This is a genomic window from Enterovibrio calviensis DSM 14347 (assembly GCF_000621165.1).
Classification (GTDB): domain Bacteria; phylum Pseudomonadota; class Gammaproteobacteria; order Enterobacterales; family Vibrionaceae; genus Enterovibrio; species Enterovibrio calviensis.
In genome coordinates this window covers 229,813-287,483 of the sequence record NZ_JHZA01000009.1, presented here as the reverse complement: position 1 = coordinate 287,483, position 57,671 = coordinate 229,813, and the positions used below count along the sequence as shown (strand labels likewise).

Genomic DNA, 57,671 nt, shown 5'->3' with positions numbered 1-57,671 from the left:
CGCTTCCTGAACTTGTGTGCGACCGAGCCTGAAATCTCGAAAGTTCCCATTATGGTCGATTCATCAAAATGGGAAATCTTAGAGGCTGGCCTGAAGTGTGTTCAGGGCAAACCGATTGTTAACTCGATTTCCATGAAAGAAGGTGTCGAGAAATTCATTGAGCAAGCCAAGTTAATTCGTCGCTACGGCGCAGCAGTTATCGTGATGGCGTTCGATGAAGTGGGCCAAGCCGATACGCGTGAACGCAAAACCGAAATTTGTACCGAAGCCTATAACATTCTGGTGAATGAGGTGGGCTTCCCACCCGAAGACATCATCTTCGACCCGAACATCTTTGCGGTGGCAACGGGTATTGAAGAGCACAACAACTACGCGGTCGACTTCATCGAAGCGGTCGGTGATATCAAGCGCACATTGCCACATGCCATGGTCTCGGGCGGTGTGTCGAATGTGTCGTTCTCATTCCGTGGTAATAACCCTGTTCGTGAAGCAATTCACGCCGTCTTCCTCTATTACTGCTTTAAAAACGGCATGGACATGGGAATCGTCAACGCAGGTCAGCTTGCGATTTATGACGATCTGCCGGATGAACTTCGTGAGGCCGTTGAAGACGTTGTATTGAACCGACGCGATGATGGTACAGAACGTCTTCTTGATATTGCGGACAAATACCGTGGCACAGGCGAAGTCAAAGAGGATCGCACGGCGCAAGAATGGCGCAGTTGGGATGTTGAGAAGCGTTTAGCGCACGCCTTGGTGAAAGGGATCACTGAGTTTATAGTTGAAGATACCGAAGAAGCCCGTACCAAAGCGAGCAAGCCACTAGAAGTGATTGAAGGCCCATTGATGGCAGGCATGAACATCGTGGGTGATTTATTTGGTGAAGGGAAAATGTTCCTGCCACAGGTGGTCAAATCCGCCCGTGTCATGAAGCAGGCGGTTGCCTATCTTGAACCGTATATCGACGCTGAAAAACAAGCCGGACAAACCAACGGTAAGATTCTGTTAGCTACGGTGAAAGGCGATGTGCATGACATTGGTAAGAATATCGTTGGTGTCGTGTTGCAGTGTAATAACTATGAAATTATTGATCTCGGCGTGATGGTGTCTTGCGACAAAATCTTGCAGGTCGCTAAAGAAGAAAACGTCGACATCATTGGCTTGAGTGGCCTTATCACCCCATCGCTTGATGAGATGGTACATGTCGCGAAAGAGATGGAGCGTCGTGGTTTTGATTTGCCGCTGCTGATAGGTGGGGCTACCACTTCAAAAGCGCATACTGCGGTTAAAATCGAAGAAAACTACCATGCGCCTGTGGTGTACGTTTCAAATGCGTCACGTGCGGTTGGTGTGTGTTCTGCATTGTTGTCTGATGAACATCGTCCTGCGTTTGTTGAGCGCACAAAGGCCGAGTATGTGACAGTGCGTGAACAACATGCGCGTAAGAAGCCACGCACGCCACCTGTCACCCTTGAAGAAGCGCGTGCAAACAAAGTACCGCTTGATTGGAATGCCTACACGCCACCAGTGCCAAACAAACCCGGCGTGCATGTGTTTACCGATTTCCCCGTCTCTAAAATTCGCAAATACATCGACTGGACGCCATTTTTCATGACGTGGTCGCTTAGCGGAAAATACCCGACGATTTTGCGTCATGAAGTGGTGGGCGAAGAAGCGCAGCGATTGTTTGATGACGCTAATGCGATACTGGATGACATCGAGCGCACAGGCATGATCAAAGCTAACGGCGTTTGTGGCTTGTTCCCAGCCAATAGTGTCGACGATGATGTTGAGGTTTACACAGATGAATCTCGCACTGAGGTTTTCACGGTATTAAATGGTTTACGTCAGCAAACCAAGAAACCGAAAGGGCCAAACTACTGTCTGTCGGACTACATTGCACCGAAAGAGAGTGGAAAGGCGGATTGGATCGGTGCGTTTGCGGTGACAGGCGGTATTGGCGAATATGACATTGCAGAGCAGTTCAAAGCCAAAGGCGATGATTACAACGCGATTATGGTTCAAGCGGTCGCTGACCGTTTAGCGGAAGCGTTTGCTGAATGTATGCATGAAGCCGTGCGTAAAGAGATTTGGGGCTATGCACCTGATGAAGCGTTGGCAAACGAAGATCTGATCCGTGAAAAGTATCAAGGTATTCGCCCTGCACCGGGTTACCCTGCGTGCCCTGAGCATACCGAAAAAGGCAAGATTTGGACTTTGCTGGATGCAGAAGCGAACACTGGCATGATCCTGACCGAAAGCTATGCAATGTGGCCAGGGGCTGCGGTTTCGGGCTGGTATTTCTCACACCCTGAATCGCGTTACTTTGCCGTTGCGCAGATCCAAGAAGATCAGCGAGACAGCTATGCGGATCGCAAAGGATGGGATTTGATCGAAGCCGAGAAATGGCTAGGGCCAAATCTGGGCTAGTGCTCGCGACCTAAGTTGTTCGAAAACATAAAAAGGCGCTCATTGAGCGCCTTTTCTGTATCTGCTACTTTTTCTGCCACCAGTCACGGCGGCAGAGGTCGAGCCGACTTATTCAAATAACTCTTTGTGAAGGGCTTTCACCACGTCTTTTGAATCGCTAGTACTGGTCAAAAAGCACAGGTTGTGGCTACTTGCACCATAGCAAATCATACGAAGGTTATAGTCCTCTAATGATCCAAAGATCTTCGCTGCCGCACCGCGAGATTCACCCATGTGGTTGCCGATCAGCGCCACTAAACACATATCTTGTTCCACGGTGACTTTGCACAGTTTGGCGAGTTCTTTCTGTGCTCCCTCAGGAAGCGTGGGTGCGCCGCCCTTAGTATTGGTTTGATCCAAGGTTAGGGAAACACTGACTTCCGACGTCGTAATGAGGTCAACGGACACTTTGTGCTTGGCAAGAATATTAAATACTTCAGCCAAAAAGCCATAAGCGTGAAACATGTTCAGACTGGTTAGCGTCACCATGGTTTGGTTGCAGCGTAATGCCAGTGCACGAAATAGCGGAGAGTGCTCGGCGGTATGACGGATCCACGTGCCGCCTTGGTCTGGGGCTTTTGACGAGCCAACAAACACTGGGATATCGTGGCGCATTGCAGGAACAAGGGTGGATGGGTGCAAAATCTTAGCACCGAAATTGGCCATCTCAGACGCTTCACTAAAGCTGATTTCTGCAATAGGCTTTGCTGCAGGCGCAATGCGAGGATCCGTGCTGTAGATCCCCGGTACATCTGTCCAGATCTCTAATGATGTTGCTTGCACGGCTTCAGCGAGCAGAGCTGCACTGTAATCAGAACCTCCACGCCCTAAGGTAGTGGTGTTGCCATTGTTATCTGCACCAATGAAACCCTGAGTCACCACAATTTTTGATTCGCACAATGGGCGAAGAATGCCTTGCGCGTGAAAAGCGGTTTCAATTAAATCAGGCGTCGCTTTACCAAAGACATTGTCCGTTTTCAGGATTTGTCGGACGTCGACACGTTCGGCGTCGAGGCCTTGCGCATTAAGTAAGTGGGCAAAAATATGGGTCGACATCAATTCGCCACATGCAACAAGGCTGTCGGTGAGGCGATCTGAAGGCGCACTCGCTGCGGCAGTCGCAAATGTTGCCACTTCATCAAGCACGTGATTGACGGCTTGAGCCACAACTGTACTTTCAGGTAATTGCGCCAAAATATTGAAATGAATATCAGCAAGCGTTGCCAACACTTCTTGTTGACGTTTCGCATCGGCAACACCATTTGCCAATTCAACCAGTAGATTAGTGACGCCTGAACAGGCGCTAATGACTACCAATCGAGTGTCAGAATTCCTTTTGATCACTGATGCGCTGTTAGACATAGCAGCGTAATCAGCAACACTCGTGCCGCCAAATTTTGCGACATTTAATGCGTTCACTTCCTTTTCTCTCCCACAATCGCGAATGGCGTTATCCTAAAAATAACGAAATACAAAATATATAAAATGCAAAAGCAGCGAGAGGGCAGGTATGGAAGAAAGGTAATTTCTCCAGAAGCGCTCCATCTCATCAGAGATGACAATCCGAAGGATTCAACCTTCTAGACCGACAACCCTACCCCCAAGGTTAGGTGTTATCTCGGCGTCTTATCCCCTGATCGGTTTGCATGGGAGCTGGGGCTCCGCAAACAGACTGCCTGATAGACGCGCCTCTTCTGCGTTTACACGATGAAGATCTCAACGTATAAAATTTGCTCTCTATTGATAATGTTTTGTAATGACTTTGTCAATTATAGATTGCGAGCTTTTGCCTCTCTTTTCGATCTTGTCGAGTAATTGGAGCATGACCGAGGTAGGAATAATGCGTGCTTGGGGGTTTGGCAAACACTGATCCAGTGATAGGGTAAGTCTACGAATGGAAGCTTATGGAGAACTAACAATGACAATATCCAGATTTATTCCGCCACAACGAACCTTGATGGGCCCAGGCCCTTCAGACGTTTCGCCGCGGGTACTACAAGCCCTATCACAGCCAACTATTGGGCATCTTGATCCCTTGTTTGTGGGGATGATGGATGAGGTCAAAGCGTTACTTCAATATGCCTTTCAAACTGAAAATGCTTTTACGATAGCGGTTTCTGCCCCTGGCAGCGCGGGTATGGAAGCCTGCTTTGTGAATCTGATAGAAGCGGGCGATACAGTGATTGTCTGCCGCAACGGTGTCTTTGGCGATCGCATGCGTGAAAACGTCGAACGGTGTGGCGCAACGGCAGTCATGGTAGATGATGAATGGGGCAAGCCCGTTGATCCTGCCAAAGTCGAACAAGCATTGCGTGACAATCCTCAAGCGTCAGTCTTGGCATTTGTGCATGCGGAAACCTCCACCGGTGCGCTCAGCGATGCGAAGACTTTATCGGCTTTAGCGAGAGAGCATGATTGCTTAACCATTGTTGATGCAGTGACCTCTTTAGGCGGCGTCCCTTTGTTGGTGGATGAATGGCAACTGGATGCGGTCTATTCTGGCAGCCAGAAGTGCTTGTCATGTGTTCCGGGCTTGTCGCCAGTGACGTTTTCGCCCAAGGCTGTTGAGAAAATGCAGAAGCGTGACCAGAAAGTACAGAGCTGGTTTTTAGATCAGAGCTTGGTGCTGGGTTACTGGAGTGGAGAAGGGAAACGAAGCTACCACCACACCGCACCGGTAAACAGCTTGTATGCGCTTCATGAGTCACTGTTGATGTTGCAACAAGAAGGGCTAGAGAATGCATGGCAGCGTCATCGTGATATGCATGAATTGCTCAAACTCGAGCTTGAAGCCTTGGGCATCGAGTTTCTTGTTGAGGCTCCTCATCGCCTTCCACAGCTGAATGCGGTGGCCATTCCTGATGGCATTGACGATGCGAATGTACGCAGTCGCTTATTGAACGAATACAATCTTGAAATTGGCGCAGGGCTAGGAGCTTTGGCTGGAAAAGCATGGCGTATTGGCTTGATGGGGTATACCGCGAGAAAAGAGAACATTGCGTTGTGTGCGAAAGCACTCAAGGATGTGTTGGGCTAGTTTGTTGGCTTGCCTCATCAGCCGAACGAGATAAGTTTGGTGCTATAAAAAAACGCCTGTTGAGGCGTTTTTTTTTATGCTCGTATTTGACCATGTCAGCAAAGGTTATTTGCTAAACGTTGGCTGAAACACACGATGAGGGAAAAGCGCATTTGCCTCTTGTTGAATCTGCATTGCCATTGTTTTGTTGCCTGTCAGCATGGCGAGCTCAATCAATGACTGGTAACCCTCCGCACTAGGAATGTTTGTTAATCGGCGAACTTGCTGGTGCAGGTATACTTCTTGAGCTTGTTTATCTCTGCGCTCAACACTGCGAAGAAATGCGCGCTTACCTGCCTCTTCACGAAAGAAGTCATGCCACCAAGGATGAGCTTGATATTGACGCAGTTTTTTGTCGCTCACTTGATAGGTGTGGAGCGCCTGTCCTCCTAGGTATACCGAGGACAGTACCAAGGTTGATGCCACAAGGAGAGTCACTGAGGAAAGCAGCTTAATGGGCACGGCAGAACGAATGGATGTACGCTCATATCGCGTTGAAAGGTTGTCTACCCAATAGAGCAATACGACCAATAGCAAGGCTAGGGTCGGGTTCACCGTGATAAATGGTGTCAAGGTGATACCAATTAATGAGGGCAGCATGATGGCGGTGAGCATCAGGCGCGTGCCCCAAGGCGCATCCATCAAACGGCGAATCACGAGTGTGATAAACAGGCCAAAGCTAACCAAAAGGGCAAGGCCTCCTTCAGTGAGTACTTTGGTTAACCAGCTAGATGGAAATTGTTGTACCGGCAGAACATTCAAAGTGCTTATGCCAAAAAGCAGCTGTGATTTCACTTGCTGGCCGAGCCCGACACCTTCAAATTGTGCGCTTTTTAATAGTGCTAGCATTTGCTCTATTGCGCTAAGTTCTTGTGCAGAATAGCGAGGCGTAAACAATGCACCGGAACTTAACCATCCCGCATAGCCTGCAATCAAAAACCCCAATGCCAACGCGCAGTTCCACAACCCATGATGAAGTTTGCGACTAAAGCGATAAAGGAATGGTTGAGTCAGAACAATGATAAGCAGTACGGCCGTCACCAACCAAGGTTGACCAAGTGCCATTAGGGTAGGAAGAACCACCAATGGTGTCGCCAGAAGGATAATGTGCACTGGCACCAAGTTGCGTTTGTATACCCGAGTTCTAGCGAGCAAGTAGGCCGACAATGCAAGCGAGGTGAGGAGCACAATGCTAGCGGTATCGTCATGAAAACTTGCGGTTTGCTGCGCGGCGTCGTGCCAGCCGAAGTGACTCATCAGCGACGGCGTAAAAAACAATAGGGCGAGCAGCCAACCTGATATCAAAGGAAGCCAAAGTAAATACTGGCGTTGCAGGTGGTTAAAACTGAACTGTTGCAAGGTACAAAAGAAAAGGAGTGCGGTGATGACGCTTAGTGTGTGCCAGATTGCAGCATTAAAATCGGCATGCAGGTAAAAGACTGGCAATAACGAAATGAAAGCACAAATTGACAGCCAGCGAGTCAGCGACGTTGTACTCAGCCGTTTTTGCCGTGCAACTTCCCATAACCCAAAACAAACGATGGCAATCGATAACAAAAATGTCAGGGCGATAGATGGATGCTGAATGCCAGAAACCGCAAGCTGGATCTGATTCAAAGGAAGGCAGAATAGAAACAGGGCGGCCATCGCGATCAGCACTGGCTTCACCAAGGGCTTTCTGGCCACCAGTGATGGCCAGTGAAATTGGAATCGAGTTGTGGGCATTAACTTATCTTGCACCTGTTATTTGCAATGGATGAGTCACCATCATGCTTAACTGAGTAAGGGTTTCAAGAAACGAGCCGTATGCGATTCCGTAGATTTCGCCACTTGCTCCGGTGTGCCTTCTGCGATGATCATGCCGCCACCACTGCCGCCTTCTGGGCCTAAATCAACAATCCAATCTGCGGTTTTTATTACATCCAAGTTATGCTCAATGACCACGATAGTATTGCCATGGTCACGCAGTCGATGCAAAACATTCAACAGCTGTTGGATATCATGGAAGTGGAGACCCGTTGTTGGCTCGTCCAAAATATATAGCGTCTTACCCGTATCGCGTTTAGATAGCTCTCTTGCCAGTTTAACACGTTGAGCTTCACCACCAGATAATGTCGTGGCTGCTTGACCAAGACGGATATAAGACAGGCCGACATCCATCAAGGTTTGCAGTTTGCGGGCAATCGCTGGCACGGCGTCAAAGTACTCTCGTGCATCTTCAACCGTCATCTCAAGAACTTCATCGATGGTTTTGCCTTTGTAACGGATCTCTAAAGTTTCACGGTTATAACGCTTACCTTTACATGCATCACAAGGAACGTAAACGTCAGGCAGGAAGTGCATTTCAACTTTGATGACACCATCACCTTGGCAGGCTTCACAGCGACCGCCTTTCACATTGAAACTAAATCGCCCGACTTTATAGCCGCGAGCCCGTGATTCTTGTGTGCCAGCAAATAGCTCACGAATGGGCGTGAAAATACCGGTGTAAGTCGCAGGGTTAGATCTCGGTGTACGACCGATCGGGCTTTGGTCAATGTCGATGACTTTGTCGAAGTGATCAATGCCTTCAATGTCTTTAAATGGCGCGGGTTCGCCCGTGGTTGCGCCGTTTAAGCGCTGGTGGGCAATCCTGTAGAAGGTGTCATTAATCAGTGTGGATTTACCTGAACCAGACACGCCGGTAACGCAGGTAAACAGGCCAACAGGAAGTGTTAGATTGACGTTTCTCAGGTTATTGCCTGATGCCCCTTTTAGCTTCACGACCTGTTTTTTGTCATAAGGCACGCGTTGAGTCGGGATCTCGATTTTCTTCTTCCCACTGAGATACTGACCTGTCAATGAGTTCTCATTGGCAATAATGTCTTCATAAGTGCCTTCCGCTACGACAAAACCACCATGAACACCAGCACCTGGGCCGATATCGATGATGTGGTCCGCGGCGCGAATCGCATCTTCATCATGCTCAACAACCAACACGGTGTTGCCAAGATTACGGAGGTGATTCAGTGTGCTCAACAGACGTTCATTGTCGCGCTGGTGGAGACCAATGGACGGTTCATCCAGCACGTACATGACACCCACTAAGCCTGCACCAATTTGGCTTGCTAAGCGGATGCGCTGCGCTTCGCCACCTGAGAGCGTGTCTGCGCTGCGTGATAAGTTGAGGTAGTTCAAGCCGACATTGACCAAAAAGTGCAGTCGGTCGTGGATCTCTTTCATGATCTTATCGGCTATCTGCGCACGTTGCCCCGTCAGTGAAAGATCCGCAAAAAACGTCAAGGCGTCATGGATACTCATTTCGCTCACAGCAGGCAAGTTGGTATCGCCAATAAACACATGACGCGCTTCTTCGCGAAGGCGAGATCCGCCACAACTTGAACAAGGCTTGTTAGCGATGTATTTCGCAAGCTCTTCTCTCACCGCCATGGATTCAGTGTCACGATAACGGCGGTTAAGGTTATTCAAAATGCCTTCGAATGGATGCTTGCGTACAGTGAGGTCGCCGCGGTCATTGACATATTTAAATGCAATATCGGTTTTACCAGAGCCATCGAGCACGACATCACGAATAGCATCAGGTAAGTCTTGCCATGGCGTTTCAATGTCGAATTTGTAATGTTCTGCCAGCGATGTCAGCATTTGGAAATAGTAGAAATTTCGACGATCCCAGCCTCGAATTGCGCCACCAGCAAGGCTTACTGCTTCGTTTTGCACGACGCGATTTTCATCGAAATATTGCTGAACACCAAGGCCATCACAGGTTGGACAGGCACCTGCTGGGTTGTTGAAAGAGAACAGGCGAGGCTCAAGCTCTTGCATGCTATAGCCGCAGTGTGGGCAAGCGAAGTTGGCTGAAAACACCATGTCTTCACCGTCGCCATCCATATGGCTGACAACAGCCGTACCACCAGTGAGTTCCAGTGCGGTTTCGAACGATTCAGCCAAGCGTTGCTGCAAATCGTCGCGTACTTTAAAGCGGTCAACAACCACTTCGATGGTGTGCTTCTTGTGCAGTTCAAGGGTAGGTGGATCGGAAAGATCGCACACTTCACCGTCGATGCGTGCGCGGATAAAACCATGCGCAACGAGGTTTTCTAAGGTTTTGACATGTTCGCCCTTGCGCTCTTTCACAATCGGTGCAAGCAGCATGAGCTTGGTGCCTTCTTCAAGCTCAAGCGCCTTATCGACCATTTGGCTGACGGTCTGCGCTTCCAATGTCACATTGTGAGTTGGGCAGCGCGGGTCGCCAACGCGGGCAAAAAGGAGTCGCAAGTAGTCGTAGATTTCGGTAATCGTCCCCACGGTAGAGCGTGGATTGTGTGAGGTCGACTTTTGCTCGATAGAAATCGCAGGGGAGAGACCATCAATGTGGTCAACATCTGGTTTTTCCATCAGTGACAAGAACTGGCGCGCATAGGCAGACAGTGACTCAACATAACGACGTTGGCCTTCTGCGTACAAGGTGTCAAATGCGAGAGAGGATTTTCCTGAACCAGAAAGCCCTGTGATGACAATCATCTTGTCACGAGGAATGGTTAGGTTAATGTTTTTCAGGTTATGGGTGCGAGCCCCTCTGACGTCAATTGTATCCATGTCTACCTTGCCTGCGAGTCAGAATTGATTCTGACGAAAAACGGATGAAAGAAAGTATCCCACAATATCGAACAATGAAAAAGAAGAAAGCTGTATGAATATACAGCTTTATTTGATTCTACAGTGACGTTATTAAACGTGAAGCAAGTGAGAGACGATCACTTAAATTTCACGGTTTTCTGCGGTTGCTTCGGTGCGTCAGATTCTAGGTAGATGTTTTGGTAGCAGTAGTTCGTTGCTTCAATAAACCCTTCTACGCTGCCGCAGTCAAAACGCTCGCCTTTGAATTTGTAAGCAAGAACACATCCGCTTTGCGCCTGCTGGAGCAATGCATCGGTAATTTGGATTTCGCCATTCTTACCTGGCTCTGTTTTTTCAAGAATATCGAAAATATCTGGCGTCAGGATGTAGCGACCAATAATAGCAAGGTTGCTTGGTGCCGTGCCTGGTTCTGGCTTCTCAACCATGTTATCTACGCGGAACAAGTCATCTTTGATCTCTTGTCCTGAAATAACACCGTATTTGTGTGTCTCATCATCTGGCACTTCTTCAACGGCCACGATAGAACAGCGAAACTGTTTATACAGTGCCACCATTTGAGACAATACACCTTCGTCTTGGTTAACACATAAGTCATCAGCTAGGACAACGGCAAAGGCTTCATCACCAACAAGATCACGACCTGTCAGGATCGCATGGCCCAAACCACGCATTTCTTTTTGGCGGATATAGGTGAAAGATGCCGCATCGATGGTGGCACGGATATCTTCGAGAAGCGCTTCTTTGTTGGTGCCTTTGATTTGATGTTCAAGTTCGTAGTTTTTGTCGAAATGATCCATCAGGCTATGCTTTCCTCGGCCTGTGACAATGCACATACCATTGATTCCAGCTTCAATAGCTTCATCTACACCGTATTCAATCAAAGGCTTGTTGACGATAGGCATCATCTCTTTAGGCATTGATTTGGTGGCAGGCAAAAAACGAGTTCCGTAACCCGCCGCCGGAAAAAGGCACTTCTTAATCATCAGATATCCTTAATTTTTTACGTCCAACTAACTGTAAGTCATATTATTTTCGTGAGTAGTGGAATGTTACCACTAACCCGTGGTGATTTGTTACATTCTTGGGATTTAGGGTTACTTAGCCGATAGGCCAAAAACCAAGTCGCTGTTTTACTTTACTCAGTGCCAGCAAATTTTGCGTACTGACACCAACACTGACTGCTACCGCTGCACCGAGTATTCCCCATAAAGACGTCAATACCATCAATAATGTCACGGTGAATATACCGGCAAAGATGGTGACGTTTCTCATGTCTTTCTCATAGCCACACATGGTTAGCAAAAAGCCAACCGAACCTGTCATAACATTGATAGTCTGGCCGATGGCGAGAACAACAAGCAATTGCCCTGACTGTGAAAACTCAGATCCAAACAAAGACATGATGGCATCAGGCCAAATCAATACGAGCGCCAACACAGGAAATGAAAATGCAATCATCATACGTGTTGATAGCTGCGCGAGTCTTTTTAGCTGGTCAAATTTCCCTGCATTATACAGCGCTGAAAAACGCGGTGCTGCGACGAAGTTTACGACCATGAGCATAAAACTGATTAACATCGATGTTCGTTGCGCGGCAGAGAAAAATGCCACCTCTTCGCTCGAAGCAAAATAACCTACGATGACGACTGACGCCCAAGGGATGGCTTGCCCTGTTGCTGAGATGAGCCAGAGGTTTGGCGCGGCTTGCCAAAGCGAGGGCATGCGCAGATTGCGGAAGTTCACCTCTCGAGTAGATACCTTGAACCACATCCAAAGCCCGGTAATAACGACAACAGCCGAGGCGATGACGTAAAGAATGGCTGCGCTGCTGGACAGAGGTATGTCTTGATAATACGGAAGATACAGCAGTGCGGGCATCGCCAACACGGTGACGCCGAGCTGCATAGAACAAACCGATGCAATAACATTTCTGGTTGCCTGCAGGGCATACCCGTTTAAGAAAAACAGACTAATAAATGGGATGGCAGCCGCGAAGTATTGCAGGGTGATCGTTGCGTCGGGTTTGTTGAATACAGAATCAGCCAGCCAAGGCGCACAGAGGTGCACGATGATGGCTGTCAGCACTGACGTGGGCAAAACGGCGACATAGGCATTGGTGAAAACCTGATTGGTTGTCTCGCTGTCACCACTAACATGCGATTGCCCGATAAAGCGAAGCATGGCGTTGTCCATGCCGAGCAAGCAGAGTGTTCCGAGCAAAATGGCGAGGCTTAAACCTAAAAAGAAGAGTCCAGACTGTTCTGCGCCAAGTACTCGCGCTGCAACGACACTCAGTAAAAATGCAGCGCCCGCCGCAAAGACACGAAACAAAGCGGCTAAAGCGGCATGAACGAAAAATTGCCGGCGTTCGGGAGCCAGTGATTGATAGCGATTTAGGAGGGCGGAAAGCATGACTCGAACCTCACCAAGGAAATGCAAGTGGAACAAGAGTGATAACACCAAGCCCGTAGATAACTGAAAGTGGTGCTCCCGCTTTCAGATAATCTCTCGTTTGGTAGCGCCCAGCCGTGTAAACCATCAGGTTGGTTTGATAGCCAAATGGAGATAAGAAGCTGGCGCTCGCTGCAAACGCAACGGTCATGATAAAAGGCATTGGGTCAACGTTGTATTGCGCAGCAATGGCCAGCCCAATGGGGAAGGCTATCGCTGCTGCTGCATTGTTAGTAATGAGTTCGGTCATGAGCCATGTGGCGAGATATAAAATGACCAGCGCACCAAATGGGCCGCCATTCTGGCTCAATATCACCAAGGTGGATGCAAGGCTATCGGCGAGTCCTGTTTGACTGATGGCTTGTGCGAGACCAAGTGCCGAGCCAACCACCAATACTAATTCAAAGGGAAAGCGACGGCGAAGATCATGGACCGATATCAGTTTGAAACCTATTGCGGCAGCAAGGAGTAATATCAGCCCTTTATGCAACGGCAGTATGTCGGTAAAACTTGCCACCAAAACGACGATAGCACCGAGCAAAAAGCACATGGATTGCTGAGGGCTTAGAAAGGTGCCATGTTCACGTTCCCCGACTAAGACAAAGTTCTGTGCGAGGTTATCTCGACGATAAAAATCGTCACCGACAGCAAGGACGAGTAGATCACCACCCTGCAAACGAACTTGCCCTAAACCGCCACGAAGCTGGTGGTTACCGCGCTTTACTGCCACGACTGCCGCACCGAATTGCACTCGAAAATTGAGCGATTTGATGGTTCTCCCTGAGACCATCGCATTAGGCGTCACGACAACATCGACCAAATTGTCAGAGGGCAATTTTTCCCCCTGAGTATTGAGTGTTAGTCCGTTGAATCGAGTGAGCAAAGGAGTCGCATCGAGATCGCCAGAAAAGACCAGCACATCATTGGCCTGCAGAAGTTCACTGGGCGACACGGGTGAAATCACTCGATCCCCTCGAATAATCTCCACGAGAAATAGGCGTTCTAGGTGCCTAAGACCGCTGGCTTCGACACTTTGATTAATCATGGAAGAATCAGCATCGAGGCGAGATTCCAATAGATACTGGTGTGTGTCCCCTTTCGTTTTGGCATTGCGGTTGGGCAAAAGGGGGAGCGACACGAAAACGATCACGATGATCCCTAACAGAAAGAGGGGCGCGCCCACTAACGTGAAATCAAAGAAATTGATCCCCGAAAGACCCGCATTCAGTGTAAAGCCATTGACGAGCAAGTTGGTTGACGTGCCAATCAGCGTCATGGTGCCACCCAAAATGGCGGCATAAGACAACGGAATAAGCAGTTTGCTACCTGAGTGCGAGCTTTGTGTCATGCTCCTCATCAAGGTAGAGACGACCGCTGTGTTGTTAATCACCGCAGACAATAAGCCGGCCGAGATAGTCGATTGCAGCGCGACCCGCCGTAAACTGCCTCGTGTGCACCATTGCCCCAACACACTGATTAATAGCGTGCGCTCTAATACCACAGAAACAAGTATGAGTAGCACCAAGGTAATCAGAGCGGGATTAGTGAAATTATTGAATAGCTGGGTAGCAGGAACAATGTCGGCGATTAACAATGCTGTAAATACGCCGCCAAACACCAACGCAGGGCGAAGACTGGTAAACAGCAATGCCACCAGCAGTGCCAAAATCAGGAATGCTACCAGCCAACTCATTTGCTAAACGCCATAGATGGAAAGCAAAGCCTCGCGTTGATTTTCTTCGCTGAAGTCGCGATTGATGTCATTCAACGCGGCTTGGTAATTTGGGTTATCAGGCTCTCGGCAGAATTTGACAATGTGTGCAGCCATGCTTTGCGGCGTTGCTGCCAAATAAGGAAAGAGCAAGCCATCTGTGGCGCCAATAATGCGCAGAATCATGGGAACTTGCATGCGTGAAGCTTCCAACAGAGTCAGAGGCATGCCTTCCCACGCGGCGGTGTGTAAGTAAAGATCGGCGTTTTCTAATGTTTGCATAAGCTGTGTGTGGGGGATCATGCCCGTGACCTTAACGCCTGCTTGTTTTAATGCTTCTTCACTGTCTGAATCGCCCCCGCCTAGCCAGGTAATAGCGATTTGTTCATGCTCTGGAAACGCCTGCAAATTCTTTATTGTGTCTAATAAAAACTGAGGATCTTTTTGTGCCGATACGCGTCCAACCACCACCAATTGGAACGGTGGACGTTGTTTTGGTGGCGAGTTTTGTGGGTTGGCCACATCGCTACCACTTGAACCTTCACTGAGATTCGCATAGTTATTGAGATGTATGGCACGTGACGCGCCAACCTCAGAGCAAGTTCACACTCTCTGACACTGCAGCCAGCGATGACATCAATGCGAGACAGCGCCAAAGACTCCAAGCGTTTGTAAGCCCGCTGCATCAAGGGGGAAATGTCTTGGCGCTCAAAGGAGTAGCAATGAGGCGTGTAAACCATCTGAGCGTGACCTTTCGGCACAAAACGGCCAAGAAAACCCGCATAGCTTGAATGCAAGTGAATCACATCAGGTTGAAATTCTTTGACGGCGTCGCGAGCGGCTAGATAAAACGTAAACAATCCACCTTCAACGGTTTTCACCTCGGAAAACAGAGACTGAATGGCGGTGCCTGTATCATCTTTTGGGCGAAGCCGAGCAAGCAATATGTGCTTAACAGGATCATTTTTCGACGTGCGGGCATAGCTGCAAAGCGCAGTTTGAATGCCTCCGCCAAACGCTTCGGTAATATGCAGAACCGTTTTCATTACGTGCTCCATTTACGTTTAAAGCGTGAGATTTCTTCTTCGCTGTAAATGGCCTTGTAGATGGGGGCGTCATAAAGGCCAAACAAGCGCTCGAACGGATAGGTTTCTTTGAAGCGCTGATACAGCGCGGAGTACCACTTATTTGAGGCTTCATTGCTTGATTGCAGTGAGAAGTTGGATTGATTTAAAAACTCACCCAGAACCTCAGCAGATTGGTTGATGGCTTCGCATTTAAGCAGTAACACATCACAGCCACCTTGATTGATATGCCAGTGAGTCGGCGTGGGGTCAGTAATATGCGGGAAAACATCAATGCCAAATTGGCGTTTGAGTTCGCGGTCGAACCATTCCGTGAAATAAGTCAAACGCATCTGGTTTTCAAATGCATGGGTCAGGTGTTTGAGCGTCGTGTCCATGTCACCATGAATAGATTCGTTCTTTTTCCCTTCGATGAATTGGATATGTAAATCTTGGAAAAAACGCGACACCACGGTTGCGACGGGATCTCGGACTAATGTGATGATTTTGAGTCGGTCGCGTTTTTTGAGTACACGAAGACGATGAGACAATGTCAGCTTATAGGCGGTATGGACAGGCCAATCAAAGAAACACGCGACATCTTTGGTGTTGCGGTACATTTGAAACTCTTCATTGTCATCAAATGTGTGGATGTGCCAACTGGGAATGCCAGCATGTTCCAGTGATGCCTCAATGGATGATGAGCCGACTTTGCCCATTTGGTAAACCAGAACGAAATCCTTTTCGCGCAGGGTTTGGTCGAAGGCACGTTGGCGCGCGATACTGAACTTCATTACTTTTCCTTATGAATAGCGGCGTCTGAAAGCGGTGTTTTTTGCGTTGCCTGTTGTAAGTACCGATTGTTTTCCGATGTTGTCACTGGTGTCGGCTGGTTGATAACCCGCGTGTTGACGAAAAAGGGGAGCAGGAACATCAACATGATCGTGCTGTTGATCGCCACAAACAGCACCATGGCAAGAATATAGACGGCCATTAAAAACGAGATAGGGTTTTGGTAGCGTTGTTGAAATAGGCGATACATACCCAATAAGAAACCGCCAAACAAAATAGTGAGACCTACCAAGCCATATTCGATCGCGACATCGAGTGCGAAGTTATGGGTGTAGATAGCGAGTTCTTGATTTTGAAAGTAATCAATAATGTGTTCGGGCAGCATTTTAGGTCCGACCCCAAGAATTGGGTTCTCTAGGAAGAGGTCAAAACCATTTGCGAGTAGGAGTTTGCGCCATAATTCGGAATCCCAGCGAGCTTGCTGTTGGTCGGCATAGTAAATATCTAACTGGGTAAACTCGAGATGATTCAATATGGTCGAAAGTCCAAGCAGTGACCATGTGGAGATAAATGCAATGACGACACCAAAAAACAGCATAAAGCCAAAAGCATTAACAGTTTGCTGCGTTCGGAGGTCATGAGAACGACGACAAAAAGCATAATCACAAGCGATCATTAAAGAGACACCAAGGAAGGCTTTGCGCTCGTCAGACATCACCAGTAATACCAGAGATAGCGCGAGGAAAATGTAGCTAAAGCGGATATGGTCACGCATCAAATACAGCAGTAGGCAAGAAAAACCGAACAAGTACTTGGTGTTACCGAGCTTTTTGAAATTCCCGAGGTCGGGAAAGACGATGAAGTGCCATATGGCGGTGTATACAGCACCTGCCAACGCGTAGAGCGCGACGGTAGAAAGAAAGCGAGGCGATGCCAGCAGCCCACTTTGGTGAAGGACACCCAAAAACGCCATAATCGATAGCCATTGAATGACCTCAATAATGACGAACGTTGGGGGGACATGACTAATGATGCCCGCGAGCACGATGTAAACCACAAACAACAAGACGAAACCTGATGCCTTGATGGTTGAATGCAACAGTTGTCCACGAATAGCGGTAAGCCCGATAAACCCCAATGAGGCAATACCCAACAAATCAGCAAGATAAATATCTATGCCTGATACGCTAAGTTTCATTGGGACAAAGAACAGGATGACGGCAGCTGCCGCCAAGTTCTCAAGAGGCTTTACCATTCGCTAACCTCTGTTTTCCATCAACCAACGTTTGGTAAACGTCATAGTACTGTTCGCGAAATGCCGACAAGGTGAAGAGTTGGCAGCGTTCAATCGAACGCTGTGTTGACGCTTGGTATGTGGCTGCATCGCCACACACGTTAGCAATCATGGATGCCAAGGTTTCGCTGTCGCCAACGTCAAACATGTTGGCTTCGCAATCCATCACCTCACGGATGCCAGGCACGCGAGAGGCTAGCACGGGCAGCCCTGCTGCCATGGCTTCAACCGCGGCGAGTCCAAACCCTTCGATGATTGAACTTTGCACGTAAAAATCTAACCCATCGAGAAAGTCAGGAATATCTGAACGAATCCCATGAAAGAACACACGGTCTTCAATACCTAATGACGTCGCGAGTGATTGGTACTCTTCTCGTCGATCACCGTCACCGGCGAAATGCAGTTCGTATCTCTGTGGCAAAAGCGCTAATGCACGGATTAAGGTTGGCTGATCTTTGTAGGGGTGTAGGCGACCGACCATACCGATCCGAATGGGGGCATCCGCCGCAGGAAGCTGTTTTGCTGTTAATGAAAATTTACTTAAATCGACACCATTGAAGACCACTTGATAATGGCTTTTCCACTGAGGAATAAAAGCCTCCAGCTCTTCTTGTACCTGTTGGGTAATGCAGACCGTGGTGTGGTATCGCCAATAAAGGAGATACTCAAACGGTTTCATCCAAATATGATCACGGCGACGATTGTGGCTGTTGTGTTCGGTTTGAACGCGTTTCTTACCAAAGGCCGCTAACGCGAGATAAATCGATGGGAACAAATGCCCGTGAACCACATCAGGCCAGCGCAAAAGCTTCCATTTTGCCTTCAGTGACAATGTATTCCAGGCGTAATAGGTGACACCTTGTGCATCAAGCGTGTCACGAAATTCGTTGGTATCTTCCAACGTGATGATCTTGATTTCATAGCCCGCTGGTGGCGGCGAAACCAAATCAATTAAAAACCGCTGCGCGCCACCGTTCAATGACAAGTCATTGATAATATGTAAAATCTTGACGGTCATCTGTGCATCACTCTCCCTGTCAGCATCCAAAGTCACTGTATTCATGCGTACCTTCCCTGACGCTTACTCGACAGACTTGGTGCCCCATTCTGGGTAGTGGTCACGAATGTAGCGATTCAATGCAATTTCAGCTGCGGTATAGGTGCGGCTTTGTTGCGTGCCGAGCGCGGAATGAATGTCTTCAACCATGCCTGCGGCAACCGTGATGTTACTGAGCCGATCAATAACGATAAACGCGCCTGTTTTACGAATGTCAGAGTAGCGGTCAACCGCGACGGGGGCGTTGAGGTGGATGTCTGCAACCCCAATTTCGTTGAGCGCCAGTTTGTCGGTCGCAAGCGTATTGAAATTATTTATGTCGATCTTATGCGTGATGTCAGTGATCCGTCCGGTGACGTTATGGCTAGCAAATTTGAAGTCATAATCATGCTGTGTTTTTAGCGCATCTTGCGACATCCAGACTAAGCTGGCAGTGACACGGTCAGTTGAAACGGGGGCGGTATCGGCGTGAACCAGCATATCGCCGCGAGAAATATCAATCTCATCAGCAAGCGTCACGGTGATGGCATTGTTCGGGGCAACAGCGTCTAGTTCACCGTCGTAGGTGACGATAGCGCTAACCGTGCTCTTTTGCCCTGAGGGCAGTGCAACGACTTCATCGCCTTGACGTAAAATGCCCGATGAGAGCGTGCCGCAGTAGCCGCGGAAACCATCGTCTGGACGGTTGACGAATTGAACAGGAAAGCGCATTAAATTGAGGTTTTGGTCGCGACTAATTTCAACGCCCTCGAGCATGCCCATCAGTGTCTCACCGGAGTACCAAGGCATGTTTTCGCTCTGACTGACAACGTTGTCTCCCGTCAGTGCGGACAAAGGCACATAGCTAACATCTTGGATGCCGAGCTGTGACGCCATGGCTTGGTAATCAGCCTTGATCGACTCGTAGACTTTCTCGTCGTAATTCACGAGATCCATTTTGTTGATAGCGACAACAACATGGCGAATACCGAGTTTACTGACGATGTAACTGTGACGACGTGTTTGCGTCAGCAAGCCTTTACGGGCGTCGACCATCACAATGGCCAATTCGCAGTTCGATGCACCTGTTGCCATGTTGCGCGTGTACTGCTCGTGACCTGGGCAGTCAGCAATAATGAACTTACGTTTCTCGGTAGAGAAGTAACGATAAGCCACATCAATGGTAATGCCTTGCTCACGCTCAGATTGCAGGCCGTCGACAAGCAATGCGAGGTCGAGTGCATCGCCGGCATTACCGACGCGTGCGTTGTCTTTGTGTAATGTGGAAAGGTGATCTTCGAAGATCAATTTTGTGTCGTAGAGAAGGCGGCCAATTAAGGTTGATTTACCGTCATCGACGCTGCCGCACGTTAATAGGCGCAGCAGGTCTTTGTTTTCATGCTGGTGCAGATATGCTTCGATATCTGAGGCTATCAGTTCAGAGCTGTGGCTCATGAGTCATCCTTATTGCGAATAGCAAATTCCATCTGAGAAGTACCGAGGCTTTTAGAAGTAGCCTTCTCGTTTTTTCTGTTCCATTGAACCTGCCTGATCGTGGTCGATCACTCGCCCTTGACGCTCAGAGGTCTTGGTTAACAGCATTTCCTGAATGATTTCTGGGAGTGTTGCAGCGGTAGACTCAACAGCTCCTGTCAGTGGGTAGCAACCCAAGGTGCGGAAGCGAACCGATTTCATTTCAGGCTTCTCGCCATCTTCAAGCGGCATACGATCGTCATCGACCATGATCAAGGTGCCGTCACGTTCAACCACCGGGCGCTTCTCTGAGAAATAGAGTGGAACGATTTCGATGTTTTCCAGATAGATGTATTGCCAGATATCCAGTTCGGTCCAGTTTGAAAGCGGGAATACACGGATGCTCTCGCCTTTGTTCACTCGGCCGTTGTAGGTATCCCACAACTCTGGGCGTTGGTTTTTAGGATCCCAACGGTGGTGTTTGTCGCGGAACGAATACACACGTTCTTTCGCGCGGCTTTTTTCTTCATCACGACGAGCGCCGCCAAATGCAGCATCAAAACCGTATTGGTTCAGCGCTTGTTTTAAGCCTTGGGTTTTCATGATGTCAGTGTGTTTCGCACTGCCATGCTCGAACGGGCTGATGTTCATGTCCACACCGTCTTGGTTGATGTGAACTTTCAAATCTAATCCGTGCTTTTTGGTGAACGCATCACGGAAGGTAATCATTTCCTTAAACTTCCACGTGGTATCGACATGGAGCAGGGGGAAAGGTGGCTTACCTGGATAAAATGCTTTCAATGCCAAGTGCAGCATTACCGCTGAATCTTTACCGATGGAATAAAGCATCACCGGATTATCGAACTCGGCGGCCACTTCACGAATGATGTGAATGGATTCATTTTCAAGTTGCTTGAGATGGGTTTGGTTTACGGAAATCTTGTCCACCATGAGTGTCCTTTTCTTACGTTGCCAGCGGATAGTGCTGGTGGAACGCTTTGATGAATTCAGGAAGTAAATCTGCGGGCAAATTATTGATGCCAGCGGCCGCTTTTCTTCCACCACCAGTGGGGAATGCCGCGGCAAGTTCATCTGCACCCATGCGTTTATTGAGAGGGGCTCGAATGCTGACTAAGTAGTTACCATCAGCTTTCGCGGTGATCACGGCATTGGCGACATCAGGATCACTGTTCGCCAAATCATTGGAATACACACCACTGATGCGGCGCGCCCACGCTTCATCCGGCAACATGTATACGCGAGAGCCCGCTTGCTCTGAGTAGGGGGCGATGGAGGTGGCCTGCTCACTGTCGCTCATAAAGCCACTTTCAAGGGTGGCGTAAACGTCCGGTCGTTCGGTGATGAAATTCAACGGTGAAGGATAGGGCGCCATCAGTTTGTAAATTTCTGCCGGAGAGAACAGTAAATCGGCGAGGGAAGAACCATAACCATTGTAGTTAAGGTAAGTGCCAAATTGTTTCAGTGTTAGCTTGTCTTGCTCACACAGGCCAGCCTTGTTTGCTAGGGTATCTGCCACCGCAAACAAATTGTCACCATACGCGCCAACGAGCGCCCACTCACGGTATCGTCCGTCGAGTAATTTATCGACGATAAGGCTTGTACAGGTGTTAGCTGCCGTATTGATGTGTGTGGTTAATGCATTGTGCTCAGGGATCTCATCAGGGTTGTGATGGTCGGCGTAAAACACACGCACACCCTGTGATAATAAGTTATCCAAGGCTGCACGGTTTTTTCCCATCGCCACATCTAGCACAGTGACATCTTGGGCGATGGCAGGATCAACTTGCTTGAGCAAGGTAATGTCTCGTTTTACACCTGTGATAAGCACACTGTCTTTGGGTGTAGCCAATCGAAGTTGGAGCAGGGCGCAGATCCCGTCGGCATCGCCGTTAAATACATCAAAACTCGTTTTCATTTTTATTGTGTGTCCTTTTGGCACTGAGGCTCTAGCTGGCTTCAAGTGCTTTATCGCTTTGTTTGTTTGCGTTGTAATATTCGTAATGCAGCTTATATTTTGCATCTGAAAATTTACTTGAGACTTGGTTTAATACCACACCGTCAATGGTAATGTCATGACGTAGCATCTGGGCAACCGCATCGTTGATTTGCTTCTCTGTGGTCGATTCCGCTTTGACGACAAGCATCATGCCGCCAGCCAAGCGTCCGAGGATCAAACTGTCACTCACTACGCTCACTGGCGGCGTGTCGAGAATGATTCGGTCGTAGCTTTGCTTTAGTTCAGAGAGTAGCGCGGCAAACTTCTGTGAGCCTAAAAGCTCTTGCGGGTTAGGTGGTAGCAATCCTGCTGGCAAGATATCCAAAGAAGAGTGGTCATCATGGTAGATACACTCATTCACGGGAGTTCCCATCACTAACGCATTGGTCAAACCTGTTTGGTTGCGAGGCAAACCATAACGCTGCCCTACGGCTGGCATTCGAAGGTCACAATCAATGAGCAGGGTACGCTCCATTTTTGCCAGTGACTGAGCGAGGTTAAGTGCTACCGTCGTTTTTCCCTCAGAAGGGAGAGACGAGGTTACAGACAGCACTTTTCGCTTACTGTTTGTCAGTGTGAGTAGCACGGAAGTGCGTATCGTCCTGACTGATTCACTGAACTGTGTTGCGTCGGGGTCTAGATATAACGTGTGGTCTAATGGCGCATTCTTAAAACGCTTCACCTTCACTTGGGGAATAAAACCTAAATGCTGCAATCCCAGCTTCTCCTCAACATCATCGGGCTTTTCAATGGTATTGCGGTAAGCATCCGCTAAAAGCGCGCCAACAATTCCGAGCAACAAAGCGAATGCGATGCTGATCGCAATTAATTTGCTGGTTTGAGGGCGAAACGGATCTTGTGAAGTTTTAGCTTTGTCGATGAAGCGTGCGATGACCGATTCGAAGTCACTGGTTGCTGTGGTTTCTTTCTGTCGGCTGAGGAATAGATCATACAGTTGGCGACTTGAATCGACATCGAGCTTGAGTGATTCGTACTGGGAGCGTTTTGAACTGATGTTTTGATAGTCTTTTTTCTTGCCATCAAGCGCGGCAATCAGTGACGCCTCTTGCTTACGCGCATTGGTGAGTTCTTTTTCAATGCCTCGGGCCAATTCACCGATCACGGAGTTAGCACGATTGCGCACGGCACTTAGGCGAGCACGTGCTTGAATCATCTTGTCATGCTTTTCACCGTAGCGCTTTGAAAGCTCAGAGACATTTCGCTCAGCATCAATTTCTGCATTTTTGACGTCCCGCACTTGCGGGTGATTCGATATCTCTGGAACGGATAACAAGGCGGCGGAACCCGCACCACTTCCTTGCATGAGCGAGTATAAGCTCTCTGCGGCTACGCGCCTTTCTTTGGCTTCAGCCACTCTGATGGTCAGGCTCGTGAGCTCTGTTCCTGCAAGTTCGTTAATGTTATTGAGTTCAATTAATCCTTCATCTTTCAAATACTGCGTGAGGGCAGCCTCTGAAATATCAAGATTGGCTTTCAGCTCGCCAAGTCTGTCTGTGATCCACCCTGCGGCGGTTTGCGTGGCTACTAACCGCGCTTCTAAGTTGGACTCGATATAGGCTTGGCCCAATGCATTTGCCACGCGTGTTGCAAGCTCTGGATTAACCGAATCAAAGTGCACTCTGACCATTTGTGTGTTGCGAATGGGCTCAATGGTGAGGTGAGATTTGAATTTCCTCAACACCGCTTGGTTAACCGTGTTGCTATCGACAGTTGCTGTCAGTGGCGTTGGTTTGGGCAAAAATGACTGCAAGAATTCAATGTTATGGAGCAATGTCAGCAGCCTATCGCGCCCAGAGGGTTGACCGACTGAGCTGTTAAACTCATAGATCTGCGCAATACCCAACTCGTCGATAACTTTTTCCGACAAAGAGTCAGATTTGAGGATTTCAAACTGGGTTTGGTAGTACTCTTTTTTCGTCGTATCTAGCGCATACACTTCTTCAATGGAGATGGTTTTGCTTGCTTGAGATTCAATCAGCAGCGTTGCAGTCGCTCTGTATTTTGGCGTAATAGAGAGGATAAGCAGTGTTGCAACGAGGGTAAAAACCGTGACAAATACGCCAATTGGAATCCAATAGCGACCGATGACATTGAAGTAACGTCTAAGGTCTAGGCGTGCTTGTCCACTAGCCGGGTTAGGCTCGATAAGTTTCATGCTGATTACTTCCTTTTATTCCCGCAGCGCTAACTAAAAAAAGCTCTGGTCGACCACGATGATGTCGCCGGGTCCAACAGCTTGTGACAGGCCAACGTTTTTTTGAGTGCTTCCATTTTTGGCTTCTGTCTTTTGAATATCATCCCGTGAAGCTCTATCAGTAAAACCGCCAGCAATGGCAATGGCTTTACCAATAGTCAGACCCGGTTGATAGTCATATCCCCCTGGGTGGTGCACTTCACCATTGACATAAAATTTGCGAAATTTAACGACGTTTACGGTTACTTTGGGGTCAATTAAGTAGTCCCCTCTGAGTCCGCTTTCAATAATGCGTTGTAACTGACTGACAGACTTCCCTGCCGCTTCTAGGCGTCCCAAATAGGGATAGTCAAAACGTCCTCGCGTGCTGAGCAAAATCTGCATGGAAAGATCCTCTTCCCCATACACATTAATCGAGATGTAATCCCCATCATCCAGCACATATTGTTCTGTTGTTGCGCCACTTGCGAAAGGCAGAAATAGCGCAATAAGCAACAAAAATCGATGAATCACAGACTTACCTCCATGCCAATAAATAGTCTTGTTTGCTCATAGCTATAACCGACCAAGCTAGAGTCACGTTCAAATCTGCTCGCGCCTACAGAAATATCCCACCAACGTTTAAGGCTATAAACAACCGTGATTTCGTATAACGTATCGTCATCTTTGCGCACGCCGAGCGGGTACTCGTTGGTGCCGTAACGCGCGCTAGCAATTGACTTGAATCGAGGTGTCCATTTGTGTTCCCAATCCAGTTGTATTGAACGATCTTTTACATAGTCAGCATTAATGTTTGGATCTCTCGCGTAATCACGGCCTTCAAGCCCGAAGGTGCTGTAATCCGTCGGAGCCCAACTCATATTGGCTCGCCAAATGAACCCTTGGAAGTCTTCACGCTGTGACGCTTCGAAGTCCTTGTTTTGCACACCGACGAGCAGTTTGCCCTGAGTTTTCCCTGTAATATCCCACTCCAAGCCGCCGTACAGTGCTGAATCTAAGCTATCTCGTGTGATGCCAGAGAATGGCTCTATGTACTCATAATTGCGGTCTTTTAGGCTTGCGACGGCAACGGCATAGAAATAATTTGATACAGCGTAGTAAAACTCACTGCTCAGGTAAGGCTGATTCCAATTAAAATAACGGCTTTCTTGAGTGAGACCATTTCGGATATATGTGACATCGTCATATTCTTTACTTTCATAGCCTGCAACCCCAGCCAATCGTCCCTTCGTGCCTGCTGCACCGTAGGTATAGCGAGCCTTCAAATTATGACGTTGAAAGCGAGTAGGCTCATCAACGGAGAGGCTGAACCCTTCGGTGATCCCCGTCCCCCGAGGCTCATTGGTGATGTTGTAGAGATAATCAATTAAGAGCCGGTTGCGAACATCGAATACAAAGAAACCCTGCCCATGTAATTGATGATCGATGTAGTTGTCATCACTGCTATTGCTGTAGTTGACGGCGTCGAAACCATAATCAAATTGATACGCAGAGCGATTTTTTTTCAATACCGCAGTCACTTTTGGCGAAATAACACTCTCGGGTGAACTCACGGTGTCATCGGTTGTGCGGCGAACATTATCATTATTGCCCGCACTCACTTTTAGTGTAGGCAGAATGTCTATGCCGTTCTCTGTTTGATACGCCAAAGGTTCAACCGCTGCCGCTGACAGTGGAAAAAACAACCCAGCACTAATCCATAAATGACTGCGAATCACGCCCCACTCCTAGTAAGCAGTTTTGCCAATAAAGCCTTTGAATACCGTTGCAATAACAATCTTAATATCCATCCATAGTGACCAGTTTTGGATGTACTCCAGATCGAATTGAACGCGCTTTTCCATTTTATCGAGCGTGTCTGTTTCTCCGCGGTAACCGTTGATTTGTGCCCAGCCAGTAATGCCTGGCTTCACTTTGTGTCGCAGCATGTAGCGATCAACGATGTCCCTGTATTGTTCATTGTGTGCGACGGCATGAGGGCGAGGGCCAACGATCGACATCGATCCTCTTAGCACGTTGAAGAATTGGGGGAGCTCATCCAAAGATGTTCGGCGAATGAAAGCGCCAAAACGAGTGACGCGAGGGTCGTTCTTTGTTGCCTGTTTGACAACATCACCATTGTCTGTGGTCGACATGGAGCGAAACTTCCAGACGTTAATTTTGCGGCCGTCGAGACCATATCGATGTTGCTTAAAGATAATGGGGCCAGGAGATGAGAGCTTCACTCCGATAGCAATAACCACAAGCACCGGAGAGATCATGATCAGAATGAGGAATGACAAAATGATGTCTTCAAGGCGCTTCGACCACGCTGAAAAACCGCTAAACGGGGTGTCATGCACGCTAAGGGTATGAACATGCCCTATCGTCTGCCAGCGACTGTGTAATAGGTTGTAGGTGAAAAAATCAGGTACCAAATACGTGGTAGCTGTGGTGTCAGCAAATTGGTGAAGGTAGCGTGCAATACGATCTTTGGCATGCATTGGCATGGCAATATACACATGTTGAAGCTTACCTTGCTTAGCTTGCTCCAATGCCTCATTCACTTTACCCAGCATTGGGGCGGGTAAGCCCCCTTCAATTCGGTCAACACCCCTGTCTTCATAGAAGCCAACAAGCTTAATGCCCAGAGCTTGGTTGCGCTGAAATTCTTGAGCAAGTTCAATTCCGTTTGCGGTGGTACCGATAATCGCCGCACAACGTGTATTGATACCACGATTACGGAGTTTACTGAGCGCAATGCGCGCGAGGAAGCGCCAAAGAACAAGCCCAATAGCGCCAAATACAAACCACATTGTCATGACGACGCGAGAAAATTCAATGCCGCGCTGAGTGAAGAAAAAGTACGCAACCAAAGCTAGGCAAGCACCGCACCATGGGATCAGAGTTGCTGCCACTTGGCCTTGGAAGTTACTAATACGCCAGGAACGATAGAGGTGTGAACTTTCAGCAAATAACAAATAGCAAATTGATATCAGTGTGGCGAGCAATAAGCTGTCATCGCTAATTGCTCCTAAATATAAGAGGCTTGCTAAAACCAGTGAACCGCCGATGACCGCAAGATCGCAAAGTCTATAAATGATCGCGGATTCGGTTCCGTGTGTGCGAATTTTTCTGCTGTCCATAAAATTAGAGCTCATATTTTTTTGTGATCTCAATCGAGGGATCACTTTTTTGTTTCTTACTATTAAAAGTAAACTACGCTATCCAAGCTTGCTAGCTTCTCGAAAAAATGGTTCGCCTCCATAGGGCGCGTTACTTTAGTAATATGAGGTAAGTAGAGCAGTCCGCGAGCAAAGAAAGAAGATGAAGTTTGTCGGATTTTTTCTTGCAACCTTAATGTCGCTAGAAAATCATGCATCGAAAGTCTTGCAAACTAGTGCCAAGTATGGGTTCTTAAAAGTGATTTGCTTCACGTTTTTTTTCGTATTACGTGTGAATGCAGAAGCCGAGCCCAAAGATTTCTACAAGGGGACTCATTCTTTGTTAATCGTCGTTTAGCCACCTCTAATCCATAAGTGCGACTTAAGAATTAGAGGTGACTGTGCTGATCACTCTTCACGAAATGCGCGATTTAAGCTTTCGGTAAGTGGTTTGGCCAAATATTCGATGGGAGTACGGGGCTCGGTGAGTAACATCACCTCCGCCTGCATGCCAGGATATAACGCAATGCCATTTAGTAGCTCTGTGACATTGTCGATGAGCTCTACTCTGGCAAGGTAATAGGCTAAGCCGGATTGCTCATCGACCAATCTATCCGCTGAAATGGTAAGTAGTTCGCCGTCTAGAGGCTTAATGCTGCGCATGCTTAACGCAGTGAGGCGGATTTGCGCTTTCATCCCAGCTCTAACCTGATCAATGTCAGAAGGGTCGACTCTGGCTTCAATAACAAGGCTTTCGTTATTCGGAACAATATCGAGCAATGGCTGACCGGGCGATATGACACCTTCCTCAGAGAACACTTGCAGATTTAGCACTGTCCCCGACAGTGGCGCGACAATTTTGGTTCGGTTGAGGATGTCTTTTGCTGATGCGACTTGCTCATCGAGTTCGTAACGTTCTTGTCGAGTTTCTCTTAGCTGCTCGACCACTTCTTTGATTCGTTCCAACTCTTGTTCTTTAATTTGAGCTTGGCTCTCTGCGACATTCTGGGCCAGGCGACTGGCGTTAGACTGCAGTTGGCTGATGGTGCTTAGGATCTGACTTTCTTCACGCTCTAAGCGCAATACCTGCGTTTTACTCACATATCCTTTTTCTGCCAACTGGCGATTACCATCAATTTCTTCACCAATGATCGACAAGCGGCGTTTTTCTATCTCAAGACGCTTTTTTTGACCATCTAGCTCAGCTTGATTTTGTGCTAATTGTGTTTTGATGACTTCTTGTTGGGAGGCATAAAAATCATTCCGCGCTTTGAAGATTCGTCGTTGGTTTGTCAGAATTTCTTCTACACGTGAATCCTGTGTGTTGGACGCTAACTGCTCGGGAAAGGTAATTGAATCAAGGTTATCTCGCTCGGCGATCAAACGCGCTTCCCGTGCTAGGGCATTACGTTGACGGCTATTGTATTGCTCCAGTTGACCGTTAGCTTGTGTGTTATCAAGCAGGATAAGTGTTTCACCTTTCTTTACATTCGCCCCTTCGGTCACCACGATTTTGTCGATGATACCGCCTTCAAGGTGTTGAACCGTTTTGCGTTGGCTGTCTACGGTCACAATGCCAGGAGCAATAGAAGCACCTTCTAGTGGGCTGAATACAGCCCAAACGCCGAATGTGCCAAAAAACACGGCGATGACACCAAAGCCAAATAAGGCAAGCTGTCGAATAGCGGGAATAGCCATTATTTTTGCCCTCCCTTAGATGAGAGCGCGGCGCTTTGTTCTAGCAAAGGCTTAAGCACTTCATCGCGCTCACCGAATGCTCGAACCTGACTGTCTTGCAGTACGAGTAATTTGTCCATGGATTGCATCATGCTGGGTCTATGTCCTACCAAAATAACGGTCGCCTTACGGGTTTTTAAGTAGGCGATAGCGCGTTGTAGCGCGACCTCTCCGACGCCGTCTAGATTGGCGTTTGCCTCATCAAGGATTACGAGGCTGGGGTCGCCATATAGTGCGCGGGCGAGCGCAACGCGCTGGCGTTCGCCGCCAGAAAGGCCTAAACCTCGTTCACCCACGACTGTGTCGTAGCCTTGTCGTTGGCGCAGAATGAGCTCATGACAACCGGCCAGTTTCGCGGCTTGGATGACGAGTTCAGGCTCGCCTTCGGACATTCGAGCGATATTTTGTCTGATGGTGCCCGGGAACAGCTCAACATCTTGGGGTAAATAGCCACAGTGAGGGCCTAAGTCATCAGGGTCCCACTTCGCGACATCCATATTGTCCAAGCGTATTGTTCCAGCGTTCGCGGTTAGGTTTCCAAGCATCAACCGTGCGAGCGTTGATTTGCCTGTGCCTGATGGACCAATGATGCCTAAGGCTTCACCGGCGTTAATTTTGAATGTGATGCCATGCAACACGGGCTCAGGTTGCCCTGGGTGAAAGTAGGTAACCTTCTCTACGGATAGAGTTCCTTGAGGTTTTGGTAAGGGCATAGATTTTGCGCGTTCTGGAAACGCGGGTATTTGTTCTTTTAGGCGCTGGTAGCTTTGTCTTGCTGAAATCGCCGTTCCCCATGCACTGATTGACTGCTCGACAGGTGCAAGTGCTCTCGCCATGAGGATTGAGCCAGCAATCATGGCCCCCGCTGTTAGCTCTCCTTCAATCACCAGCCATGCCCCCACTCCTAGCATCGCGATTTGCAGCAACATTCTTATAAATTTTGAAGTCGCGGTAAGGAGGGCGCCTTTTGAGTTTGCTGTGACTTGGCTATCAACGCTTTTGTTGTTCAATTCAGACCAATTTCGAATGAAATTAGGCATGATGCCCATCGCTTCAATGGCGTCAGCATTTCTTGCCGCCGACTCGGCTTGCTGCATGGCTAAGATCGCCGACTCGTTGGCTGTTTTGTGCGCTTTTCTGGTCATTGCATCGTTAAGAATGGCAATACAAAATAGGACAATCGCGCCTGCTGTTGCGATGATGCCAAGTATGGGGTGGAGCAGGAATATGAACCCAAGAAAAACAGGTGTCCATGGCGCATCCAACGCTGGAATCACCGCATTACCGCCAATAAATGCTCGAATCGCGGCAATGTCTCTTAAGCTTTGCACGGAAGCTGATAGCCCCTGTCGTAGTTGCAAAGCGATGCTGCCACTGAGTATTTCCGGCGATAAGCTTTGGTCAAACCATGCCCCAATTCTTACCATGATACGGGTACGCACATTCTCCAATATTGCCATGGTGAGCAGCGCGAAGATTGTGATAGCGGTAAGTAGAACTAGCGTATCAATGGAGCGAGAACTAATGACACGATCGTAAATTTGAAGCATGTAGAGCGGTACACTCAACACTAATATGTTGATGATAAAGCTGAATGCAATCACAAACAGCAGCGCTTTCTTACATTGCTCGATGGTCGTTTGAAGTTGTTTTTCTGTAGAAAGTGACATGTCTTATCCATTGACGTTGGATCATTGGGTTGTTGATACAGCAACCAAGCAACGACACAAATGATCCTTAAAAAAGGCAATCAGTTCATACGCTGATTGCCTTGAGTATAGCTTGGTTACGTTAGACGATATGAAAGTCGTCAGCAGAGAGATCTCCAGTAGAAACATTGTTCAAAATGACGCTTGAACCATCGGCAAGATCAATTACCGTGTTATTTCCAACTTGAGTCAGTGCAAGAGAAGCAAAATCAGTATCTCCCGTTGCACGAATGAATATCGTGTCGATACCCGCTTCAAAGTCTACGATGCGGTCGTCGCCAGTTTGGTTGCCGAGGATATTGTCGAACATGAACGTGTCTGCACCGCTCCCCCCAAACAAAAAGTCATCACCAGTGCCACTGATCAACGTGTCATCACCAGCTCCGCCGTAAAGTTTGTTGGAACCTGAGTTTCCTGCAATCGTGTCGTTGCCCGTGCCGCCGAGGATATAGTCATTGCCGACACCGCCGTAAAGCATGTCTTCACCGCTTCCGCCGCGGATGAGGTCATCGCCGCTTCCGCCTCTGACAACATCGTTACCTTTACCGCCAATGATGAAATCGTCACCTTTGCCGCCAAAGATTGTGTCATCACCGCCAAAACCGATGATGCGATCGTCACCATCTAAGCCGAAGATAAGATCTTCGTTGTTGGTTCCATCCAATACATCAGAGCCTATAGATCCATTAATGTCCGTCATTACAACTTCCTTATATTTAGTGTTGTGAACTCTTTCTTCTGAGAGTTGCCGTTGTTTGTCTTGATAACTGTCATCGTTAAGCTGACAAAGCTCGGCGGATAACACTTTGACTGAGTTGACATAAAAAGGGTGTCTCACTAGTGAGCGATGACATGAAATAACGCGCAGACTCTAAAGGGGGAGGTGATGTTAATGGGGGAATTAAATAGGCAACAAGCTGAGCGCTTATTGCCTATGGGTCTTTGCTATAGGATCTGTGTTAAGGGAGCTTTGTTAAAGCAATCGCTTTAAACGATGTGGAAATCGTCAGCAGTAAGATCAGTGGCTGTAATGCCGTTTAGGATGAAGCTTGAGCCGTCAGCCAAATCCACTAAGGTATTGCTTCCGACTTGAGTGAGAGACAGTGAATCGAAATCGGTATCACCCGTTGCTCTGATAAAGATCGAGTCAATACCCACTTCAAAGTCAACGATACGATCATTGCCTGTTTGGTTGCCCAGAATGTTATCGAATCGGAATGTATCAGCACCAGACCCGCCAAACATGAAGTCGTTGCCACTGCCGCTCGTTAGCCAGTCGTCACCAGACCCACCAAATAGCGTGTCATTGCCTGACACGGCATACAACTTGTCATTGCCTGTGCCGCCTAAGACGACATCGTTGCCTTTACCACCTAACAGGATGTCATCACCACTGCCGCCAGCGACACGATCATCACCTTCACCACCAGCAACGCGATCGTTACCAGCACCGCCGGTGATTCTGTCGTCGCCACGACCACCCCAAACAAAGTCATCGCCGCCAAAGCCGACGATAGCGTCATCATCACGGTAACTGACGATTATTTCGCCATCATTTGAACCGTATAGTGTATCTATAAAGTCAGTACCAAAAACATTAGCCATAATGCTAACCCTCTATTATTGAATATACCTAAGTCTTAAAACGAATAGATGGGATGCGTACATCGACACTGAACTTGCAGTAACGCACCTGAGCAAACTGCAACGAAGCAAGCATTTATGAGTAATAATTAGGAACGGCTTGCGACGTTTTTGCGCATAACATTATGAAGTGAAAATAAAAGGGATATCGTCTCGTTTATGAATTAACACGAGGGAATGTAAACGGACTGGTCATTGCGTATTGTCTCAGCCTTGGTAATCAAGGCCGATGACAGAGAGGTTGTTTTTGGCCCAAAAAACAGCTTGAACACGGTTTTTGACATTTATCTTTTTGAAAATATTATATAAGTGCGATTTGACTGTATGTTCCGATACAAACAGGCCATCTGCAATTTCGCTGTTTGACGCGCCAGTAACCAACTTACGCAGTATCTGCTGTTCACGATTGGTTAAGCAGATTTCAGAGTAGTCAATCGTGTTGCTATTGTTCTGCTGATAGTAGTGAATCAATTCCGCCAGTTTCTGCCTTGGTAACCAATACTCGCCTGAGAGCATTTTTTCGATACCATGGCAAAGGTGCTCAAGATCATCTTCTTTTCTAAACACCCCTTTAATAAACGGCCAACTGGCCAGCTCTTTTGCAGATAAGTCATGTGCGTTGAAAAGCGCAAAAACATGCTGCTCGCTAAATGGAGAGAGACTTTGCTTTACGAAATTGACGGTGTCGCCTTCAAAAGCACTCAAGTCGATCAAGACCAGTCCTGATGAGGTTGCTAGATCTTCACTGATCCCCTGCTTCTCGACTAAAGACACACTACTTTTAATTTCTTTCTCCAAGCATGAAATCAACGCAGTGATCGTCATGCTTGGCTCCGAAACGAGAAGAATCGTGTATTTATCAGAGGTGGTCTCAATGGTTTGCATGTGTATCCCTAAATGCTTTTGATGAAGATATTGCGCTTTTGTTTAACATGATGACAGTAACAAATTAACCATGTTTTCCGCAGCATTCTAAAGCGCAATCAGAAAGCCATTCGTATCATTTTTTGAACTTACTAACGAAGCGTTGGCAACGGCGACTCTCGCAAGCTCTTTGTAAGTCTAATACAAATTGGTTGATATCGCTGATTTCTGTCTGGCCTGTTTCAACAATATTGCGAGGTTTTCATCATGTTGCGATACAAGCAATGCGGTGTTCTAAGTTTCAATTGAAAGCCTGTGAACAATGCTCAGGCTTCTGTTATCATCGCGGTCTAAATATCGTCTTTGCGCGTATTGCCGCAAAGAAACTGATAACGCAATGAAGAAGGTTTGGGAGCAAAATATGGCCAGCCGTGGTGTAAACAAAGTAATTTTGATTGGCAACTTGGGCAACGATCCTGAAGTTCGCTATCTGCCAAATGGCGGTGCGGTTGCCAATTTGACTGTTGCGACCTCAGAAACGTGGCGTGACAAGAACACTGGTGAAAACAAAGAAATGACAGAGTGGCACCGTGTGGTGATGTACCGTCGTTTGGCTGAAATCGCTGGTGAATACCTGAAGAAAGGGTCAAAAGTGTACTTGGAAGGTCGTTTGCAAACACGCAAATGGCAGGGGCAAGATGGCCAAGATCGCTACACGACTGAAATCGTTGCGAATGAAATGCAAATGCTAGATAGCCGTGCTGGCGGTGGTATGGGTGGTCAGGGTCAACCTGCTCAACAAAATCCACAGCAAGGCAACTGGGGTCAACCTCAGCAGCCTGCTTATCAGCAGCAACCTGCTCAGAAGGCACCGCAGCAACCGCCTCAACAGCAAGCGCCGCAACAGTACAACGATATGCCTGACTTCGACGACGACATTCCGTTCTGAGGGTTACGTCAAACGAAAAAAGTGTCAGTCAAACCGACTCAAAAACCCCGCCTTTGCGGGGTTTTTCGTTTCTAGCGTTTGAGTTTGTTAAGACATAGGCTAAATGAAATGAATATCAAGAATGAGTCGCGCGCTCTTAGGCATCACAACAATACTTCGGTTGCTTTATTTTCCTAAACCGGAGTATTGATATGAATCACGTGATACGGAATAGCCTAAGTGTCGTGCTATCGCTTACGTGGCTTTCGATGAGTGCGTCAGCCATGACATTGGTCAGCCCTCAAATTGTTGAAGGCGAGACACTAAAAACACAACAGATATTCAATCAGTGGGATTGTCAGGGAGATAACCTATCTCCCGCATTGCAGTGGACAGATATCCCTACAGGAACAAAAAGCTTTGCAGTGACCATGTACGACCCTGATGCACCGACAGGGAGTGGCTGGTGGCATTGGGTGATGATCAACATCCCGGCAGATGTTCATCAATTGCCACTGGATGCGGGAAACGAGAACGGCAAGTTATTGCCAGCCGGCGCGCAAATGCAGAGTAATGATTTTGGATTTCACGGATTTGGTGGCGCTTGTCCTCCTCCGAAAGCATCGCCTCACAATTATCAAATCACCGTGTATGCACTCGATGTTAAAAACCTTGGTGTTCCCGTCAATGGATCTCCAGCGTTGGCGGGGTATTACATTCTTCAGCACCGATTAGGGGAAGCGCAGTTGATTGCGCCCACCAATGCCCGTAAGTAGCGGGTAATCATACTCAGTAAATAGCCTCGCTCTATCACGTAGAGCAATATGGTTGTGGCCTTGCGCGTTATCAATGCACGACTTTTTGTTTGATGAAATCAATAAACAAACGCGTCTTTGTGTGGTTGTATTCGAGCTTCGGATAGTACGCGTAAGCGGGGCTTTTGGGCTGACGCACATCAGATAAGACGGGAACAAGTAGTCCCTGATCCAGCTCTTTTCTGATGGTCACATCCCCAACCAAAATAATGCCTAATCCAGCCACTGCGGCGTTCACCAGCGCTTCGGGATTTGGCGAAACAAAGTTACCAGTCAACAGTAAGCGTCGGCCGTGTTCAAACTCATGCTCTTGAGGATGACTCGTCGAGCCATAAAGCAAGCAGTTGTGTTGCAGTAGTTGTTCGGGTTCGATTATCGGCGGATGCTGAGCAAGGTAAGTGGGAGAGGCAAAAAATCGAGGCTGAAAATCAAACAGTTTCGTTGCGATAAAGCTGGCGGAATTAAAGTCAGCCAGTTCGCGCGTAATAACAATATCCAAGTGAGGATCAGGTAATTGCCCGGGTGCCAGCGTGTGAAGCTCTACCTGTATGTTGGGGTAAGCCGCAAGAAACTCCCCGATATTGTTAACCAGCAATCGGCTCCCTGTGGCCAGCGGCGCGCCAATGCGTAAGACACCGCTGACTTCGCCATATGTCGACGTTGTTTCAGAGACCAACTGTGTCCAGTCGTCGAGTAACAACTTTCCGCGTTGGTAAAACAAGCGTCCAGCATCCGTCATCGTGAGGTTACGAGTCGTCCGTTTTAGTAGCTGCACACCCAATTGGTTTTCTAACCAAGCTAAACGCTTAGATAGCGCAGAACTTGAGGTGTTGAGCTTAGTGGCGGCTTGCGCCAATGAACCCATGTCGACAACGGTAATGTAGCTTTTTGCGCAGGTTATCCAATCCATCTCTTGATTCTTTTGGTTGAGTATCGAGTTTGCGTTCACTTTCGTTCCGTGAAGCACGATAATAACTAATTACGCGGCGTAAAAAAGCGCTATACCCAAGTAACCTGAATTGGCCGTCTTTTTCGGGGACTTGGGTATACGTTTTTAACATGCTGAACACTGAACGGCACACTCCTTGAGTTGGGTATTGAATGAGAAAAGTTGCAGGGATGAAGCTAACCAATCGGTTAGTCGCTTTCGTTACGCTAATTGTGGTCTGTGCCATGTTCGTCTTGTTTATTGGCGGGGCAGTCAGTTTCCGTAAACTGGGTACGGATTTTCTTTCTCATTACCTAAGCAAAGTGGTGGTCGAAATTGATCAGGCCATTGCGAATCCCACATCGAACGAAAATATCGGTTTATGGTTACCACAACTGTTAAAAGCCAGTGATGTTGTTGAACTGGAAATCACCAGTAAAACGGGAATGCTCTATCGTTATGAGCAAGTTCAAACGGCTGTTAAGCCGCTAGAATTGATAGAAAACCACTATGACTTGCCAAGCAACCCCGGCTTCTACATTAAAATCCGTTCTGTGCCGCCTTATGCTGACTTTGCCTACTCCATTGGCGCAATGTCTTCGTTATCTCTCGCGGTGCTTATTATCGTATTGGCGCTGTCTTGGGGGATAAAATGGTTAAGGACACAGTTGCTGGGAGCGGAACTCCTTGAGCACCGAGGGCGGTTGATCTTAGCGGGGCGAGCAGAAGACGTTCAAACTGGCGATGATAGAGAATGGCCGTCTACCGCAAGTATTGCGCTCGACCAAATGCTGATTGAGCTTCGAGATGCGCGTCAAGAACGCAGCCGTTTTGACACTTTCATTCGCACCAATACTTTCTTAGATAAGCTCACTGGCGCGGCGAACCGCGTGATGTTTGATAACCGCCTGCAAACTTTGCTGCAAGACAAAGGGGCGCAAGGTGCTGTGCTGATGTTACGCATTGGAGACTGGGAAACATTAACTCAAGAGGCCGGTAAATCAGGAGCTGATGAGTGGGTTAAAGAAGTGGGTAACGTATTATCGAATGCTATCCAACGTTTTCCTGATGCCGTTTTAGCGCGTTACTACGACACAGAGTTCGCGCTATTGTTGACGCACCAATCAGCAAAAGACGCCCGTCTTTTTGCCAATCAATTGATGAAAGCACTGGCGCGTTTGTCGCCCCCTGAGTCTTTAGAAGAAGACAATTGGGCGCACATGGGCATGACTTTTTTCAGCACTGGAGAGCGTCGTGGGCGCTTGATGGAAGAGGTCGATATGGCCAAGCGAAGTGCTGTGCTGCAAGGAAGTAATGGTTGGCATGCGTTTAAGAAAGACGTGGCTGCGGACGACGCACGAGGCAGTGTGCGTTGGAGAACCTTACTTAGCCGAGTGTTCGAAAATGGCGGGCCAGAGTTGTATCGACAAGGCGTCAAAGACAGCAGTGGTGAGTTATTACACACCGAATTGTTGGCGCGAATAAAAGATGAAAATGGACTCATCATTAAAGCGTCACGTTTCTTAAACGGTATTGAATTGGTGGGGATGAACATCACGCTTGATCGCAATGTTGTCACCAAAACGCTTCATCAATTACGCAACGGTGATGGTCGAGAAATACTGTCATTGAACATATGTGCAGAGTCTTTGCGTCAGCGCGCTTTTCAAACGTGGCTGCGAGACGTGCTATTGCAGACGCCTCGTAGTGTGCTTAATCGTATGCAATTTGAAGTGTCTGAAGGCCCATTGGTACAACACTTTGATGCGGTGCGTCCGACCTTGCGAATGATACGAGCATTGGGCTGCGCCTTGGTGGTCGATCAGGCGGGGCGCTCTGTGGTGAGTACCCACTACGTCAAAGACATTCAACCTAAGTACATTAAGCTTCATAGAAGCCTGATTCGAGATATTCATCAACGCCCTGAAAATCAGCTTTATGTTCGCAGTATGCTTGGTGCCTGTGAGCCGACATCGACAGAGGTGTTAGCCGTGGGGGTAGAGTCTGAACATGAGTGGAATGTCTTACTGCAACTTGGCGTTCAAGGCGGTCAAGGTCGTTTCCTCGGCGCGGAGCTATCTTCAAGCCCCGCCACGTTAAAACGCCAGCGCTGGCGCAAAAAATGATCTAAGTCGCGCAGTGTTTATAAAGCACTCAATTGCGTCATGAAATTGTCGCCTGCGTACTTATTTTTTGGCGGGAATTTTGATAGAGTATACTGTATGCCAAATTGGTTTTGGTGACCTTTTTTGTAACAGTATTTGAGCATCTATTAGTCGTAAATGGCCGTATCTACTCTCCTTGCGCGTTTTTCTTCATCAAGGCAGCGAAATGTTGTTAGCCTTGTCGTATCTGCCAGTCAGGTTGTCATTGGTTATCATGACCATAAAAAGGCACAGGTAGACACTCAGTCAATTTCTGGCACTGACCCTTGGACGGCTGCATTGCAGTTGTTAAATCGGCATGAGATAACCAAATCTGATCTTCATTTGGTGCTGGGGCATGGCCTTTATCAAACCCTGCTGATTGACGATCCAAAGCTGTCGCAAGAAGACATCCGCGCAGCACTGCCTTTCAAACTGAAAGACTTCTTATCTGATTCGCCTTCTGACATCGTCGCAGATGGTTTTTCATCTCCGATTGCCAACCGTTTCCAAGCGTTTGTTTGTCACAAGCAACCCTTGCTTCAGTTCAGTGCAGCACTTGAAAAGCGCCAATGTCAGCTGGTGGCAGTGTCACCCGAAGACTTGGTGCTTCGTCAGTGGACGCAACTCGACAAAACAGAAATGGTGCTGACGCGTGATAGTCAGGGCATTCTACAAATTGCGGTTTTTGACCAAGGTAAATTGTGCTTTCAGCGCCAAGTACGAGGCATGCTGTTTGAGGGCGACCAATTACCTCCTTTGGTGATAGACGAACTCGCACTAGAAATTCAACGTTCGCTCGATTACCTGCGCTCGCAGCTCAAGCATGCCCAAGTGGGTGGTTTGGTTGTCAGCGTAAACGGCGTTGATGATACTGAGTTAGCTTTTCAGCTTTCCTCCCGACTGTCGGTGTCAGTGCGACCACAGACTTTGTTTGAATCAGGCGATCACCACCAACACGTTGCCTTGGCGGCTCTTGAACGAGATTGTTCGCCTGACATCAACCTTTTCAGTGACGATCTCTCGCCAAGCAGCGCACTGCTTACCTTTGAAAAGATGCTATTGGTCTGGGGGCTGACAGGGCTATTGATTGTGTTAGTGGCTGCTTACCAACAATGGCAAGTGTCGCAATCGAACGAGGCGTTAGAAACTGCGACGCAATCGCGCAGCACGGCGGAGTCTACATCGAATCAACTTAATGAACAGTTGGCACTCCATGTGCCATCGCTAAGTATGGTGAACGACGTCAACCGTGCCGAAGCGGCGATTGCATCAAAGCAAAAAGCCCTTGAAGCGGTAGCGGTTCATGACGCCGCTTTGCAGCAAGGTTATGCCTCTGTTTTCCGTGCGCTATCTGATCTATCACGCCGAGATATTTCTGTGTCTGACATTGCGATAGGCAGAGACACGCTCGACATTAAAGGATTGGCGGCGACACCTTCTTCTGTTCCTGCATGGCTACAAAGCTTTCAAACGCAACAACCGCTATCTGGACGTGTGTTTGAACAAATGGCGTTAACGCGTGATGAAAAGGAACGTCTTGTGTTTAGTTTGAATGCAAAACGCGAGAAAGGAGAGGCTCAGAAATGAATGCATTGATCGAACGCTTAAAGCAAGGCTTCGATGGGCTTTCTCCTCGTGAACAGTGGCTTATCGCATTGGCCGGTTGGGGGATCATCTTGGCCATTGGCGTGTTGTTATTTATCGAGCCGATGACGAAAACCCTGAATCAGCTAAATGCACAAGTCGCGCAACAACAGCAAAGTACGAAAGATTTTTCGACCCTCAATCAACTTAAACAAGAAAAGTTGAGTGTGTCACCCAATGCCGAACTGGAACAACAGTTAGCAGATTTATCACAAGAACTTGCTGACCTTGATGCGCGCATGGCGGACAAAGTCGAAGGTCTAGTGAACGCAGACAAAATGGCGGGTTTGATGGAAAGCGTGTTGAAGCAATCCGATCGTTTGACATTGCTATCTATGGTGTCGATGCCAGCGCAACAGCTGACACATACCGATGACGCTGGCTATTTCATTCATCCCATCGAATTAACGCTCAAAGGTCGGTATTTCGACATCGTGGAATATTTGGCGGCACTTGAAGCCCTACCTGTGAAGTATTACTGGAAGCAGGTCAATTATCGTGTCACTGAGTACCCTTGGGCTGAAGTGACTTTGCAGGTTTATACCTTGGGTGAAAGCGCCGTGTTTATTGGAGGCGCGAATGAAAGCGTTGAGTAAATGGGTCGCCATTATTGCCTTCACCTCCGTGCCATTTATGGTTTTCGCACAGAGCGACCCCACGGCCCCGTTAGGCTATGAAGCACCCAATAAAACCACCAAAACGAAGACCTATCGCCTACCTCGTTTGGATGCCATTTTGTGTGGCAGCAACAATACGTGTTCGGCTGTGATTAATGGGCGAAGTATCAGCAAAGGTCAGTCAATTAACGGCTATTTCGTCAGCGCAATTCATGACAACAGTGTGACGCTAAAACGCGGACAGCGTCATTGGTCACTGACAGTATTTAATGAGCAGGTAGTACAGTGAATAAGATGAATTTTTTGAATAAACCACTGATAGTCTTCATTACTAGTCTGCTTTTGTCTGCATGCCAAAGTGTTGGGCATAACCAACCGACAGAAGTACAAGAAGCGCTAAACCAAGCTTACGCGCAAAACAGCGGGCAGCCTTTGGCTGATTTACCCGATGCTGTGTCTCTCGATCTTATGGGCGATTTTTCCGATGTGTCCGGTAGCGGAGAGGTCATGGAAAACCGCTTGCGCATTAATGCCAATCACGTTGATGCAAAAGCCTTTTTCGGCAGCTTAGTGCAAGGCACTAACTACAACCTTGTGATGCACCCAGATGTCAGCGGTAAAGTCACGGTGTCGCTAAAAGACGTCACCGTCGCGGAAGCACTCGATGTGGTGTCCGATATTTACGGCTATAACGTGGAAATTCAAGGGAGCTTAATTCAAGTGTTCCCCGCCACGCTTCGCACTGAAACCTTCCCTGTTGATTACTTGCAACTGCAACGCTCAGGCGTCTCGCTGACGTCGATCAGCACGGGCGCGATGTCTACCGATTCGAGCTCATCAAGTGGCGACGGCGAAAGCACGGAGCGAGCTTCTGTGCCAACCGGCGGCACGATCATCGAAACGCGTTCAGAAAGCAGCTTTTGGGTACAACTTGAGCGTGCGGTCGGCGCAATGATCGGCTCAGGTGACGGGCGCAGCATTGTGGTTTCTCCGCAAGCGAGCTTAATCACCGTGAAGGCTTATCCGAATGAACTGCGTGAAGTGAAACGCTTCCTCGCTGCATCGCAAAAACGTTTGAAGCGTCAGGTCATTCTAGAAGCGAAAATCCTCGAAGTGACGCTGAGTGATGGTTATCAGCAAGGCGTGAATTGGTCCAACATCAGCCAGTCGATAGGCAGCGGTGGCATCAGCGTAAGCCGCCCTGTTTCTGATCTTGCCGGTGATTTGATTTCCAATGTGATTGGCGGTCAAACCAACGTGACGATCACCGATGGTCATTTTGATGCAGTGCTAAGTTTCCTTGATACGCAAGGGGATGTGAACGTGCTGTCTAGCCCACGAGTGACGGCGGCGAACAATCAAAAAGCCGTGATCAAAGTGGGTGGCGATGAGTATTTCGTGACTGACATTTCTTCAAGTGATTCATCCGGTGATAACTCTGAATCAGGCCCAAACATTGAACTAACGCCATTCTTCTCCGGTATCTCGCTGGATGTCACGCCACAAATTGACGATGACAATGGTGTGTTGCTGCACGTTCACCCTGCCGTTATTGATGTGGTGACAGAAGAGAAAACCATTCAACTGGGCAGCGCTTCTCAGCCTTACGTTTTGCCATTGGCGAAGACCTCAATCCGAGAGTCTGACTCGATTATCCATGCTCGCTCGGGCGATGTGGTGGTGATCGGTGGCTTGATGAAATCGAGCTATGAAGAAATGGTGTCCAAGGTCCCTTTGCTTGGTGATATCCCTGGGCTGGGTCATTTCTTCCGTAACGTGAACCGCATGAAACAAAAAACCGAGTTGGTGATTTTGCTGCAACCCTCAGTGGTCGGAGAGCAAACGTGGCAAGAAGAAATTCAGCGCTCACGTGATCTGCTCAATGATTGGTTCCCTGAAAACTAACCATTACTGAATGCACATGTATTTGGAACACTTTGGCCTCAATGCCTCTCCATTCAGCCTAACGCCGGACACTCGACGCTTTTTCGGTGTCCGCTCGCACGTGGACGCCATTAATACCTGCGTCTCTGCAATGGAAATGGGGGAAGGCTTGGTCAAGGTGACGGGCGAAGTGGGTACAGGAAAAACCATGGTGTGTCGCCTGCTGGTCAAAGCGCTGTCGGCATCATTTACGTTGGTCTTTTTACCCAACCCTGCAAATACCGTCGCCAGCTTGCACCGCATGATTGCCGATGAACTTCGCATTGATAGCGATTTGCCATCAGACCGCTTATTGAGTGCTATCCAACGTGCTGCTATTGACGCTGCACATCAAGAAAAGAGAGTGGTGATCTTGTGCGATGAAGCGCAGACACTGCCTGATGATGTGCTTGAAGCCATTCGATTGCTCGGCAACTTGGAAACGGAGCAACACAAGCTGATCCAATTGATCATGCTGGGCCAACCCGAACTTGATGAGCGTTTATCACAGCACAACATGCGCCAATTGCTACAACGTATTAGTTTCAGTGCGCAGCTCGTGCCGCTGACCTTTGCAGAAGCTTCTGCCTATATCGATCATCGTCTGAAAGAGCAGGGCGCTTCAGCGCGTTTGTTTAGCGTCTGGACGAAGCGACGAATTTGGGTTGCAAGCCACGGTATTCCCCGTTTGGTGCATCAGCTTTGCCATAAAGCATTGTTACTGAGCTACGGGAAAGGACAACGCAAAGTGTCTAGCCATGCTGTGCGCTTAGCCATTAAAGACACCCCGCTCGCCAAGCAGCATTCTGCGCTGCATGCGTTGTGGGGCTAGGACATCACATGAGTGAATTAAACCGAATGCTGAGCGACCTTTCATCGCCAGAGAGCAACCCAAACCGAGTCGCCCCTGTCGCGATCCCATCCGTGTGGGGATTTCGCTTTGCACGTGTTGCGTTAGCGCTGGTTGCCACCTTGGTGGGAGCGACCGGAATATCATGGGCATGGGTGAGTGGTGATCATAAGACGGATGTGGCCTCGGCGCAGCTATTGCCAACAAAACAGAATGTGGCGATGGATGAATCCACCTCGGCAATGATCCCGACACCCAACGTGCACTCTTCAATGCCATCACCGACACAAAAAGTGGCGACCCGTGAGATGCGCTTTGTGGAAGCGAAAGCCCCTGAGGTTGTGGCATCTCCAACTGGCATCGCGATGGGTATCGAGACGGTAGCAACTCAGATCATTGAACCAGCATTACTGGAGCGTGAGCCTGTGTTGATTGCGCAAGTTCAAACTGCACCTGTAAAAGCTGCACCAGTCGAAGCTGCGCCAGTCAAAGCTGCACCTATGAAAGATGCGCCAACGAAAATCGCCGCGGTATCTGAACCCAAACCCGTCGTGCCGGTGCAAGAACAAAGCGCTTCTTCGGCGGTAACGCCAGAGTCATCACTCACCGTGGAAACCATTGAGTTATCCGGTGAAGAGCTAGCGGCGATTGCCTACGACAAAGCCCAAAAGCGCGCACAGGTCGGAGACACCAAAAAGGCCACCTCTTACCTGCGCGATGCCGTGAAATACGACGCTAACCACGTTGCAGCGACCAACCAACTGGCGGGCTTGTTATATGGCCGTAATCAGTTGCGTGATGCGGAATCCGTATTGCGAAAGGGGATCAGCGCCAACCCGTCTTCAGCATCGCTAAAACTGACGTTGGCACGCATGTACCAGCAAAGTCAGCGCGAAGAATCCGCACTCAATGTGCTGATGGCTCCTGCGAGTGTTTTAGATAGCGATCAGGTTCGCTATGTGTCTCTGCGTGCATCCTTGGCGCAAAAGCTCGGGAAGCATGACGTAGCCAATCAAAGCTACCAATGGCTCGCAGAGCGTGAACCGTTGGATGGTCGCTGGTGGCTGGGGCTCGGCATTTCTGCTGAACGTCAAAAAGATTATGCCAATGCAGAGCGTGGCTATGGCAAAGCGATCACCGCGGGTGGTTTGAGCAACGAGTCGGTGCAATTTGCCCGTCAACGTTTGGCCTACCTACAAAGCCAGCCGCAACAAGGAGCAGACAATGGCCGTTAAACTGCGAAAGCGTCTGGGTGACTTGCTCGTTGAAGACCACATTATTACCGAGGCAAACCTAACAGCAGCGCTGAATCGCCAGTCGGAAACCGGCAATAAGCTGGGCGATACCCTCATTGAAATGGGTATCTTGTCTGAAAGCAAAATGCTGGACTTCCTTGCCCGCCAACTCGGCGTGCCTTTGATTGATCTCAGCTTGACCCAAGTCGATCCGAACGCGGTGAGTTTGTTACCTGAAGTACATGCTCGCCGATTGCGTGCCTTGGTGATTGGCCGCATTGGTAACACTGTGCGCGTTGCCATGTCGGATCCCGCGGATCTGACGGCGCAAGAGAGTGTCCTCAACCTATTGCATCAATATCAAGTTGAGCTGTTGATTGCCGCAGAGCAATCGTTGATCAATGCGTTCGATCGTTACTATCGTCGTACCAGCGATATCGCATCATTTGCAGAGCGACTGCAAGCCGAACACGGCGTGAAGCTAGAACAAAGCTTCGGGACAGAAGACGAGCAGTCCGATGAAGTCACCGTCGTTAAGCTGATTAACTCTTTGTTTGAAGATGCGGTGCAAGTGAACGCGTCGGATATTCACATCGAGCCAGACGCCGATGCGCTGCGTATTCGCCAACGTATCGATGGCGTGTTGCATGAAACCCTATTAAAAGAGCGCGCCATTGCATCAGCATTGGTTCTGCGTTTGAAGCTCATGAGCGGCATGGATATCTCCGAGAAGCGTTTACCGCAAGACGGACGATTCAACCTTAACGTGCGTGGCAACGCCATTGATGTGCGTGTGTCCACGTTGCCAGTGCAACATGGCGAGTCCGTGGTGATGCGTTTGCTGAACCAATCTGCGGGTGTATTGCAGTTGGAAGAAGTGGGCATGGACGCGCAGATGCTGCAGCGTTTTCGCGGTCAGCTTCGTCGTCCGCACGGCATGATTTTGGTCACGGGGCCGACTGGCTCCGGTAAAACCACCACACTTTATGGCGCACTGAATGAACTGAACGTGCCGGGCAAAAAGATCCTGACGGCGGAAGATCCGGTGGAATACCGCTTGCCACGTATCAGCCAAGTTCAGATCGCCAGCAAGATCGGCCTGACGTTCTCGTCAGCGCTGCGTACTTTCTTGCGCCAAGATCCCGATATCATTCTGGTTGGTGAAATGCGAGATCTTGAAACCGTTGAAATCGGCCTTCGCGCTGCACTTACCGGTCACTTGGTGCTCTCGACTTTGCACACCAATAACGCCATCGACAGTTCATTGCGACTGTTGGACATGGAAGCGCCTGGCTATTTGGTTGCGAGTGCGGTTCGCGCCGTATTGGCCCAGCGATTGATCCGTCGAATTTGCCCTGATTGCAAAGTGCCCCATGCGACTGAAGACATGGAAACCATGTGGCTGACCACGATTCAACCCAACATGGTGAACCAAGGTTTCTACAAAGGCCGAGGCTGCCAGACCTGTAACTTTACGGGTTACAAAGGCCGGATCGGTGTGTTTGAGCTTCTGGAAATTACCCCGGATTTGATGGATGCACTGCGCGCGAATGACACCCAAACCTTCGCCATGCTGGCGGAGCGACAGGCTGGCTACAAGCCTTTGGTTCACAGTGCATTAGAGTTCGCACAGCAAGGACAAACCTCGCTGGAAGAAGCGATGAAGCTTTCTGAAGCCGCGTCATTGTCGATGGCGAGTGCGTAATGGCGCGCTATCGCTACACGGCGCGAGATGCCAAAGGCAAACGCATCACCGCGGTATTGGATGCCGCGACGGAGAGCGAAGCCATCGCCTCGATTGGCGATTTGGGCATGATATTGCTCTCTCTTGAGCCGACTAAAGCGAGCGTGAAAAAAGCGTCAACGCCCCTGTTTCAGCGCAAAGTGAAGCTGGAATCTGTGGTGGTGTTTTGTCGCCAAATGTACAGCCTAACCAAAGCGGGCGTGCCTTTACTTCGTGCAATCAAGGGTTTGTCACAAAGCACCACAGATAAAGCGTTGAAAGACGCCCTCGAAAGCGTCGGTAATGAGCTTTCCAATGGTCGCCCAATGTCTGCTGCGATGCGCGATCACGGACATGTGTTTAGTGAGCTGTTTGTGTCCTTGATCCAAGTGGGTGAGAACACGGGTCGATTGGATGAGGCCATGTTGCAGCTCGCGGAATACTACGAGCAAGAAATGGAAACCCGCCGACGCATTAAATCGGCGCTGCGTTACCCCACGTTTGTATTGATGGTGATCGTGGCGGCAATGGCGTTTTTGAACGTCAAAGTCGTGCCACAGTTTGCGGGTATGTTTGCCAAGTTTGGTTCAGATTTACCGCTGCCAACCAAGATCTTGATGGCGACATCGAGCTTCTTTGTCGATTTTTGGTGGCTGATTGTGTTCTCCACCGCGTGCCTGTTTATGGGCTGGCATTTGTGGAAGCAAACCGACAACGGTCGCGTGAAGTGGGACCAATTCAAACTGCGCATCCCTTTGGTGGGGCCCTTGGTCAACCGCGCTTTAATGTCGCGCTTTTCTCGCACCTTTGCCTTGATGCTACGCGCTGGCGTGCCGCTTAACACGGCGCTGCAAATGTCTGGCGAAGCGTTAGATAACCACTTCCTCGCCGCAGAAGTGGACAAAATGAAGGCGGCGATTGAATCAGGTATCAACCTGAGCTCGGTCACCGCAGACAGCAAGCTATTTACGCCGCTGGTACACCAGATGATCCAAGTCGGCGAAGAAACCGGCCAGATCGATACCCTGTTGCTGGAAGCGAGTGATTTCTATGATCGCGAAGTGGATTACAACCTGAAAACACTGTCGGCGCGCATGGAGCCTATTTTGCTATTGATCGTGGCGGGCATGGTACTGATCCTCGCGCTCGGTATTTTCTTGCCGATGTGGAACATGCTCGATCTGATCCGCGGCGGCTAAATGCATTGGCTTTTTAGGTTCAGAAATAGCAGTGCAAACCAGTGGGCGCTGCTGACCTTGATTATTGGCTGCTTGGTGATTGCGGGTATTCCGGTTTTCGAGCGCGTGATGCAGTTTGCCGATGACGTGGAGTTTCGTTATCTCGCCAATGCGTTTGAAGGCTCTGCCCAAAACATACAAATGCGATCAGCATTAAAAACAGAGAATAAACAAAGCGATATCGTTACTGTTGATAATGTTAATTTCAGAATGACGCAAAGTAACCAAACGCAAAATGGCTTTCCGTTTGCACTGGAAAATGGCGCGAAACAACTTAGCGACTTAACCGCCGACGATTGCGGAGCGCTATTTAGCCAATTGACTGACCAGTCTTATTGGTTAGAGACAGATACACGGCCGGAGGCACTAAAAAGCCCTCAGCCAACAGTTCGTGCAGTGGTGATTCAGGATACAGATAACCTGCTTCCCTATTGTCGATTTGAAAGACCGGTTCGCACCGGATTTTGGAGAGATGGTGAGTCCGACTTTTTGGATCACCATGTTTTTACTTACTACCCGGTGACTGGCCGCGTAGAGGTTTTGAGAGAAAATCAGGAGAAATAGAATGAAACGTCAAGGTGGTTTTACACTGATCGAAATGATCGTGGTGATTGTAATTTTGGGTATTTTGGCTGTGACGGCTGCGCCTAAGTTCATGAACTTCCAAGATGATGCGAAAAAAGCGTCACTTCAAGGACTTAAGGGGGCAATTGATAGTGCTTCGGGGATTGTATATGCAAAAGCAGCATTGGAAGGAAAAGAATCAGGTGATACAGCTCTGGCTGATGGTTTAGGTATCTTGGAGGGGTATCCAAAGGCTGACCATTCAGAGTTGAGCAAAGTCGTTATTGGTCTAAATGATGACTGGAAAAATAATACTGCTGCTGCTGCGAACACACTTGAATATACGCTAAAGAATACCTCATATGATCAATGTGTTGTTTATACTCAAGCTTCAAAAGTAGGAAATGTTGTCACGCCTGCGGCTACAACTATTACTACTTGTCAGTAATAAACAAGAAATGAAAGGCTTCACTCTATTAGAGCTCATTACTGTCTTAGTGATCCTCGGTATTATTAGTGTGTTTGCCGTACCGCGCTTGTCGGGAGCTGAAGGCTTTTCAGTGATCGGGGCGCGGGATACTGGCTTGTCTGTTGCAAGGCAAGTTCAGCTTAGAGCTATGCAGCAGGAGACGCCGTCTGCTAACTGTCATGTTCTGAGCATCACTGCCTCTCGCATGGGGGGCAGTGCCGCTTCTGGCTGCGGTTTTAACGACAATCGCAGTGATGTGTTGGACTTATCTGATTCTTCCGTTCGCGTGTCACCAGCACAAACGTATCGTTTTGATTTGCTCGGTCGCCGCGTTAACAATGATGGTAAACGCCTGTGCATCTCATCGGCATGCAAAATTACCTTCTCGCAAGGCACGAGCGCTGCCAGCATTTGCTTAAACAGCGAGGGCTATTTCTATGCCTGTAGCTGAAAAAAACACACTAGCTTCAACCCCTTTTTCTCGCCATCAGCGTGGTTATACGCTGGTGGAATTAGTTATCGGCATCGTCGTATTCGGCGTGGCCATGGTGCTGATCAGCACCACCTTGTTTCCTATGTTCGCCAAATCCGCCAACCCGCATTTCGAAGCCCGCGCTGCTGCGCTAGGGCAAGCGGTGATGAATCAAGTATTAGCGCGACAGTTTGATCGCAATTCCGATCCCAATGGTAGCCGTTGGCGCTGTGATGAAGATGCCGGAGCGCTGCTCGCGCAAGGTATTATCTCCCCCAACCCTGTGCCGCTATGCACACCGACATTGTCTGCGGGAGCGGGTTTTATTGCGGCGGAAGATTACATCGGGTGTTGGGGAGAGAGCAGCGCATGTACGCGAGCGCACCGCGGCGCGTTGACAGCTTTAATCGGCGGTTCAGCCGATGACTACCCCGGCTTTAGTGTTGATATCAATGTGGAGTATGACGACAGCACGTTTGATGATTCGACAAACAATAGCAAATTGTATAAACGCATTGATTTGTACGTGGATACAGGCAGCTTTGGGCGATATGACTTCACCGCTTATCGGAGCAACTTCTGATGGCTTCGCTCTCTCGCAAACAACGCGGATTTACGCTGGTTGAGTTGATTGTCACGCTGACCATTCTGGCAATTTTTTCTGTGGGGATTTTTGGCTTTATTGAAACCAGTGCCACGGGTTATGTGGAATCCCGTGACCGTGAAGCCTTGCAATCGCAAGCGCGATTTGCCGTTGAGCGACTAGGGCGAGAGCTTCGCCATGCAGTGCCCAACAGCATGACGGTATGGAATGGCGGTTCGTGTTTAACCTACACGCCTATTCGCTACTCAGGTGTTTACAATCAGCGAGAAGAAAACGTAAACACCTTAGATGTTGCGCTATCTACGACACAAACAAACTGGCAAGACACGCTGAAAGGCGGTGACCATCGTTTGGTGTTTCTACCAATGACACCATCCGATCTTGTAAGCGGTGCAACGAACAGCTTTGCGATTACTGGCGCCTCCGGGAGCAAGCTAACGCTAGATAAATCCCCTGTTGCTGAATGGCCGCCGGCGTCACCGTCTAAGCGGGTGTATATCTATCATCATTCAGTGACACTTTGCTTCGATAATGGTGAGCTTCGACGACGCGTGAACGATGGCGCGACACCGAAAAATGTCACGTTGGCACAAAATATCGCGGCGGGTAGTCGTTTCAATCTTTCTGACGAATCACTCTCAAGCGGCAACCTGATCAACATTTATTATCGCTTTACCCAATCCGGTGAAACCTCGGTCTATAACCAACAAGTGCAGGTTCTCAATGCGCCTTAATCCTCCGCCTTCTTTACGCCGCCAGCAAGGCAGCATGCTGATTGTTGCCGTATTTGCGATTACCGCATTGGCCGCACTCGGTGCTGCACTCATGCAAATTACGTGGTCGCAAAGCGATACCACTACCCGTGAAGTTTTGGGTGCCCGTGCCTGGCTTGCGGCTAACAGCGGTACTGAAATGGCGATGGTGAGGCTATTTCCGCTTGCCAAAGATGCTAACAATCTACCAGTAGCAACATGCAGCGAAACACCTGTTGTGACGAGTTTTAGTGCCGCAGGTCTTCGCGGCTGTTCGGTTTCAGTGACTTGCGAAGCGATAGATGCAGGAGAGTTTGTTCAATACCACGTTGAGAGTATGGGGCAATGTGGAAGCGGTGCGCATCAGGTTGTGCGAGTGCAAGAGAGTTGGGCAAGGGGGATTTCCCAATGAAAAGAGTTTTGCTGGCTTTTGTTTCTCTTATTTTCAGCTCAATGCTTTGGGCTTCTTCCAATAGCGTTTATTTTCCGGGACCCGCTCAGGCACCCAATATTCCTGGAAAGCCTTTCAATTGTAGGTGGGATCATCCAAGTGGTGTTAATAACTGTTTGATTCTTGAGTATCGTTCAACTATTTACCAACCAGAAAAGAACCCCGTAGAAGTTGGTTTTGATGAGGCTTTCTTCTCTGATGGTGTAACTTGCAATGACTACGGTAGTGCCCCTAAGAATAAGTGTGTAAATTCAGGAGCGAAGGCGCCAGATAAAGGTTTACAGGTTCTGAAAAGTAAACTTGAAGGCGGAATCTTAGATGAGAAAACTTATCCTCTTAACGACGTGATCGGGCATCATCATTTTAGTGCTAATGCGCCAAACTATCCTCTGGTGAGGATTGGGCAAGGTAGTACTGTTACTTTTGAAGAAGGAACTTACTATTTCGGTGAATTGATATTCAACGAAGATGTGACAATTACTGTTAAAGGTCCAATAGAAATACATGTTAACAGATTAAAACTATCCAATTTTGGTCATTTTAATGTTGATGGTCATTCTAAGGATGTAATTATTTGGGTTCACCAGCAAGAGTCTGGTGGAGGCAATTACAGCGCAACTATCGGTTCGGACACCCTTTTTTATGGCTACGTCTATTCAGTCGGTTCTGTAAAGTTATCAGGTACAACGGAAGGTAGAACTTGGGGCACTACAATTTATGGGGCAGTGACAGCAAAGTCTTTGGTTCTTGCCAACAGGTCCATCATTAAATTTGGCGGTTTTCTCGATAGCCATAATCTTAAAATTGACCCGCTACTCGCCTCTACAAATACATGCTCCCGTATCCCTGTCACTTTCAAGATAACCAATGATGATGGTGAAACTCAGAGAGACATTTCAGGAAAGCTGACCGCATCCGCAACCAACTTCTTAGATACAGCCTGTTGGGCGACGACTGCAGATGGAATGTGCAATAGTGACCCAGTTAAGACCGTCAATCTGAACAACGGACAGAGAAAGCTCTGGCTGCTAAACAAAGCGATTGGTACGGTTAACGTAACTGCCTCGTTTACGTCTGAAAAGACAGGCAAACTGGATTCCGAAGACTCGAGTAACTACACCTTTACGGCTGGCGGTTTCCGTTTCAAGCCCTCTAAGCTAGTCGCGGGCAAACCGGAAACGCTTTCCATCGAAGCCTTCTATGGCGATTGTGATGACTCCACGATACTCGATTACACTGGTGAAAAAACCTTACACATTGGTGATGTGCGTTACTTGCAGCCCTCGTCATCAGGGGCGGCTAACCCTATCAGGCCCGAAGTGGGGGTAATTGAAAGCAACAGGGTGAAAGGCGAACAAACGCTAAAAATCACCTTTGACAAAGGTGTTGCTAGCAATGCGGTCAGTGTGTCTTATGATGATGCAGGTGTTATTGCCCTGCCTATTCGTGAGCTTACAAACCCTCAAAGTAAAATTAAAAGTGGTATTGAGCAGAGCGAGTCCGCGAATGAGCGAGTTGTTGGGTTGAGTGGGGAAGCTTTGCTCTCTTTCAGACCCTATACCCTCGCGATTTGTGACCTCATCGCCTCGCCAGAAGCAGACGCAGCCAAAGGACAGTTTAGTAAAGCTGGGGAGCCATTTTTGGCAACGTTGCGCCCCATTATTTGGAAAAAGGGCGGTGTTGCGCCTAGCTATGTGGTTCCGTGGGAGCAAGATCAGTGCAATCCTGTCGTCTACCCTTCAACCCCTAGCTTCATGTTATCAGATGCGCCGGAGGCTTCGGTTACATTCAGTGATCAAGCTGCCTTTAATCCACTGGGCGAGGGGTCTGCTGCCGTGTTATCGGGGTTTACTGAGCAATTACACACAGAAGATAGAAGCGGACGATATGTATTCCCCGAGTTGAAAATCAGTGATGTGGGCAGCTTCAAGCTGGTGTCGCGCGTGGTGAATGAGTATTTGGGCATGCAGGTTAACCGAAGCGAGCGACCAGTTGGCCGTTTCTACCCATCACATTTCTCTGTATCCGGCAGTCTAACTCCTGCCATCACTGCCAGCAAAAACAGCGGCGGTGGCGGATTTACTTACCTCAACCAGCCTTTCGATGGTCAATACACTGTTAATGCGATGACGGCAGATAATAAGCCAGTTAAGAATTACCATCTGCTTGGCGCGAGGCAAAAAGCGCAGTTTGAAGATTGGGTAGTTAATCCTGTATCTACCGATCCAATTTGGGGTGATAACCTTTCAGAGCGCTGGGTGAGGTCATTGAGTTCGGGCTGGCAGGCTGACAATAATGGTGTGAGTCAGTTTGTTCTTACTGGAAAAATGAAAATTAAGAAAGGCAGTGAACCCGAGTCTCCTTTTTCCCCGCTTCACTTCGCAGTGGGTGTGATAGAAGCTGATGTTGATAACACGCAGTTCCGTTTTTGTGCTGATCAGAATGTCGAAGGATGTGAAGTTCGAGTAATAAGGCCTGCTTACGGTGCAATAGGCTCCATTGCAGGCGCTGAATTCGCACAAGGCGAATTCATGTTTGGGCGTATGCGTATGGAAGGCTTTACCGATACAAAGACGCCGTTCAGTGAACAAATCCTACCTGTTGCAGTCGAAGTCTTTAACGGCACACACTTTGAAATCAATACACGTGATAACGCTTCTATCGTTTCTACCGCGATAGGTCAAAAGGACGTGTTGTTCAGTGACAAAGCGGGTAACCCTGCTTTACAAGCGCAAGTTGTACTGCGTGATGATGCAAAAGATGTTATTTCGACCAAGTCCGTCAAACAGGGACGTGCTGATTTCCACGTTATCGCCCCCAACCAGAGCGCTGGATTAAACCGCGAACAGTTTCGTTACTGGCAACAACTTGATAAAGCTGTGAGCGGTGTCGTGCCGCAAACGTGGTTGCAACACAATTGGCAAGGCCGAGACTTTGATGATGATCCTTCGGCTATCGGTGTTTTTGGTTTTTACCGAGGAAGTGATCGAGTTATCTATAAAGGTGAAAAAAACATCACTTTGACAGGGGAATGAAAAAAAAGACTGATCTCATTCAGGTTTGTAGATCATCACCTTGCCGCGCCCCGTCTGCGTTGGTACATTTAGCGGAATTTGAAAAATTTTAACGCTTGCAGGATTAACCGAAGATTATGTTTAAGAAACTTCGTGGTATGTTCTCCAACGATCTGTCTATCGATCTGGGAACCGCTAACACCCTTATCTATGTAAAAGGGCAAGGAATTGTTCTTGATGAACCTTCCGTTGTCGCTATCCGTCAAGATCGTGCAGGCTCTCCAAAAAGCGTTGCGGCAGTCGGTCATGAAGCAAAACAGATGCTGGGCCGTACGCCAGGTAACATCGCGGCTATCCGTCCAATGAAAGATGGCGTCATCGCCGACTTCTATGTGACCGAGAAAATGCTTCAGCATTTCATCAAAACGGTGCATGACAACAGTTTCATGCGTCCAAGTCCTCGCGTGCTGGTTGCTGTGCCTTGCGGTTCTACCCAAGTAGAACGCCGTGCGATTCGTGAATCAGCGCTGGGTGCTGGTGCGCGTGAAGTGTATTTGATTGATGAGCCTATGGCTGCTGCTATCGGTGCAGGTTTGCCTGTATCTGAAGCGACCGGTTCAATGGTGGTCGATATCGGTGGTGGTACAACAGAAGTTGCTGTTATCTCACTGAACGGTGTTGTTTACTCATCGTCTGTTCGAATCGGCGGAGACCGTTTTGACGAGTCTGTGATCAACTACGTGCGTCGTAACTACGGTAGCTTGATTGGTGAAGCAACAGCAGAACGTATCAAGCATGAAATTGGCTCGGCTTACCCGGGTGATGAAGTGCTAGAAATTGAAGTTCGCGGTCGTAACCTTGCTGAAGGTGTACCACGTAGCTTTACGCTGAATTCAAACGAAATTCTGGAAGCGCTGCAAGAGCCGCTAACCGGTATCGTGTCTGCAGTAATGGTTGCACTAGAACAGTGTCCACCAGAGCTAGCGTCGGACATTTCTGAGCGCGGCATGGTATTGACGGGTGGTGGTGCATTGCTTCGCGACCTTGATCGCCTGCTAACAGAAGAAACCGGTATTCCTGTGGTTGTGGCTGAAGACCCGCTGACGTGTGTTGCTCGTGGTGGTGGTAAAGCGCTGGAAATGATCGACATGCATGGTGGCGATCTGTTCAGCGAAGATTAATCGTCTTCCATCAATTCCAGTAAAAAAACAGGTTGTGACTGAATGAAACCAATGTTTGGCCGTGGGCCATCTTTACAACTACGCCTGTTTTTCGCTCTTTTAATATCAGCCAGCCTTATGCTGGCTGATAGTCGTCTTGGTGCATTCACCAACTTTCGCTATCTGCTCAACTCTGTGGTGGCGCCGCTGCAATATGCGTCCAATGTGCCACGAGATCTCCTTGATAGTTTGTTCCGCCAATTCTCGTCTCATCAGCAACTTTTGATCGACAATAGTAAGTTAAAAGAAGAAGTGTTGATGCTTCGCAGCAGCCAGTTGCTGTTTGATCAAATGGAACAAGAAAACCAGCGATTGCGCGAGCTTCTTGGTTCTCCATTCGTGCGAGACGAACGCAAAATGGTGGCCGAGGTGATGGCGGTTGACTCTGATCCGTATAAGCATCAGGTCATGATCGACAAAGGGCGAACAAACGGTGTCTATGAAGGACAACCCGTGATCAATGAACGCGGGATTGTCGGACAAGTTTCCTATGTAGGCGCGCACAATAGCCGCGTGCTACTGATCACCGATCCTACCCATGCGATTCCAGTGCAGGTGGTTCGAAACGATGTGCGTGTCATTGCCGCAGGTCGCGGACAAACGGACAACATCCAATTAGAAAACATTCCGAGCAGCGCTGATATTGAACCTGGCGATATGCTGGTGACATCAGGTCTGGGTGGTGTGTTCCCTGAAGGCTATCCCGTTGCGAGAGTCACGTCGTTTTCATTTGATAACCGTCGTCCATTTGCACAAGTTGATTCGAAACCTGAAGTGCAATTTGACCGACTTCGCTACCTGTTATTGGTGTGGCCGAGTGACGTGGAAAAGCAACAAGAACAGCAGAAAGCTGAGGCGATGCTAGAGAGCGAAATGGATCCGCTGGCGCAAGAGGTTGAAACACAGTCGCCTGACGTTGAAGCGCAAGTACCAGCTGCTGACGAGAAACCGAAGCCTGACGCACAAAAAGAGATAACCAATGGCTAATTCTACCTTTCGCGGCCACGCGTTGATCTGGCTATCGTTTATTGTTGCCCTTATTTTACAAGCTGCGCCTTGGCCGGGAGAGCTAGCGCCTTTCCGCCCATCGTGGGTGTTGCTGGTGGCATTTTACTGGGTGTTGGCACTGCCGCACCGTGTCAACGTAGGTACGGCGTTGTTCGTCGGCTTGCTTTGGGACCTCATGCTAGGCTCTACACTAGGTGTACGTGGCTTAATGATGTCGGTGCTGGTTTATATTGTGGCACTGAACTTCCAAATGCTTCGCAACATGTCTTTGTGGCAGCAAGCGGTGATTTTGTCTCTGTTGACCTTGGCAGGCAAAGTCTTAGAGTTTTGGGCTGAATATCTGGTATCCAATGTTCAGTTTGACCCCGCGCAGCTATGGGCTGGCGTGCTTAATTTCTTGTTGTGGCCTTGGCTCTTTTTGCTGCTAAGACGGGTTCGCCGTCAGTTTTCGATCAAATAATCTGGAGAAGCAATGGCAGATATTCAGCTTTACCTTGCGTCTGCCTCACCCCGCAGAAAGGCGTTGCTTGAACAGCTCTCTGTTCGCTTTTCTGTTTTGCGCGTTGACGTAGAAGAACAACGACAACCTCATGAAGAAGCGGCGGACTATGTCCGCCGTTTGTCTCTTGATAAGGCGATGGCCGGCGTTGACGTCGCCCCTGAACCTCTGCCTGTATTGGGTTCAGACACCATTGTGGTTTGTGATGGTGAGGTGCTAGAGAAACCCTGTGATCTGGATGACTCTCGACGTATGTTGAATATGTTGTCGGGACGCCAGCATCAGGTGATGACGGCAGTAACACTGGCAGACAGGAACCATTCATTGACTACGCTTGTCACAACTCATGTATGGTTTAAACCACTGCTTGATAAAGACATTGATGCTTATTGGCAAAGTGGTGAACCTTGCGACAAAGCGGGTAGTTATGCGATTCAGGGGCTGGGTGGCCGTTTCGTAACACGTATTGATGGTAGCTACCACGCGGTGGTGGGGTTACCTCTTTACGAAACTGAAGCTCTGTTGAACGAATTCAAAAAATTATGTGGTGAAGACCTATGAACGCAGAGTTATTAATTAACGTTACGCCAACCGAAACACGTGTTGCCATGATTGAAGGTGGCAACCTACAAGAAGTACATATTGAGCGCGAAGCGAAGCGCGGTATTGTCGGTAATATCTACAAAGGCAAGGTCAGCCGTGTCTTACCGGGCATGCAAGCGGCGTTTGTTGATATCGGCCTTGATAAAGCAGCCTTTCTTCATGCCTCTGACATTGTTCCGCACACTGAATGTGTGTCTGAGAACGAAAAGCAGCAATTTCAGGTGCGTGATATTTCTGAATTGGTTCGACAGGGCCAAGACATCGTTGTTCAGGTGGTAAAAGATCCGCTTGGCACGAAAGGAGCCCGTCTTACCACGGATATCACGCTGCCATCACGTTACCTTGTTTTCATGCCTGGGGCTTCTCATGTGGGCGTCTCTCAGCGCATTGAAAGCGAGCAAGAGCGTGATCGTTTGAAAAAAATCGTCTCGCGTTATTGCGATGACTTGGGCGGTTTTATTATCCGAACGGCTGCCGAAGGTGCGTCGGATGAAGAAATGATGCAAGACGCGGCTTTCCTCAAGCGCTTGTGGAACAAAGTGATTGAGCGCCGCTCAAAGCGTCCGTCTAAGTCGATGCTTTATGGTGAGTTGGGCTTAGCGCAGCGCATTTTGCGTGACTTCGTGGGCACTGA

At 48.6% G+C, this 57,671-nt stretch carries 47 protein-coding genes, 1 pseudogene and 1 riboswitch (2 of these 49 only partly in view); of the genes and pseudogenes, 25 read left to right on the top strand and 23 right to left on the bottom strand.

The annotated features are described in order from the left end of the window. Positions 1-2,430, top strand: the 3' portion of a protein-coding gene (metH, locus tag Q365_RS0109820; protein WP_028023188.1) for a methionine synthase. The gene continues 1,245 nt to the left of window position 1, outside the view; the window shows 2,430 of its 3,675 coding nt (coding positions 1,246-3,675); its start codon lies off the left edge, out of view; the stop codon is at positions 2,428-2,430. A gap of 108 nt (positions 2,431-2,538) precedes the next feature. Here the strand turns inward: metH and lysC are convergent, their stop codons facing one another. Then, positions 2,539-3,888 carry a lysine-sensitive aspartokinase 3 gene (gene lysC / locus Q365_RS0109815; RefSeq protein ID WP_028023187.1) on the bottom strand — a complete coding sequence of 450 codons (1,350 nt, stop codon included), beginning with the start codon at positions 3,886-3,888 and terminating at the stop codon, positions 2,539-2,541. Positions 3,889-3,995: 107 nt separating this feature from the next. Continuing rightward, positions 3,996-4,171, bottom strand: a riboswitch (Lysine riboswitch). Positions 4,172-4,387: 216 nt separating this feature from the next. Here lysC and Q365_RS0109810 point away from each other — a divergent pair. Then, complete coding sequence (locus tag Q365_RS0109810; protein ID WP_028023186.1) at positions 4,388-5,506, top strand: pyridoxal-phosphate-dependent aminotransferase family protein; 1,119 nt, start codon at positions 4,388-4,390, stop codon at positions 5,504-5,506. Positions 5,507-5,611: 105 nt separating this feature from the next. Here the strand turns inward: Q365_RS0109810 and Q365_RS0109805 are convergent, their stop codons facing one another. The 21 genes and pseudogenes from Q365_RS0109805 to Q365_RS0109700 form a co-directional block, all read right to left on the bottom strand. After that, a complete protein-coding gene (locus tag Q365_RS0109805) occupies positions 5,612-7,270 on the bottom strand; it encodes a Wzy polymerase domain-containing protein (RefSeq protein WP_245621531.1) in 1,659 nt (552 codons plus the stop codon). Between the two features lie 48 nt (positions 7,271-7,318). Beyond that, positions 7,319-10,141 carry an excinuclease ABC subunit UvrA gene (gene uvrA, locus Q365_RS0109800; RefSeq protein ID WP_028023184.1) on the bottom strand — a complete coding sequence of 941 codons (2,823 nt, stop codon included), beginning with the start codon at positions 10,139-10,141 and terminating at the stop codon, positions 7,319-7,321. Between the two features lie 158 nt (positions 10,142-10,299). Beyond that, positions 10,300-11,166 carry a UTP--glucose-1-phosphate uridylyltransferase GalU gene (gene galU / locus Q365_RS0109795; RefSeq protein WP_028023183.1) on the bottom strand — a complete coding sequence of 289 codons (867 nt, stop codon included), beginning with the start codon at positions 11,164-11,166 and terminating at the stop codon, positions 10,300-10,302. A 115-nt stretch (positions 11,167-11,281) separates the two neighbouring features. Beyond that, entirely contained in the window at positions 11,282-12,595 is a 1,314-nt protein-coding gene (locus Q365_RS0109790; RefSeq protein WP_028023182.1) for a flippase, read from the bottom strand. 10 nt (positions 12,596-12,605) lie between these two features. Continuing rightward, positions 12,606-14,327, bottom strand: coding sequence for an SLC13 family permease (locus Q365_RS0109785; protein ID WP_028023181.1), 1,722 nt, complete (start codon positions 14,325-14,327; stop codon positions 12,606-12,608). A 3-nt stretch (positions 14,328-14,330) separates the two neighbouring features. Further along, positions 14,331-15,391: pseudogene (locus Q365_RS25570) on the bottom strand (glycosyltransferase family 4 protein). Beyond that, the gene (locus tag Q365_RS0109775; RefSeq protein WP_028023180.1) at positions 15,391-16,203 is read right to left on the bottom strand and encodes a putative capsular polysaccharide synthesis family protein; all 813 of its coding nucleotides are present in this window, start codon (positions 16,201-16,203) and stop codon (positions 15,391-15,393) included. The pseudogene Q365_RS25570 and the gene Q365_RS0109775 overlap by 1 nt, the downstream one beginning before the upstream one ends. Beyond that, the gene (locus tag Q365_RS0109770; RefSeq protein WP_028023179.1) at positions 16,203-17,456 is read right to left on the bottom strand and encodes an O-antigen ligase family protein; all 1,254 of its coding nucleotides are present in this window, start codon (positions 17,454-17,456) and stop codon (positions 16,203-16,205) included. The genes Q365_RS0109775 and Q365_RS0109770 overlap by 1 nt, the downstream gene beginning before the upstream one ends. Then, positions 17,440-18,513: a glycosyltransferase gene (locus tag Q365_RS0109765; RefSeq protein WP_028023178.1), complete on the bottom strand. Its 1,074-nt coding sequence runs from the start codon at positions 18,511-18,513 to the stop codon at positions 17,440-17,442. Before Q365_RS0109765 ends, Q365_RS0109770 begins: the two co-directional genes overlap by 17 nt. A gap of 63 nt (positions 18,514-18,576) precedes the next feature. Beyond that, complete coding sequence (cysN, locus tag Q365_RS0109760; protein WP_028023177.1) at positions 18,577-19,986, bottom strand: sulfate adenylyltransferase subunit CysN; 1,410 nt, start codon at positions 19,984-19,986, stop codon at positions 18,577-18,579. Positions 19,987-20,037: 51 nt separating this feature from the next. Then, positions 20,038-20,955, bottom strand: a complete 918-nt coding sequence (gene cysD, locus Q365_RS0109755; RefSeq protein ID WP_028023176.1) for a sulfate adenylyltransferase subunit CysD — start codon at positions 20,953-20,955, stop codon at positions 20,038-20,040. A gap of 13 nt (positions 20,956-20,968) precedes the next feature. Further along, positions 20,969-21,940: a DHH family phosphoesterase gene (locus Q365_RS0109750; protein WP_028023175.1), complete on the bottom strand. Its 972-nt coding sequence runs from the start codon at positions 21,938-21,940 to the stop codon at positions 20,969-20,971. A 31-nt stretch (positions 21,941-21,971) separates the two neighbouring features. Continuing rightward, entirely contained in the window at positions 21,972-24,197 is a 2,226-nt protein-coding gene (locus Q365_RS0109745) for a GumC family protein (protein WP_028023174.1), read from the bottom strand. Between the two features lie 33 nt (positions 24,198-24,230). Further along, positions 24,231-24,749 carry a polysaccharide biosynthesis/export family protein gene (locus Q365_RS0109740; protein ID WP_028023173.1) on the bottom strand — a complete coding sequence of 173 codons (519 nt, stop codon included), beginning with the start codon at positions 24,747-24,749 and terminating at the stop codon, positions 24,231-24,233. Then, positions 24,746-25,954: an outer membrane beta-barrel protein gene (locus tag Q365_RS0109735; RefSeq protein WP_028023172.1), complete on the bottom strand. Its 1,209-nt coding sequence runs from the start codon at positions 25,952-25,954 to the stop codon at positions 24,746-24,748. Before Q365_RS0109735 ends, Q365_RS0109740 begins: the two co-directional genes overlap by 4 nt. A gap of 9 nt (positions 25,955-25,963) precedes the next feature. Beyond that, the gene (locus tag Q365_RS0109730) at positions 25,964-27,361 is read right to left on the bottom strand and encodes an undecaprenyl-phosphate glucose phosphotransferase (RefSeq protein ID WP_028023171.1); all 1,398 of its coding nucleotides are present in this window, start codon (positions 27,359-27,361) and stop codon (positions 25,964-25,966) included. A 426-nt stretch (positions 27,362-27,787) separates the two neighbouring features. Further along, positions 27,788-29,077 carry an HlyD family type I secretion periplasmic adaptor subunit gene (locus Q365_RS0109720; RefSeq protein ID WP_028023169.1) on the bottom strand — a complete coding sequence of 430 codons (1,290 nt, stop codon included), beginning with the start codon at positions 29,075-29,077 and terminating at the stop codon, positions 27,788-27,790. Beyond that, positions 29,077-30,786 (bottom strand): type I secretion system permease/ATPase, encoded by a 1,710-nt coding sequence (locus tag Q365_RS0109715; protein ID WP_028023168.1) that lies wholly within the window; start codon positions 30,784-30,786, stop codon positions 29,077-29,079. Before Q365_RS0109715 ends, Q365_RS0109720 begins: the two co-directional genes overlap by 1 nt. A 121-nt stretch (positions 30,787-30,907) precedes the next feature. Further along, positions 30,908-31,525 carry a calcium-binding protein gene (locus tag Q365_RS0109710; protein WP_028023167.1) on the bottom strand — a complete coding sequence of 206 codons (618 nt, stop codon included), beginning with the start codon at positions 31,523-31,525 and terminating at the stop codon, positions 30,908-30,910. Positions 31,526-31,812: 287 nt separating this feature from the next. Then, on the bottom strand, positions 31,813-32,430 hold the full coding sequence (locus Q365_RS0109705) for a calcium-binding protein (protein ID WP_028023166.1): 618 nt from the start codon (positions 32,428-32,430) through the stop codon (positions 31,813-31,815). Positions 32,431-32,676: 246 nt separating this feature from the next. Further along, positions 32,677-33,354, bottom strand: coding sequence for a LuxR C-terminal-related transcriptional regulator (locus Q365_RS0109700; protein ID WP_028023165.1), 678 nt, complete (start codon positions 33,352-33,354; stop codon positions 32,677-32,679). Between the two features lie 400 nt (positions 33,355-33,754). Between Q365_RS0109700 and Q365_RS0109695 the strand changes: the two genes are divergently transcribed. Continuing rightward, a complete protein-coding gene (locus Q365_RS0109695; RefSeq protein WP_028023164.1) occupies positions 33,755-34,282 on the top strand; it encodes a single-stranded DNA-binding protein in 528 nt (175 codons plus the stop codon). Positions 34,283-34,473: 191 nt separating this feature from the next. Further along, on the top strand, positions 34,474-35,037 hold the full coding sequence (locus Q365_RS0109690) for a YbhB/YbcL family Raf kinase inhibitor-like protein (RefSeq protein WP_028023163.1): 564 nt from the start codon (positions 34,474-34,476) through the stop codon (positions 35,035-35,037). Between the two features lie 70 nt (positions 35,038-35,107). Here the strand turns inward: Q365_RS0109690 and Q365_RS0109685 are convergent, their stop codons facing one another. Continuing rightward, entirely contained in the window at positions 35,108-35,986 is an 879-nt protein-coding gene (locus Q365_RS0109685) for a LysR family transcriptional regulator (RefSeq protein ID WP_028023162.1), read from the bottom strand. A gap of 191 nt (positions 35,987-36,177) precedes the next feature. Here Q365_RS0109685 and csrD point away from each other — a divergent pair, with 191 nt between their 5' ends. From csrD to rng, 21 genes are all read left to right on the top strand, one after another. After that, positions 36,178-38,130 carry an RNase E specificity factor CsrD gene (csrD, locus tag Q365_RS0109680; RefSeq protein ID WP_028023161.1) on the top strand — a complete coding sequence of 651 codons (1,953 nt, stop codon included), beginning with the start codon at positions 36,178-36,180 and terminating at the stop codon, positions 38,128-38,130. Between the two features lie 156 nt (positions 38,131-38,286). After that, the gene (locus Q365_RS0109670) at positions 38,287-39,738 is read left to right on the top strand and encodes a type IV pilus biogenesis protein PilM (protein ID WP_028023160.1); all 1,452 of its coding nucleotides are present in this window, start codon (positions 38,287-38,289) and stop codon (positions 39,736-39,738) included. After that, positions 39,735-40,391, top strand: coding sequence for a type II secretion system protein GspM (gspM, locus tag Q365_RS0109665; RefSeq protein WP_028023159.1), 657 nt, complete (start codon positions 39,735-39,737; stop codon positions 40,389-40,391). The genes Q365_RS0109670 and gspM overlap by 4 nt, the downstream gene beginning before the upstream one ends. Next, a complete protein-coding gene (locus tag Q365_RS0109660) occupies positions 40,375-40,701 on the top strand; it encodes a hypothetical protein (protein WP_028023158.1) in 327 nt (108 codons plus the stop codon). Before gspM ends, Q365_RS0109660 begins: the two co-directional genes overlap by 17 nt. Positions 40,702-40,706: 5 nt before the next feature. Continuing rightward, positions 40,707-42,317 carry a pilus (MSHA type) biogenesis protein MshL gene (mshL, locus tag Q365_RS0109655; protein ID WP_035024739.1) on the top strand — a complete coding sequence of 537 codons (1,611 nt, stop codon included), beginning with the start codon at positions 40,707-40,709 and terminating at the stop codon, positions 42,315-42,317. Between the two features lie 16 nt (positions 42,318-42,333). Continuing rightward, positions 42,334-43,167 carry an ExeA family protein gene (locus Q365_RS0109650; RefSeq protein WP_028023156.1) on the top strand — a complete coding sequence of 278 codons (834 nt, stop codon included), beginning with the start codon at positions 42,334-42,336 and terminating at the stop codon, positions 43,165-43,167. Between the two features lie 8 nt (positions 43,168-43,175). Then, on the top strand, positions 43,176-44,420 hold the full coding sequence (locus Q365_RS0109645) for a tetratricopeptide repeat protein (RefSeq protein ID WP_028023155.1): 1,245 nt from the start codon (positions 43,176-43,178) through the stop codon (positions 44,418-44,420). Then, complete coding sequence (locus Q365_RS0109640) at positions 44,410-46,125, top strand: GspE/PulE family protein (RefSeq protein WP_028023154.1); 1,716 nt, start codon at positions 44,410-44,412, stop codon at positions 46,123-46,125. The genes Q365_RS0109645 and Q365_RS0109640 overlap by 11 nt, the downstream gene beginning before the upstream one ends. Beyond that, entirely contained in the window at positions 46,125-47,342 is a 1,218-nt protein-coding gene (locus Q365_RS0109635) for a type II secretion system F family protein (RefSeq protein WP_028023153.1), read from the top strand. Before Q365_RS0109640 ends, Q365_RS0109635 begins: the two co-directional genes overlap by 1 nt. Then, complete coding sequence (locus Q365_RS0109630) at positions 47,343-47,945, top strand: hypothetical protein (RefSeq protein ID WP_028023152.1); 603 nt, start codon at positions 47,343-47,345, stop codon at positions 47,943-47,945. 1 nt (position 47,946) lies between these two features. Continuing rightward, positions 47,947-48,393, top strand: a complete 447-nt coding sequence (locus Q365_RS0109625) for a type II secretion system protein (protein WP_028023151.1) — start codon at positions 47,947-47,949, stop codon at positions 48,391-48,393. 10 nt (positions 48,394-48,403) lie between these two features. Beyond that, positions 48,404-48,865, top strand: a complete 462-nt coding sequence (locus Q365_RS0109620) for a type II secretion system protein (RefSeq protein ID WP_028023150.1) — start codon at positions 48,404-48,406, stop codon at positions 48,863-48,865. Next, complete coding sequence (locus Q365_RS0109615) at positions 48,852-49,469, top strand: type IV pilus modification PilV family protein (RefSeq protein ID WP_028023149.1); 618 nt, start codon at positions 48,852-48,854, stop codon at positions 49,467-49,469. Before Q365_RS0109620 ends, Q365_RS0109615 begins: the two co-directional genes overlap by 14 nt. Then, on the top strand, positions 49,469-50,224 hold the full coding sequence (locus tag Q365_RS0109610; RefSeq protein ID WP_028023148.1) for a PulJ/GspJ family protein: 756 nt from the start codon (positions 49,469-49,471) through the stop codon (positions 50,222-50,224). Before Q365_RS0109615 ends, Q365_RS0109610 begins: the two co-directional genes overlap by 1 nt. Further along, a complete protein-coding gene (locus tag Q365_RS0109605) occupies positions 50,214-50,654 on the top strand; it encodes a hypothetical protein (RefSeq protein ID WP_028023147.1) in 441 nt (146 codons plus the stop codon). Before Q365_RS0109610 ends, Q365_RS0109605 begins: the two co-directional genes overlap by 11 nt. Then, complete coding sequence (locus Q365_RS0109600) at positions 50,651-53,728, top strand: DUF6701 domain-containing protein (protein ID WP_028023146.1); 3,078 nt, start codon at positions 50,651-50,653, stop codon at positions 53,726-53,728. The genes Q365_RS0109605 and Q365_RS0109600 overlap by 4 nt, the downstream gene beginning before the upstream one ends. 116 nt (positions 53,729-53,844) lie before the next feature. After that, on the top strand, positions 53,845-54,888 hold the full coding sequence (gene mreB, locus Q365_RS0109595) for a rod shape-determining protein MreB (protein ID WP_028023145.1): 1,044 nt from the start codon (positions 53,845-53,847) through the stop codon (positions 54,886-54,888). Between the two features lie 42 nt (positions 54,889-54,930). Then, a complete protein-coding gene (gene mreC / locus Q365_RS0109590) occupies positions 54,931-55,914 on the top strand; it encodes a rod shape-determining protein MreC (RefSeq protein WP_035024736.1) in 984 nt (327 codons plus the stop codon). After that, on the top strand, positions 55,907-56,395 hold the full coding sequence (gene mreD / locus Q365_RS0109585) for a rod shape-determining protein MreD (RefSeq protein ID WP_028023143.1): 489 nt from the start codon (positions 55,907-55,909) through the stop codon (positions 56,393-56,395). The genes mreC and mreD overlap by 8 nt, the downstream gene beginning before the upstream one ends. Before the next feature lie 12 nt (positions 56,396-56,407). After that, on the top strand, positions 56,408-56,995 hold the full coding sequence (locus Q365_RS0109580) for a Maf family protein (protein ID WP_028023142.1): 588 nt from the start codon (positions 56,408-56,410) through the stop codon (positions 56,993-56,995). Beyond that, a protein-coding gene (gene rng, locus Q365_RS0109575; RefSeq protein WP_028023141.1) for a ribonuclease G crosses the window boundary here: on the top strand, positions 56,992-57,671 show its 5' end (the start). Its footprint extends 790 nt past the window's final position; the window shows 680 of its 1,470 coding nt (coding positions 1-680); it begins with the start codon at positions 56,992-56,994; its stop codon lies off the right edge, out of view. The genes Q365_RS0109580 and rng overlap by 4 nt, the downstream gene beginning before the upstream one ends.

Bases quoted from the DNA above. Each gene is read 5' to 3' on its own strand.
- Q365_RS0109810 (WP_028023186.1), top strand. From the start codon at position 4,388: ATGACAATATCCAGATTTATTCCGCCACAACGAACCTTGATGGGCCCA.
- uvrA (WP_028023184.1), bottom strand. From the start codon at position 10,141: ATGGATACAATTGACGTCAGAGGGGCTCGCACCCATAACCTGAAAAAC.
- Q365_RS0109580 (WP_028023142.1), top strand. From the start codon at position 56,408: ATGGCAGATATTCAGCTTTACCTTGCGTCTGCCTCACCCCGCAGAAAG.
- Q365_RS0109710 (WP_028023167.1), bottom strand. From the start codon at position 31,525: ATGACGGACATTAATGGATCTATAGGCTCTGATGTATTGGATGGAACC.
- Q365_RS0109670 (WP_028023160.1), top strand. From the start codon at position 38,287: ATGGCCGTATCTACTCTCCTTGCGCGTTTTTCTTCATCAAGGCAGCGA.
- Q365_RS0109695 (WP_028023164.1), top strand. From the start codon at position 33,755: ATGGCCAGCCGTGGTGTAAACAAAGTAATTTTGATTGGCAACTTGGGC.
- Q365_RS0109765 (WP_028023178.1), bottom strand. From the start codon at position 18,513: ATGACCGTCAAGATTTTACATATTATCAATGACTTGTCATTGAACGGT.
- Q365_RS0109630 (WP_028023152.1), top strand. From the start codon at position 47,343: ATGCATTGGCTTTTTAGGTTCAGAAATAGCAGTGCAAACCAGTGGGCG.
- Q365_RS0109745 (WP_028023174.1), bottom strand. From the start codon at position 24,197: ATGAAACTTATCGAGCCTAACCCGGCTAGTGGACAAGCACGCCTAGAC.
- Q365_RS0109775 (WP_028023180.1), bottom strand. From the start codon at position 16,203: ATGAAGTTCAGTATCGCGCGCCAACGTGCCTTCGACCAAACCCTGCGC.
- mshL (WP_035024739.1), top strand. From the start codon at position 40,707: ATGAATTTTTTGAATAAACCACTGATAGTCTTCATTACTAGTCTGCTT.
- Q365_RS0109635 (WP_028023153.1), top strand. From the start codon at position 46,125: ATGGCGCGCTATCGCTACACGGCGCGAGATGCCAAAGGCAAACGCATC.
- Q365_RS0109705 (WP_028023166.1), bottom strand. From the start codon at position 32,430: ATGGCTAATGTTTTTGGTACTGACTTTATAGATACACTATACGGTTCA.
- gspM (WP_028023159.1), top strand. From the start codon at position 39,735: ATGAATGCATTGATCGAACGCTTAAAGCAAGGCTTCGATGGGCTTTCT.
- Q365_RS0109600 (WP_028023146.1), top strand. From the start codon at position 50,651: ATGAAAAGAGTTTTGCTGGCTTTTGTTTCTCTTATTTTCAGCTCAATG.
- Q365_RS0109660 (WP_028023158.1), top strand. From the start codon at position 40,375: ATGAAAGCGTTGAGTAAATGGGTCGCCATTATTGCCTTCACCTCCGTG.
- Q365_RS0109805 (WP_245621531.1), bottom strand. From the start codon at position 7,270: ATGCCCACAACTCGATTCCAATTTCACTGGCCATCACTGGTGGCCAGA.
- Q365_RS0109715 (WP_028023168.1), bottom strand. From the start codon at position 30,786: ATGTCACTTTCTACAGAAAAACAACTTCAAACGACCATCGAGCAATGT.
- Q365_RS0109640 (WP_028023154.1), top strand. From the start codon at position 44,410: ATGGCCGTTAAACTGCGAAAGCGTCTGGGTGACTTGCTCGTTGAAGAC.
- Q365_RS0109685 (WP_028023162.1), bottom strand. From the start codon at position 35,986: ATGGATTGGATAACCTGCGCAAAAAGCTACATTACCGTTGTCGACATG.
- Q365_RS0109730 (WP_028023171.1), bottom strand. From the start codon at position 27,361: ATGGACAGCAGAAAAATTCGCACACACGGAACCGAATCCGCGATCATT.
- Q365_RS0109615 (WP_028023149.1), top strand. From the start codon at position 48,852: ATGCCTGTAGCTGAAAAAAACACACTAGCTTCAACCCCTTTTTCTCGC.
- cysN (WP_028023177.1), bottom strand. From the start codon at position 19,986: ATGAGCCACAGCTCTGAACTGATAGCCTCAGATATCGAAGCATATCTG.
- Q365_RS0109645 (WP_028023155.1), top strand. From the start codon at position 43,176: ATGAGTGAATTAAACCGAATGCTGAGCGACCTTTCATCGCCAGAGAGC.
- Q365_RS0109700 (WP_028023165.1), bottom strand. From the start codon at position 33,354: ATGCAAACCATTGAGACCACCTCTGATAAATACACGATTCTTCTCGTT.
- Q365_RS0109650 (WP_028023156.1), top strand. From the start codon at position 42,334: ATGTATTTGGAACACTTTGGCCTCAATGCCTCTCCATTCAGCCTAACG.
- Q365_RS0109770 (WP_028023179.1), bottom strand. From the start codon at position 17,456: ATGGTAAAGCCTCTTGAGAACTTGGCGGCAGCTGCCGTCATCCTGTTC.
- Q365_RS0109605 (WP_028023147.1), top strand. From the start codon at position 50,214: ATGCGCCTTAATCCTCCGCCTTCTTTACGCCGCCAGCAAGGCAGCATG.
- galU (WP_028023183.1), bottom strand. From the start codon at position 11,166: ATGATTAAGAAGTGCCTTTTTCCGGCGGCGGGTTACGGAACTCGTTTT.
- mreB (WP_028023145.1), top strand. From the start codon at position 53,845: ATGTTTAAGAAACTTCGTGGTATGTTCTCCAACGATCTGTCTATCGAT.
- mreC (WP_035024736.1), top strand. From the start codon at position 54,931: ATGAAACCAATGTTTGGCCGTGGGCCATCTTTACAACTACGCCTGTTT.
- cysD (WP_028023176.1), bottom strand. From the start codon at position 20,955: ATGGTGGACAAGATTTCCGTAAACCAAACCCATCTCAAGCAACTTGAA.
- mreD (WP_028023143.1), top strand. From the start codon at position 55,907: ATGGCTAATTCTACCTTTCGCGGCCACGCGTTGATCTGGCTATCGTTT.
- Q365_RS0109785 (WP_028023181.1), bottom strand. From the start codon at position 14,327: ATGAGTTGGCTGGTAGCATTCCTGATTTTGGCACTGCTGGTGGCATTG.
- Q365_RS0109625 (WP_028023151.1), top strand. From the start codon at position 47,947: ATGAAACGTCAAGGTGGTTTTACACTGATCGAAATGATCGTGGTGATT.
- Q365_RS0109690 (WP_028023163.1), top strand. From the start codon at position 34,474: ATGAATCACGTGATACGGAATAGCCTAAGTGTCGTGCTATCGCTTACG.
- Q365_RS0109790 (WP_028023182.1), bottom strand. From the start codon at position 12,595: ATGCTTTCCGCCCTCCTAAATCGCTATCAATCACTGGCTCCCGAACGC.
- Q365_RS0109720 (WP_028023169.1), bottom strand. From the start codon at position 29,077: ATGGCTATTCCCGCTATTCGACAGCTTGCCTTATTTGGCTTTGGTGTC.
- Q365_RS0109750 (WP_028023175.1), bottom strand. From the start codon at position 21,940: ATGAAAACGAGTTTTGATGTATTTAACGGCGATGCCGACGGGATCTGC.
- Q365_RS0109610 (WP_028023148.1), top strand. From the start codon at position 49,469: ATGGCTTCGCTCTCTCGCAAACAACGCGGATTTACGCTGGTTGAGTTG.
- csrD (WP_028023161.1), top strand. From the start codon at position 36,178: ATGAGAAAAGTTGCAGGGATGAAGCTAACCAATCGGTTAGTCGCTTTC.
- Q365_RS0109620 (WP_028023150.1), top strand. From the start codon at position 48,404: ATGAAAGGCTTCACTCTATTAGAGCTCATTACTGTCTTAGTGATCCTC.